Annotated in this window: 54 protein-coding genes and 1 riboswitch (1 of these 55 running past the window's edge); of the genes, 29 read left to right on the forward strand and 25 right to left on the reverse strand. The window is 59.8% G+C overall.

Features of this window, described 5'->3' with window-relative positions:
* Positions 1-262: 262 nt before the first annotated feature.
* Together murI and btuB are read right to left on the reverse strand one after the other, a co-directional pair.
* Positions 263-1,126: a glutamate racemase gene (gene murI / locus BVU99_RS07560; protein ID WP_049205307.1), complete on the reverse strand. Its 864-nt coding sequence runs from the start codon at positions 1,124-1,126 to the stop codon at positions 263-265.
* Positions 1,071-2,948, reverse strand: a complete 1,878-nt coding sequence (gene btuB, locus BVU99_RS07565; protein WP_025304648.1) for a TonB-dependent vitamin B12 receptor BtuB — start codon at positions 2,946-2,948, stop codon at positions 1,071-1,073. Before btuB ends, murI begins: the two co-directional genes overlap by 56 nt.
* A 68-nt stretch (positions 2,949-3,016) precedes the next feature.
* Positions 3,017-3,230, reverse strand: a riboswitch (cobalamin riboswitch).
* Positions 3,231-3,352: 122 nt separating this feature from the next.
* On the opposite strand from btuB, the gene trmA reads away from it, so the two are divergent.
* Positions 3,353-4,456, forward strand: a complete 1,104-nt coding sequence (gene trmA, locus BVU99_RS07570; protein ID WP_099817559.1) for a tRNA (uridine(54)-C5)-methyltransferase TrmA — start codon at positions 3,353-3,355, stop codon at positions 4,454-4,456.
* Between the two features lie 34 nt (positions 4,457-4,490).
* On the opposite strand, the gene BVU99_RS07575 is transcribed toward trmA, so the two are convergent.
* Positions 4,491-4,862, reverse strand: coding sequence for a YijD family membrane protein (locus BVU99_RS07575; RefSeq protein ID WP_025304650.1), 372 nt, complete (start codon positions 4,860-4,862; stop codon positions 4,491-4,493).
* A gap of 15 nt (positions 4,863-4,877) precedes the next feature.
* Positions 4,878-5,510, reverse strand: a complete 633-nt coding sequence (gene fabR / locus BVU99_RS07580; RefSeq protein ID WP_004931044.1) for an HTH-type transcriptional repressor FabR — start codon at positions 5,508-5,510, stop codon at positions 4,878-4,880.
* Between the two features lie 218 nt (positions 5,511-5,728).
* Between fabR and sthA the strand changes: the two genes are divergently transcribed.
* Positions 5,729-7,126: a Si-specific NAD(P)(+) transhydrogenase gene (gene sthA, locus BVU99_RS07585; RefSeq protein WP_004931047.1), complete on the forward strand. Its 1,398-nt coding sequence runs from the start codon at positions 5,729-5,731 to the stop codon at positions 7,124-7,126.
* On the opposite strand, the gene oxyR is transcribed toward sthA, so the two are convergent.
* On the reverse strand, positions 7,109-8,026 hold the full coding sequence (gene oxyR / locus BVU99_RS07590) for a DNA-binding transcriptional regulator OxyR (RefSeq protein WP_025304651.1): 918 nt from the start codon (positions 8,024-8,026) through the stop codon (positions 7,109-7,111). The two genes, sthA and oxyR, sit on opposite strands and share 18 nt — an antisense overlap.
* 151 nt (positions 8,027-8,177) lie before the next feature.
* Here oxyR and BVU99_RS07595 point away from each other — a divergent pair, with 151 nt between their 5' ends.
* The 4 genes from BVU99_RS07595 (at position 8,178) to BVU99_RS07610 (ending at position 11,167) form a co-directional block, all read left to right on the forward strand.
* Complete coding sequence (locus BVU99_RS07595) at positions 8,178-8,909, forward strand: glutathione peroxidase (protein WP_015379403.1); 732 nt, start codon at positions 8,178-8,180, stop codon at positions 8,907-8,909.
* Positions 8,910-8,981: 72 nt separating this feature from the next.
* Positions 8,982-10,430 carry a dihydrolipoyl dehydrogenase gene (locus tag BVU99_RS07600; RefSeq protein ID WP_099817560.1) on the forward strand — a complete coding sequence of 483 codons (1,449 nt, stop codon included), beginning with the start codon at positions 8,982-8,984 and terminating at the stop codon, positions 10,428-10,430.
* 163 nt (positions 10,431-10,593) lie between these two features.
* Positions 10,594-10,854 (forward strand): toxin HicA, encoded by a 261-nt coding sequence (locus BVU99_RS07605; protein WP_049209117.1) that lies wholly within the window; start codon positions 10,594-10,596, stop codon positions 10,852-10,854.
* Complete coding sequence (locus tag BVU99_RS07610) at positions 10,841-11,167, forward strand: toxin-antitoxin system HicB family antitoxin (RefSeq protein WP_019452249.1); 327 nt, start codon at positions 10,841-10,843, stop codon at positions 11,165-11,167. Before BVU99_RS07605 ends, BVU99_RS07610 begins: the two co-directional genes overlap by 14 nt.
* A gap of 36 nt (positions 11,168-11,203) precedes the next feature.
* Here BVU99_RS07610 and argH read toward each other — a convergent pair whose 3' ends face one another.
* The 4 genes from argH to argC form a co-directional block, all read right to left on the reverse strand.
* A complete protein-coding gene (gene argH / locus BVU99_RS07615) occupies positions 11,204-12,577 on the reverse strand; it encodes an argininosuccinate lyase (protein ID WP_049209116.1) in 1,374 nt (457 codons plus the stop codon).
* A 69-nt stretch (positions 12,578-12,646) separates the two neighbouring features.
* Entirely contained in the window at positions 12,647-13,867 is a 1,221-nt protein-coding gene (locus BVU99_RS07620; protein ID WP_004931061.1) for an argininosuccinate synthase, read from the reverse strand.
* 25 nt (positions 13,868-13,892) lie between these two features.
* Entirely contained in the window at positions 13,893-14,666 is a 774-nt protein-coding gene (gene argB / locus BVU99_RS07625; RefSeq protein WP_099817561.1) for an acetylglutamate kinase, read from the reverse strand.
* Between the two features lie 20 nt (positions 14,667-14,686).
* Positions 14,687-15,691 (reverse strand): N-acetyl-gamma-glutamyl-phosphate reductase, encoded by a 1,005-nt coding sequence (gene argC / locus BVU99_RS07630; RefSeq protein ID WP_025304655.1) that lies wholly within the window; start codon positions 15,689-15,691, stop codon positions 14,687-14,689.
* A 216-nt stretch (positions 15,692-15,907) separates the two neighbouring features.
* On the opposite strand from argC, the gene argE reads away from it, so the two are divergent.
* Positions 15,908-17,053, forward strand: a complete 1,146-nt coding sequence (gene argE, locus BVU99_RS07635; RefSeq protein ID WP_038630012.1) for an acetylornithine deacetylase — start codon at positions 15,908-15,910, stop codon at positions 17,051-17,053.
* 257 nt (positions 17,054-17,310) lie between these two features.
* Complete coding sequence (gene ppc, locus BVU99_RS07640; protein ID WP_025304657.1) at positions 17,311-19,947, forward strand: phosphoenolpyruvate carboxylase; 2,637 nt, start codon at positions 17,311-17,313, stop codon at positions 19,945-19,947.
* 107 nt (positions 19,948-20,054) lie between these two features.
* On the opposite strand, the gene metF is transcribed toward ppc, so the two are convergent.
* From metF to metB, 3 genes are all read right to left on the reverse strand, one after another.
* On the reverse strand, positions 20,055-20,951 hold the full coding sequence (gene metF / locus BVU99_RS07645) for a methylenetetrahydrofolate reductase (protein ID WP_004931071.1): 897 nt from the start codon (positions 20,949-20,951) through the stop codon (positions 20,055-20,057).
* A gap of 229 nt (positions 20,952-21,180) precedes the next feature.
* On the reverse strand, positions 21,181-23,616 hold the full coding sequence (locus tag BVU99_RS07650) for a bifunctional aspartate kinase/homoserine dehydrogenase II (RefSeq protein ID WP_043140969.1): 2,436 nt from the start codon (positions 23,614-23,616) through the stop codon (positions 21,181-21,183).
* Between the two features lie 2 nt (positions 23,617-23,618).
* Entirely contained in the window at positions 23,619-24,779 is a 1,161-nt protein-coding gene (gene metB / locus BVU99_RS07655) for a cystathionine gamma-synthase (RefSeq protein WP_025304659.1), read from the reverse strand.
* A 304-nt stretch (positions 24,780-25,083) separates the two neighbouring features.
* Between metB and metJ the strand changes: the two genes are divergently transcribed.
* A complete protein-coding gene (metJ, locus tag BVU99_RS07660; protein ID WP_006317756.1) occupies positions 25,084-25,401 on the forward strand; it encodes a met regulon transcriptional regulator MetJ in 318 nt (105 codons plus the stop codon).
* Between the two features lie 77 nt (positions 25,402-25,478).
* Here the strand turns inward: metJ and rpmE are convergent, their stop codons facing one another.
* The gene (gene rpmE, locus BVU99_RS07665) at positions 25,479-25,694 is read right to left on the reverse strand and encodes a 50S ribosomal protein L31 (RefSeq protein ID WP_004931078.1); all 216 of its coding nucleotides are present in this window, start codon (positions 25,692-25,694) and stop codon (positions 25,479-25,481) included.
* Between the two features lie 200 nt (positions 25,695-25,894).
* On the opposite strand from rpmE, the gene priA reads away from it, so the two are divergent.
* From priA to rraA, 7 genes are all read left to right on the forward strand, one after another.
* Positions 25,895-28,090, forward strand: a complete 2,196-nt coding sequence (gene priA, locus BVU99_RS07670; RefSeq protein WP_049205326.1) for a primosomal protein N' — start codon at positions 25,895-25,897, stop codon at positions 28,088-28,090.
* Positions 28,091-28,381: 291 nt separating this feature from the next.
* Entirely contained in the window at positions 28,382-29,410 is a 1,029-nt protein-coding gene (gene cytR, locus BVU99_RS07675) for a DNA-binding transcriptional regulator CytR (protein WP_025304661.1), read from the forward strand.
* Positions 29,411-29,475: 65 nt separating this feature from the next.
* The gene (gene ftsN, locus BVU99_RS07680) at positions 29,476-30,408 is read left to right on the forward strand and encodes a cell division protein FtsN (RefSeq protein ID WP_099817562.1); all 933 of its coding nucleotides are present in this window, start codon (positions 29,476-29,478) and stop codon (positions 30,406-30,408) included.
* 102 nt (positions 30,409-30,510) lie between these two features.
* A complete protein-coding gene (gene hslV / locus BVU99_RS07685) occupies positions 30,511-31,041 on the forward strand; it encodes an ATP-dependent protease subunit HslV (protein ID WP_004931085.1) in 531 nt (176 codons plus the stop codon).
* Positions 31,042-31,053: 12 nt separating this feature from the next.
* Positions 31,054-32,388 carry an HslU--HslV peptidase ATPase subunit gene (gene hslU / locus BVU99_RS07690; protein ID WP_025304663.1) on the forward strand — a complete coding sequence of 445 codons (1,335 nt, stop codon included), beginning with the start codon at positions 31,054-31,056 and terminating at the stop codon, positions 32,386-32,388.
* 96 nt (positions 32,389-32,484) lie between these two features.
* The gene (locus BVU99_RS07695) at positions 32,485-33,402 is read left to right on the forward strand and encodes a 1,4-dihydroxy-2-naphthoate polyprenyltransferase (protein ID WP_015379416.1); all 918 of its coding nucleotides are present in this window, start codon (positions 32,485-32,487) and stop codon (positions 33,400-33,402) included.
* Between the two features lie 75 nt (positions 33,403-33,477).
* Positions 33,478-33,963 (forward strand): ribonuclease E activity regulator RraA, encoded by a 486-nt coding sequence (rraA, locus tag BVU99_RS07700; RefSeq protein ID WP_004931090.1) that lies wholly within the window; start codon positions 33,478-33,480, stop codon positions 33,961-33,963.
* 60 nt (positions 33,964-34,023) lie between these two features.
* Here rraA and zapB read toward each other — a convergent pair whose 3' ends face one another.
* Positions 34,024-34,263, reverse strand: a complete 240-nt coding sequence (zapB, locus tag BVU99_RS07705; RefSeq protein WP_004931092.1) for a septal ring assembly protein ZapB — start codon at positions 34,261-34,263, stop codon at positions 34,024-34,026.
* 524 nt (positions 34,264-34,787) lie between these two features.
* On the opposite strand from zapB, the gene BVU99_RS07710 reads away from it, so the two are divergent.
* The 3 genes from BVU99_RS07710 (at position 34,788) to glpX (ending at position 38,326) form a co-directional block, all read left to right on the forward strand.
* Positions 34,788-35,633: an MIP/aquaporin family protein gene (locus BVU99_RS07710; RefSeq protein ID WP_004931095.1), complete on the forward strand. Its 846-nt coding sequence runs from the start codon at positions 34,788-34,790 to the stop codon at positions 35,631-35,633.
* 42 nt (positions 35,634-35,675) lie between these two features.
* Positions 35,676-37,184, forward strand: a complete 1,509-nt coding sequence (glpK, locus tag BVU99_RS07715; protein WP_025304664.1) for a glycerol kinase GlpK — start codon at positions 35,676-35,678, stop codon at positions 37,182-37,184.
* Positions 37,185-37,315: 131 nt separating this feature from the next.
* Positions 37,316-38,326, forward strand: coding sequence for a class II fructose-bisphosphatase (gene glpX, locus BVU99_RS07720; RefSeq protein ID WP_025304665.1), 1,011 nt, complete (start codon positions 37,316-37,318; stop codon positions 38,324-38,326).
* A 194-nt stretch (positions 38,327-38,520) separates the two neighbouring features.
* On the opposite strand, the gene emrD is transcribed toward glpX, so the two are convergent.
* Positions 38,521-39,705, reverse strand: a complete 1,185-nt coding sequence (emrD, locus tag BVU99_RS07725) for a multidrug efflux MFS transporter EmrD (RefSeq protein ID WP_025304666.1) — start codon at positions 39,703-39,705, stop codon at positions 38,521-38,523.
* 297 nt (positions 39,706-40,002) lie between these two features.
* On the opposite strand from emrD, the gene BVU99_RS07730 reads away from it, so the two are divergent.
* Both BVU99_RS07730 and fpr read left to right on the forward strand, forming a co-directional pair.
* Complete coding sequence (locus tag BVU99_RS07730; protein WP_043140982.1) at positions 40,003-40,614, forward strand: HTH domain-containing protein; 612 nt, start codon at positions 40,003-40,005, stop codon at positions 40,612-40,614.
* A gap of 3 nt (positions 40,615-40,617) precedes the next feature.
* Entirely contained in the window at positions 40,618-41,364 is a 747-nt protein-coding gene (gene fpr / locus BVU99_RS07735; protein ID WP_043140987.1) for a ferredoxin--NADP(+) reductase, read from the forward strand.
* An 11-nt stretch (positions 41,365-41,375) separates the two neighbouring features.
* On the opposite strand, the gene BVU99_RS07740 is transcribed toward fpr, so the two are convergent.
* Positions 41,376-41,795, reverse strand: a complete 420-nt coding sequence (locus tag BVU99_RS07740) for a DUF805 domain-containing protein (RefSeq protein WP_043140990.1) — start codon at positions 41,793-41,795, stop codon at positions 41,376-41,378.
* 199 nt (positions 41,796-41,994) lie between these two features.
* Between BVU99_RS07740 and BVU99_RS07745 the strand changes: the two genes are divergently transcribed.
* Both BVU99_RS07745 and tpiA read left to right on the forward strand, forming a co-directional pair.
* Entirely contained in the window at positions 41,995-42,579 is a 585-nt protein-coding gene (locus BVU99_RS07745; RefSeq protein ID WP_043140996.1) for a DUF1454 family protein, read from the forward strand.
* Between the two features lie 127 nt (positions 42,580-42,706).
* Positions 42,707-43,474: a triose-phosphate isomerase gene (gene tpiA, locus BVU99_RS07750; protein WP_004931113.1), complete on the forward strand. Its 768-nt coding sequence runs from the start codon at positions 42,707-42,709 to the stop codon at positions 43,472-43,474.
* 65 nt (positions 43,475-43,539) lie between these two features.
* Here the strand turns inward: tpiA and BVU99_RS07755 are convergent, their stop codons facing one another.
* From BVU99_RS07755 to cpxP, 4 genes are all read right to left on the reverse strand, one after another.
* Positions 43,540-44,529, reverse strand: coding sequence for a sulfate ABC transporter substrate-binding protein (locus tag BVU99_RS07755; RefSeq protein WP_043140999.1), 990 nt, complete (start codon positions 44,527-44,529; stop codon positions 43,540-43,542).
* A gap of 183 nt (positions 44,530-44,712) precedes the next feature.
* Positions 44,713-45,675: a 6-phosphofructokinase gene (gene pfkA / locus BVU99_RS07760; protein WP_004931116.1), complete on the reverse strand. Its 963-nt coding sequence runs from the start codon at positions 45,673-45,675 to the stop codon at positions 44,713-44,715.
* Between the two features lie 231 nt (positions 45,676-45,906).
* Positions 45,907-46,809, reverse strand: a complete 903-nt coding sequence (gene fieF / locus BVU99_RS07765; RefSeq protein ID WP_043141001.1) for a CDF family cation-efflux transporter FieF — start codon at positions 46,807-46,809, stop codon at positions 45,907-45,909.
* Between the two features lie 132 nt (positions 46,810-46,941).
* Positions 46,942-47,421 (reverse strand): cell-envelope stress modulator CpxP, encoded by a 480-nt coding sequence (gene cpxP, locus BVU99_RS07770; RefSeq protein ID WP_004931122.1) that lies wholly within the window; start codon positions 47,419-47,421, stop codon positions 46,942-46,944.
* Between the two features lie 148 nt (positions 47,422-47,569).
* Between cpxP and cpxR the strand changes: the two genes are divergently transcribed.
* From cpxR to BVU99_RS07795, 5 genes are all read left to right on the forward strand, one after another.
* Entirely contained in the window at positions 47,570-48,268 is a 699-nt protein-coding gene (gene cpxR / locus BVU99_RS07775) for an envelope stress response regulator transcription factor CpxR (RefSeq protein WP_004931124.1), read from the forward strand.
* Positions 48,265-49,659 (forward strand): envelope stress sensor histidine kinase CpxA, encoded by a 1,395-nt coding sequence (cpxA, locus tag BVU99_RS07780; protein ID WP_015379421.1) that lies wholly within the window; start codon positions 48,265-48,267, stop codon positions 49,657-49,659. Before cpxR ends, cpxA begins: the two co-directional genes overlap by 4 nt.
* A gap of 43 nt (positions 49,660-49,702) precedes the next feature.
* On the forward strand, positions 49,703-50,176 hold the full coding sequence (trmL, locus tag BVU99_RS07785) for a tRNA (uridine(34)/cytosine(34)/5-carboxymethylaminomethyluridine(34)-2'-O)-methyltransferase TrmL (protein WP_025304673.1): 474 nt from the start codon (positions 49,703-49,705) through the stop codon (positions 50,174-50,176).
* A gap of 50 nt (positions 50,177-50,226) precedes the next feature.
* On the forward strand, positions 50,227-51,000 hold the full coding sequence (locus tag BVU99_RS07790) for a CHAD domain-containing protein (RefSeq protein WP_049294998.1): 774 nt from the start codon (positions 50,227-50,229) through the stop codon (positions 50,998-51,000).
* A 104-nt stretch (positions 51,001-51,104) separates the two neighbouring features.
* Positions 51,105-51,776: a DUF3313 domain-containing protein gene (locus BVU99_RS07795; protein ID WP_025304675.1), complete on the forward strand. Its 672-nt coding sequence runs from the start codon at positions 51,105-51,107 to the stop codon at positions 51,774-51,776.
* Positions 51,777-51,837: 61 nt separating this feature from the next.
* Here BVU99_RS07795 and cysE read toward each other — a convergent pair whose 3' ends face one another.
* The 5 genes from cysE to BVU99_RS07820 form a co-directional block, all read right to left on the reverse strand.
* Positions 51,838-52,659 carry a serine O-acetyltransferase gene (gene cysE, locus BVU99_RS07800; protein WP_025304676.1) on the reverse strand — a complete coding sequence of 274 codons (822 nt, stop codon included), beginning with the start codon at positions 52,657-52,659 and terminating at the stop codon, positions 51,838-51,840.
* Positions 52,660-52,765: 106 nt separating this feature from the next.
* Entirely contained in the window at positions 52,766-53,785 is a 1,020-nt protein-coding gene (gene gpsA, locus BVU99_RS07805) for an NAD(P)H-dependent glycerol-3-phosphate dehydrogenase (RefSeq protein ID WP_025304677.1), read from the reverse strand.
* Positions 53,785-54,255 carry a protein-export chaperone SecB gene (gene secB, locus BVU99_RS07810; RefSeq protein ID WP_025304678.1) on the reverse strand — a complete coding sequence of 157 codons (471 nt, stop codon included), beginning with the start codon at positions 54,253-54,255 and terminating at the stop codon, positions 53,785-53,787. Before secB ends, gpsA begins: the two co-directional genes overlap by 1 nt.
* Positions 54,256-54,312: 57 nt before the next feature.
* Positions 54,313-54,561, reverse strand: coding sequence for a glutaredoxin 3 (grxC, locus tag BVU99_RS07815; RefSeq protein ID WP_019452217.1), 249 nt, complete (start codon positions 54,559-54,561; stop codon positions 54,313-54,315).
* Between the two features lie 28 nt (positions 54,562-54,589).
* On the reverse strand, positions 54,590-55,024 hold the full coding sequence (locus BVU99_RS07820) for a rhodanese-like domain-containing protein (RefSeq protein WP_016929700.1): 435 nt from the start codon (positions 55,022-55,024) through the stop codon (positions 54,590-54,592).
* A gap of 297 nt (positions 55,025-55,321) precedes the next feature.
* On the opposite strand from BVU99_RS07820, the gene gpmM reads away from it, so the two are divergent.
* Positions 55,322-56,465, forward strand: partial view of a 2,3-bisphosphoglycerate-independent phosphoglycerate mutase gene (gpmM, locus tag BVU99_RS07825; protein ID WP_089181448.1) — the 5' portion only. 401 nt of this gene lie beyond the right edge of the window; only the first 1,144 of its 1,545 coding nucleotides appear in the window; it begins with the start codon at positions 55,322-55,324; its stop codon lies beyond the right edge, outside the window.

Genomic DNA, 56,465 nt, shown 5'->3' on the forward strand with positions numbered 1-56,465 from the left:
GGATATCGTCTTGTGGAGTGCCCACACAGATTGTCTGATAAATTGTTAAAGAGCAGTGCCGAGAAACTCATCGGCGCGGGCTGCGTATATTACGCTTTTCGCCCTGAGAGTCAAGCGTTTATTTCGCTTTCTTCTCGCTGACCCGGCGGCTTGTCAGTCGTTGTTCCCGGTCAGTGGAGGCGCATTATAGGGAGTTCTCGGCGGGCCGCAACCCCTATTTTCAATATTTTTTCCGACCGTTGAATGTTTAACCAAAACACCATTAAAGCGGCAGTTTTTTCAACGATTTAAAGCCATAACCCTGCAAAACGGGCAATAAAGCGTCAGTATCTTCATTTAACGCCATGCAATACGCCAGATTCTCTTCCTGGCTCGAGACCAGATTTTCCTGCGTTGAGATGAGCCAGGCGGTGCGGCGGGCAATCGCCGCGCCGGAATCCACCAGCCGGGTGCCTTCCGGCAACACCTGCATCAACTCTTCAGCTAATAGAGGGAAATGGGTGCAGCCCAGCACGACAGTATCCGGCGGCTCGCGCATGCTCAGCCACGGATGCAGGATCTTCTTCAGCACCGGCAGCGGCACGGCTTCGCCGTGCAGCTTGGCTTCCGCCAGCTCCACCAGCTCTGAAGAGCCCAGCAGTTCAATCTTACAGTCGGTAGCAAAACGGGAAATCAGTTCATGGGTGTAGCTGCGCTGTACGGTACCGCGGGTCGCCAACAGGCCGACAATGCCGTTAACGGTAAGACGGGCGGCAGGCTTGATGGCGGGCACCACGCCCACGACAGGGAAACTGAAACGCTCGCGCAGGGCCGGTAAGGAGACAGTACTGGCGGTGTTACAGGCAATGACGACAATCGCCAGAGGATGACGCTGCTGCACCGCGCCGACAATTTCCAGCACGCGCTCAACGATAAACTCTTCGGACTTCTCGCCGTAGGGGAACGCCACGTTGTCGAAAGCGTATATATAGTGGAGATCCGGCAGCAACTGCCGAACCTCCTGATACACCGACAACCCGCCGACGCCGGAATCAAAAACCAGCACCGTCGGGCGAGGTGTGGCGGTGCTGTTAGAAGGTATAGCTTCCAGTGAGGTAGTATTCTCTTCCTGGAGTAGCGTAGCCATAGGCCGTCTCATAATCTTTATCAAACAGGTTGGCAATTCTACCACGAACTGTCAGATGAGATGTGACCGGATACGAAACTGCGAGATCCCACAGGCTCACGCCGCCGAGTTTAACCGTCGGGCTAGGATAAACGCCATAATCCTTGTCGTAGCGCTCACCCAGGTATTGATAGGTCACTGCCCAATCAAAGTCGTACAGTTGCCAATCCAGCTCGTATTTCACCTGCTGTTTAGCGCGGCGCAGCAGCACTTCGTTGGTTTTAGCATTGCGCGGGTCGACATAATCGTAACCAATCTGATGCGTCAGCGGGCCGGTTTCAAAAGAAGCCGTGGCCTCTACACCTTTAATGGTCGCCTTACCGATATTATAATAGCGGTAACTCACCGGATCGCTGTCGATAAGATTATCAATGTCATTGCGATAACCGGAAATACGCCAGGTCACAGGCCCGGTCAAGCCTTCAAAACCGCCTTCCCATTGCTTGCTTTCTTCCGGTTTCAAATTATTGTTGCCGTAAGTGGTACTAAACAACTGGTTCATGTTTGGCGCTTTGAACGCGGTACCGTAAGAGGCAATGAAACGATACCCCTCGATGAATTCCCAGGCTGCACTGGTTTGCCAGGTGCCGTGCCAACCGAACTCCGAGTTGTCGTCGCCACGCGCAGCAGCCTCCAGCGTCACCGGTCCCACCAACTGTTGCCCAGTCAGATAGATGCCAGTATTGCGCTGGCTTCTCTCGCTGCTGACGGACGCGGTACCCGGTTTGATTTGTTGATCCTGCCAATCTGCGCCCGCACTAATGGTGCCTTGGGCAACCTTGAACGTGTTGCCCCACTGCAGATTGTACTGTTCCGAATCATCCAAACTGGAGGAGATCGCATACTGGCCTTTGCGCGGATCGTAATTGTAGTCTTTGCTGTGGCTGTAACTCCCCACTAGCTGCGTGGCGTAAATCCCTTCCTGATAGCGCAACCCCGTGTCCCATGTTTGGCTGTACAGCTTACGGGTATCGGGCAGACCGGTAATATTGAAGTCTTTATCGTAAGAATAGAATCCATCGTAGCCTGTACGATTATCGTAACCATAACCACGCACAAAACCGCTGATTTGCTCGTTAAATTGGTGCTGCAATGCGCCGTAGAGCAATTTGCTCATAAAGCCGTCGCGATCGGGCTGAGGAATACTGGTATTACCTTCAGCCACCACGTCATACCCTTTGGTATAGGTGTAATTCCCCGCCACCGTCGCCACGGTGCTGTCACCCAGTTGTTGTTGGGTCGACGCGTCATAGGATTGATAGCCGTTGGAGCCGACGCCGGCTGAGAGCGTCGTGCCGTTCTTTTCGCGGGTGGTAATAATGTTGACCACGCCGCCGATGGCATCGGAGCCGTACACCGCCGAGCGCGGGCCGCGAATGTATTCGACTTTCTGCACCAGCGAAATCGGGATTTGGCTGAGATCGGAAGAACCGCTGACGCCCGCCTGATTAAGGCGAATGCCGTCAATTAGCACCAGCACATGGCTGGAGTTGGTGCCGCGAATAAACAGCGAGCTCTTTTGTCCCAATCCACCGTTTTGGCCAACGTCCACGCCCGGCAAACGGCGCATCACGTCGGTCAGGCTTTTGGCCTGCCAGCGATCGATATCGTTACGGGTGACGATGGAAGTCGGTGCCAGCACAGAAGAAACCGGCTGCGGGAAACGGTTGGCGGTCACCACCAGGTTATCGCCATTCTTGGCTGTGGTGTTGTCTTGCGCCCATCCAGAAAAAGCCGTGACGGAGGAGACCACCGCCAGCAGCGTATTTTTTGTAATTGTCATGAGAAAAGCATCCAAACTTAATTGGCGGATGCCGCAGGATCATGGCCGGTAGTTCGCGACGGCCACGGACATTGCGACGTAACACCGGCAGGTCTTCGGGCTTGGGATTTGCGGGCCGCGGGGCGCGACCAGCAACGGGCGATGACTTCCCATCCTGCAGTGGACAGTGTCTGCGTCGAAACGCTATCGCCGTGACTTCCCCTTACCGCTGCGCGTCAGCTCCGGATTCACACCGGATTCCCTTTTCACTCGCTGCTTGAGGCCGGACGGCAATGCTACGATCAATGAAAATAGATGTCTAGACTGCTACTAATGTTACAAATAATAAACGCGACAAAACTGGACTTCACGGGCTGATTCCCTACAATCCCCGCTGATCAAATTTGCCTGACGAGAAGACACACATGACGCCCGAGAATTTGCCTATTGAACGTTACGATGACCAACTGGCGGAGAAAGTCGCCCGCCTGAAGATGTTGATGTCACCGTTCGCGGCGCCCGAGCCGGAAGTGTTCCGCTCGCCAGTCGACCATTACCGCATGCGCGCCGAATTCCGCATCTGGCACGACGCGGATGACATGTATCACATCATGTTCGATCAACAGACCAAGCAGCGTATTCGCGTCGACCAGTTCCCGGCGGCCAGCGAGCTGATCAACCGCCTGATGACCGCCCTGATCGCCGCGCTGAAACCGGAGCCGATCCTGCGCCACAAGCTGTTCCAGATCGATTATCTGTCGACGCGAAGCGGCAAAATCATCGCTTCGCTGCTGTATCACCGCAAGCTGGATGACGTTTGGCAACAGCGAGCCGAGCAGCTGCGCGACGAGCTGCGCGCTCAGGGTTTCGACCTGCAGCTGATCGGCCGGGCGTCGAAGACCAAGATCATGCTCGACCAGGATTATGTTGACGAAGTGCTGCCGGTCGCCAGCCGCGACATGATCTATCGTCAGGTGGAAAACAGCTTCACGCAGCCCAACGCGGCCATGAACGTGCAGATGCTGGAGTGGGCGTTGGCGGTTACCGCCGGTTCCAAAGGCGATTTGCTGGAGCTGTACTGCGGCAACGGCAACTTCTCGCTGGCGCTGGCGCGCAATTTCGAGCGCGTGCTGGCGACCGAGATCGCCAAGCCGTCGGTGGCGGCGGCGCAGTACAACATCGCCGCCAACCATATCGACAACGTGCAAATCATCCGCATGGCGGCAGAAGACTTCACTCAGGCGATGAACGGAGTACGCGAATTCAACCGGTTGAAAGGCATCGATCTGAGCGGCTACAACTGCGAGACGATTTTCGTCGATCCGCCGCGCAGCGGGCTGGACGAGGAAACGGTGAAGATGGTGCAGGCTTACCCGCGCATTCTGTATATTTCATGCAATCCGGAAACGCTGTGTGCCAACCTGGAAACGCTGCAGGCCACCCACCGGGTCAGCCGCCTGGCGCTGTTCGATCAGTTCCCGTATACCCATCACATGGAATGCGGTGTGTTGCTGGAAAAGCATCGCTGATACGACAGGGGCGCCATGATGGCGCCCCGTTTCATTACGATTCTTGAGTCGGCGCATCCGGCGCCTTGCGCGCCTTCAGTTTCATCCCGATCCACAGCACCAGCGCCACGCAGATCACCGACGGCAGGAAGTTGGAGCCGATCTGCGGATATTCGGCGCGCACGATGGCGCTGTACAGCAGCAGCCCCAGCAGGAAACAGGCCGCCGCCAGCTTCGGCATGCCATCCGGCATGGCGCGGTTCAGGTAACGCTGATGCAGGCAGTACACCGCCAGCACCAACGCGATCAGCGGGAAGATCGAAAACGGCACCACCGAGCTGAACAGCGCAGCAAAGGAACCGTTGATCGAAAGGCCGGCAATTAACGCCAGCAGTAAGGTGCCATTTTCACGGCCTGGTTTTTCCATCATTTTTTACCTTTTTTATACGTGGGACACAGAAGCTTTTTCTTGTTCGCGACGATACCAGTAATACGCCCCTTTGGAGATCATCCGTAGCTGCAGCACCAGCCGTTCTTCCAGCTGCTGCCGCTGCTCGACGTCGATATCCAGCGCTTCCGCGCCGGCGCTGAACACGATGGTGACCATCGCTTCCGCCTGCGCTTCGGTAAAACTGCGCGGCATGTGGTTTTCCAATTCGAGGTAGTCCGCCAGTTCAGCGATGAAATGCTGGATCTCGCGCGCCACTGCCGCACGGAATGCCGCCGACGTGCCGGAGCGCTCACGCAGCAGCAGGCGGAAGGCGTTCGGGTTGTTGCCGATAAATTCCATAAAGGTGGACACCGAGGTGCGGATTACGCTGCCGCCCTTGGCGATGCGTTGGCGCGCCTGGCGCATCAACTGACGCAGCATCAGGCCGCTTTCGTCCACCATGGTCAGCCCCAACTCGTCCACATCGCGGAAATGGCGATAAAACGACGTGGGCGCAATGCCCGCCTCGCGTGAAACTTCCCGCAGGCTCAGGCTGGCGAAGCTGCGTTCGGCGCTCAGCTGGCTGAAAGCGGCTTCGATCAGGGAACGACGAGTCCGTTCTTTTTGTTGTGCTCTGACGCCCATATGCATATCCGGATAGGTTCCATTTTCTCAGTCTAACGCCCTAGACTCGGCAATATAGCAAATTTTATTGCAACAGCATTTATACTAACGCGCTCTATCACACTTCCGCCCTGAGCCGATTGTGCTTTGACTCAAAAAGCCTAATGGTGATTGGGTGAGCAGCGCTATGATGTTAAGATACCGTTGTAATCTTGTATAAAAAAACAGGTCTCTCCTACATGCAACAGCACTATCAATTTGATGCCATTGTGATTGGCTCGGGCCCTGGTGGTGAAGGTGCCGCCATGGGGCTGGTGAAACAAGGCGCCCGCGTGGCCGTTATCGAACGGTACAATAACGTAGGCGGCGGATGTACCCACTGGGGCACCATCCCTTCCAAAGCCCTCCGCCACGCCGTCAGCCGCATTATCGAATTCAACCAGAACCCGCTTTACAACAACTCGCGCACGCTCAGCGCGACCTTCCCTGACATTTTACGCCACGCCGATAACGTCATCAGCCAGCAGACCCGAATGCGCCAAGGGTTCTATGAGCGGAACCAGTGCAAACTGTTCGCCGGCGACGCGCGCTTCATCGACGCCAACACCGTCAGCGTCAGCTACATGGACGGCACCCAGGACACCATCCGCGCCGATCACATCGTGATCGCCTGCGGCTCGCGTCCTTACCATCCGGCCAGCGTCGATTTCAACCATCCGCGCATCTACGACAGCGATTCCATTCTCGAGCTGAGCCATGAGCCACGCCACGTGATCATTTACGGCGCCGGGGTGATCGGCTGCGAGTATGCGTCCATCTTCCGCGGCCTGAACGTCAAGGTCGATCTGATCAACACCCGCGATCGTCTGCTGGCGTTCCTCGATCAGGAGATGTCGGATTCGCTCTCTTACCACTTCTGGAACAACGGCGTGGTGATCCGCCACAACGAAGAATTCGAGAAGATCGAAGGCACCGAAGACGGCGTGATCGTGCACCTGAAGTCCGGCAAGAAGGTGAAAGCGGACTGCCTGCTGTACGCCAACGGCCGTACCGGTAACACCGATTCGTTAGGGTTGGAGAACGTCGGCCTGGAGTCGGACAGCCGCGGGCTGCTGAAAGTGAACAGCATGTATCAAACCGCGCTGTCGCACATTTATGCGGTCGGTGACGTCATCGGCTATCCGAGTCTGGCTTCCGCCGCCTACGATCAGGGCCGCATCGCCGCGCAGGCGATCGCCTCCGGTGAAGCCAGCGGTCACTTAATCGAAGATATCCCGACCGGCATCTACACCATTCCGGAAATCAGCTCCGTCGGCAAAACCGAGCAGGAACTGACGGCGATGAAGGTGCCGTATGAAGTGGGCCGCGCCCAGTTCAAACATCTGGCGCGCGCGCAGATAGCCGGGATGAACGTCGGCAGCCTGAAGATCCTGTTCCATCGTGACACCCTGCAGATCCTCGGGATCCACTGCTTCGGCGAACGTGCGGCGGAGATCATCCACATCGGTCAGGCGATCATGGAACAGAAAGGTGAAGGCAATACTATCGAGTATTTCGTTAATACGACCTTCAACTATCCGACCATGGCCGAAGCCTACCGGGTGGCAGCGCTTAACGGCTTAAACCGCCTGTTTTAACGCGTTGTCGATGTAGCCCTGCATGTGCTCGCGGATCGCTTCGGCCAACTGCTCATAACGGCTGCGCAGTGGGGAACCGGGGCGATACACCAACGCGATGGTGCGCTTCGGCTCCGGCTTGTAGCAATCCAGATAGCAGACGCCATCGCGCTCGCGCTGCGGCGGCACCGCCAGGGACGGCAGCAGGGTAATGCCGCTGCCGGCCGCGACCATATTGCGCAGCGTTTCCAGACTGGTGGCGCGGAAGTGGGTATCCTCGTCCGCGCCCGCCTGGAAGCAGAAGCCCATCGCCTGATCGCGCAGGCAGTGGCCATCTTCCAGCATCAGCAGCTTTTCTCCCGCCAAATCCGGCATCGCCACGCGCTCGCGCTGCGCCCACGGGTGATCGGAATACACCGCCAGCTTCATCGGTTCATCGAACAGAGGCACTTCGATAAACGCCTCGGTTTCCTTCACCAGCGCCAGAATGGCGCAGTCCAGCTTGCCGCTGTCGAGTTGCGCCAGCAGTTGGTGGGTTTGCGCTTCGTGCAGGTACATTTCCAGTTTCGGGAAGGTTTTGTGCAGCGTCGGGATGATCTGCGGCAGCAGATAAGGCCCCACGGTCGGGATCAGACCGATGTGCAGCGGCCCGGACATGGCCTCGCCCTGCTGGCTGGCCATCTCCTTCAACACTTTCACTTCGCGCAGCACGGTACGCGCCTGCTCCACCAGCAACAGGCCCGCCTGGGTGAACAGTACCTTGCGGCTGGTGCGTTCGAGCAGCATGACGCCCAACTCGTCTTCCAGCTTGCGGATCTGCCCGCTCAGCGTGGGTTGGCTTACATGGCATGAATCGGCCGCGCGGCGGAAGTGCCGGTGCTCGGCCAAGGCGACCAGATACTCTAAATCACGAATATTCATTGTTTCCCTCCATTCCATGATAGCTCATGGCGATAGATAAGATAGCAATGAGCGATTAGATCTATCAAGCCCCAGCGACAATAATGTGTCCCAACGAAGCGATATCGCGCTAAATGCTAAAAATTACTTTTCCTAATTAAGGGGTTAATCAATGTTTACCAGTCAAGAAGGCAAGAAAGTTCCTCAGGTTACTTTCCACACCCGTCAGGGCGACCAATGGATTGATGTGACCACTGATGACCTGTTCAAAAACAAAACCGTCATTGTTTTCTCGCTGCCGGGCGCGTTCACGCCGACCTGTTCTTCGAGCCACCTGCCGCGCTACAACGAACTGTCCAGCGTATTCAAGCAGCACGGCGTCGACAGCATTCTTTGCGTCTCCGTGAACGACACCTTCGTGATGAACGCCTGGAAAGCCGACCAACATGCGGAAAACATCACCTTCGTGCCGGACGGCAACGGTGAATTCACCAAAGGCATGAACATGCTGGTCGAGAAAGCGGACCTGGGCTTTGGCCCTCGTTCATGGCGCTACTCGATGCTGGTGCGCAACGGCGTGGTCGAGAAAATGTTCGTCGAGCCGAACAAGCCGGGCGACCCGTTTGAAGTGTCCGACGCCGACACCATGCTGAAATACCTGGCGCCGGAATTCAAAGTGCAGGAATCGGTCTCCCTGTTCACCAAACCGGGTTGCCCATTCTGCGCCAAAGCCAAACAGATGCTGCAAGAGCGCGGCATTCAGTATGAAGAGATCGTCCTGGGCAAAGACGCCACCACCGTTAGCCTGCGCGCCGTCAGCGGCCGCGCCACGGTGCCGCAGGTGTTCATCGGCGGCCGTCACATTGGCGGCAGCGACGATCTGGAAACTTTCCTGTCAGCTTAATAAGTAATAACAAAGCCAACGTGAACTTTGGCGGGCTACGGCCCGCCCTTTTTTTACCTTTCAGGAGCGGATATGAAACTGTTGAACGTTGATGTTGCGGTCATCGGCGGCGGCACCGCAGGGCTCGGCGCCTATCGCGCGGCCAAACTGTCTACCCCCAGCGTGGTGATGATTGAAGGCGGGCCTTACGGCACCACCTGTGCGCGCGTTGGCTGCATGCCATCCAAATTATTGATCGCCGCCGCCGAAGCGGTGCATCAAATCGAACGCGCGCCGGGCTTTGGCGTGCACCCAGCCGGTAAAACCCGCATCGACGGACGCGAGGTGATGGCGCGCGTCAAACGCGAACGCGATCGTTTCGTCGGCTTCGTGCTGGAAGGCGTGGACGAGATCCCGGCCGCCGACAAAATTCAGGGCTATGCCCGCTTTATCGACGACAACACGCTGCAGGTCGATGACCATACGCGCATCGTGGCGCAGCGCATCGTGATCGCCACCGGCTCTCGCCCCAGCTGGCCGGCGCCGTGGAACGAACTGGGCGATCGCCTGATCGTCAACGACGATCTGTTCAACTGGGATGACTTGCCGCAGTCCGTGGCGGTATTCGGCCCCGGCGTCATCGGGCTGGAGCTGGGGCAAGCGCTGCACCGCCTCGGCGTCGACACCAAGGTCTTCGGCATCGGCGGCGCCGTCGGGCCGCTGACCGACAGCGCCGTGCGCGATTACGCCGCCAAAACGCTGGGAGAAGAGTTCTACCTCGACGCCGACGTGAAAGTGGAGATGATGCAGCGCGAAGGCGACCGCGTATTTATCCGCTATCAGGATCTGCAGGGCCAGTCGCAGGAGATCCTGGTGGACTACGTGCTGGCCGCCACCGGCCGCCGCCCCAACGTCGATCGGCTGGGTCTCGAAAACACCGACCTGCAGCTCGACGCTCGAGGCGTGCCGCTGGCCGACCGCCTGACGATGCAAACCAGCGTGCCGCATATCTTTATCGCCGGCGACGCCAGCAACCAGCTGCCGCTGTTGCACGAGGCCAGCGATCAGGCGCGCATCGCCGGCGCCAACGCCGGCAGCTTCCCGGAGATCAATCCAGGTCTGCGCCGCAGCGCGATTTCGGTGGTGTTCTCCGATCCGCAGATCGCCATGGTCGGCTCAACTTTCCGCGAGCTGAGCGAGAAGTTCAGCGCCTGCGGCTGCTTTGAAGTGGGCAAAGTCTCGTTTGAGAATCAGGGCCGCTCGCGGGTGATGCTGCGCAATAAGGGCATTTTGCACGTCTACGGCGAGCAAGGCACCGGCCGTTTCCTCGGCGCGGAAATGATCGGCCCCGACGCCGAACACATTGCGCACCTGTTAGCCTGGGCGCACCAACAGCAGATGACCGTCGATCAGATGCTGGACATGCCGTTCTATCATCCGGTGATCGAAGAAGGCTTGCGCACCGCGCTGCGCGATCTGCAGGCGAAGCTCAAACTCGGCACGGCCGAAATCGAGCGCTGCCAGCGCTGTCCGGGTGAGTAACCTCTTATTCTCCGTTTATATCCACCGGGCCTTCAGGCCCGGTTTTTTTTGCGCAGCACTTTCCACAATTTCCTCCCTCCGCTTGCCTCACGGCCCGCCCGCGCTCATTTTTTATGCTTTGGCATTGAAGTGATACCAATAACGATACTAAAATGGAGGCGGCATGAACGAGATCAGGGATGACATCGCTGATTTGCAACAGCGGCAGAACAGCATCAAATTCGCCGAGTTAGCGAAAGTCTGCGTGCGATGGTTTGGGCCGCCGCGCATAAACGGTAGCAGCCATCACGTTTATCACATGCCCTGGCCAGGCGATCCGCGCATCAATATCCAACGCGGCAACAACGGCGCGGCCAAGGCATATCAGGTTAAGCAGGTCATCGCCGCACTGGCCAGAATGGAGGAAGAACATGGAAAAGCATGAACACTATACCTATCGCATCACCTGGTCAGCGGAAGATCGTGAATATGTCGGGCTGTGCGCCGAATTCCCCTCGCTGTCCTGGCTAGCCGCCACGCGTACCGGCGCACTGGAGGGTATCGAAAAAGTCGTGAGCGAAACGATCGCCGACATGCTGGCGCAAGGTGAAACGCCGCCGCAGGCGCTGGCGGAAAAGAACTTCAGCGGAAAACTGGTGTTACGCATGACGCCGGAACAGCATCGCCGGCTGGCGATCGGCGCGATGGAGGAAGGCGTGAGCCTGAACCGTTATCTGTGCGCACGCCTGGCGGGGTAGAGGTGCAAGGGCGGCACCAGGCCGCCCTTATCGTCCTCAAGCTAAACGCTGTTTCGCTGCGGCGATTGCCGCGGCCACCTGCTGCGGCGCGACGCCGCCTTTGGCCGCACGTTTGTCCAGGCAGGATTGCAACGCCAGGATCGGATAGACGTCGTCGCCAATCATCGCGCTGAACTGCTGCAAATCCGCCAGCGGCAGCGCTTCCAGCGGTTTGCCCTGGCGAATCGCCTCTACCACCGCCTCACCGACGATATGGTGCGCTTCGCGGAACGGCACGCCCTTGGCGACCAGGTAATCCGCCAGCTCGGTGGCGTTGGCATAGCCCTGCTCCGCCGCTTCCTGACAGCGCGGGCGCTTCACCTGAATGCCGTCCAGCACCAGCGCCGCCATCTGCAGGCAGTCCATCCAGGTGTCGAGCGCGTCGAACAGCCCTTCTTTGTCTTCCTGCATGTCTTTGTTGTACGCCAGCGGCAGGCCTTTCAGCGTCATCATCATGCCGGTCAGCGCGCCCTGTACGCGGCCGCACTTGCCGCGGATCAGCTCCAGCGCGTCCGGGTTTTTCTTCTGCGGCATCAGCGAAGAGCCGGAGGTCACGCGGTCAGACAGCTCGACAAACGCCGCTTCGCCGCTGTTGAAGAAGATCAGATCTTCGGCGAAGCGTGACAGGTGCACCATGCTGATGGCGGCGTTGGACAGCAACTCCAGCACGTGATCGCGATCGGATACGCTGTCCAGGCTGTTGCGGGTCGCCGAGGCGAAGCCCAGCCAGCCGGCCAGTTGCTCGCGATCGATAGGATACGCAGTGCCGGCCAGCGCGCCGCTGCCCAGCGGGCTGACGTCCAGCCGTTTCAGGGTATCCTGCAGTCGGCTCTCATCGCGCGCCAGCATCTCGACATAGGCCAGGCACCAGTGCGCGAAAGTCACCGGCTGCGCGCGTTGCAGGTGGGTATACCCCGGCATCACCGCATCCTGATTGGCTTCGGCGGTCTCCACCAGCGCCTGCTGCAGCTGGACGATCGCCTGATGCAGATCGCCGATCTGCTGTTTGCACCACAGCTTCAGATCGGTCGCGACCTGATCGTTGCGGCTGCGGCCAGTGTGCAGCTTCTTGCCCAAATCGCCGACCTTCTCGATCAGCTTCTGCTCCACCCAGCTGTGGATGTCTTCGGCATCGCTTTGGACGATCGCCAAAGGATCGGCCTGGACTTCCGTCAGTAGTGCATTCAGCGCCTGCTCCAGCAGCTGTTGCTCCGTTGCCGTCAACACGTTAACGGTCACCAGCGCCTTCGACCAGGCCACCGAGCCCACGATATCCTGCTCCGCCAGGCGATAATCGAACCGCAGCGAATCATTGAGTTGCTTGAACCGCTGATCCGCCGCCTGAGTGAACCGTCCGCCCCAAAGTGCCATACCTTTACTCCTGAATTTTTATGCGAAAGGGCGCAGCATGCTGCGCCCTTGCAGAGTCACGCCAATCGGTTATTTATTCTTTTTCTCGTTCAACGCGCGGATGCGTGAAGACAGAGAGAACAGGCGGATAAAGCCGCCCGCGTGGCTGTGATCGTAAACTTCGTCTTCGCCGAAGGTGGCGAACTCTTCGGAGTACAGGCTGTTGGCGGATTTCTTCTGAGTCGCCGTCACCTGACCTTTGTACAGCTGCAGCACGACTTCGCCGTTCACCTCTTCAGCCAATGCTTCGGCAGAGGCCTGCAGCGAGCGGCGCAGCGGCGCGAACCAACGGCCGTCGTACACCACATAGGACATCTCCAGGCCCAGCTGCTCGCGCCATTTGAAGCTGTCGCGATCCAGCACCAGCTGCTCGATGGCGCGCAGCGCCGCCACCATGATGGTGCCCCCTGGAGTCTCATAGCAGCCGCGGGATTTGATGCCCACCAGACGGTTTTCCACGATGTCGATACGGCCGACGCCGTGCTTGGCGCCCAGCGCGTTCAGGGTTTCCAGGCACTGGTACGGCGACAGCGCTTTACCGTTAACCGCCACGACGCGGCCTTTCTCAACGGTAACGGTCACCTGCTCAGGCTGATCCGGCGCTTCCTGCGGATCGACGGTCCATACCCAACAATCTTTGTTCGGCGCATTCCACGGGCTTTCCAGCACGCCGCCTTCGGTGGAGATGTGCCAGGCGTTCTCATCGCGGCTGTAGATTTTTTCCAGCGACGCGGTGGTCGGGATGTTGCGCTCTTTCAGGTAATCCAGCAGCGCTTCACGGGAACGCAGGTTCCACTCGCGCCACGGCGCCACCACTTTCAGCTGCGGCGCCAGCGCGGTGTAGGTGGTCTCGAAACGCACCTGGTCGTTGCCTTTGCCGGTCGCGCCGTGGCACAGCGCATCGGCGCCCACTTTCAACGCCAGCTCGACCTGCGCCTTGGCGATGATCGGCCGCGCCATCGAGGTACCCAGTAGGTAGCTGCCCTCGTACAGGGCGCCGGTCTGCAGCACCGGATAAACGTAATCGCGGATAAATTCTTCACGCAGATCGACCACGTGACATTCAGAGGCACCGGACTGCAGGGCTTTTTGCTCCACGCCTTCCAGATCGCTGCGCTCCTGGCCGATGTCCGCCACGAACGCCACCACTTCACAGCCGCCGTAGTTCTCTTTCAGCCATGGAATGATGGCCGAGGTATCCAGGCCGCCGGAGTACGCCAGAACGATTTTTTTGATGCCTTGGTTTTGCATGATCTATTCCTTTCTAATTCTAAAATTAAGCGAGGATCCGGGTGCCAATCGACACGCCGTTAAACAAAGCAGGAAGCTGATCGGCATGGCGCCAGCTGGCGATATCCACCGGGCGGCCGAGGGTGCGGGCGGCGTCGAGCGCCGCATTCACCTTCACCACCATACCATCGGTGATGATGCCTTGCGCGATCAGTTGTTCCGCTTTTTGCGCCGTCATTTCCGCAATGCGTTGCCCCTTGCCGTCGAGGATGCCGCTGACGTCCGACAGCAGGATCAGGTCCGCCCCCAGCGTCGCCGCCAGCGCCGTCGCCGCCTGATCGGCGTTCACGTTCATTAACTGCCCTTCGGCGGTGATGCCGATGGAGCTGATAACCGGCAGGTAGCCGGCGCCCAGCAGGGTATTGAGCAGCGCGGGCGAACCGGACTGCGCGTTGCCGACGTGGCCCAATGCCGGATCGAGCGGGGTCACGACCGCGCTGCCGCCGTCCGCCAGGCTCAGGCCGACGGCGTTGATTTGATGTTTAATCGCCCACGCCAGCAGCGTTTTGTTGGCGGTGCCGGCCAGCGCGCCGGTGATGATGTCGATCTGATCGGCCGGCGTGACCCGCAGCCCGTTCTTTTTCACCACCGGCAAAGCGAGCTGCTTCATCAGTTCGTCCACCACGCAGCCGCCGCCGTGCACGATCACCAGCGGACGCTGATGCTGCTGGCGGTAGCTGTCCAGCGCGGTAAACAGACGCTCCAGCGCTTCTTCACTGTCTAATAACACGCCACCTAACTTGATAATTAACGGGTTCATTGCTGTTTACTCACGCTGGTTTAAAGGAGTGACTGGGTTTCCGGGAAGCCGAAACGGATATTCAGGCATTGCACCGCCTGCGCCGCCGCGCCTTTCAGCAGGTTGTCTTCCACCGCGACGGCGATCAGATGCTCGCCCTGCACCGCAAAACCGATATCGCAGAACGGCAACCCCACCACCGCTTTCAGCGCCGGCACGCCCTGGTCGTACAACCGCACCAGCGGCTTGTCGTCATAGGCGGCATGATAGGCGGCCGCGACGTCCTGCGCGGTCACGCCGGCCTTCAGGCGGCAGGTGATGGTTTCAAGGATGCCGCGCGGGAAGTTGCCCAGGTGCGGCGTAAAGATAACCGGCACGCCCAGGTGCGCGGCGATCTCCGGCTGGTGCCGGTGAGTGAAAATACCGTACGGCTGCAGGCTCACTTCGCAGAAGCTGGTGGTCATGCTGGCCTTGCGACCGGCGCCGCTAACGCCGCTGGTGGCGTTGATCACCGGCCACTGGTCGAGGTTCAGCAGCTGTTTTTCGATTAACGGTTTCAGCGCCAGCTGCGCCGCCGTCGGGTAACAGCCCGGCACGGCAATCAGCTGCGCCTGTTTGATCTTGTCGCTCTGCCACTCCGCCAGGCCGTACACCGCCTGCTCCAGCAGGGCGCCATGCTGATGCTCGAAACCGTAGTACTGGCTATAAAAACCGGCGTCCTGCACGCGAAAGGCGCCGGACAGATCGAACACCACGCAGCCCGCCGCCAGGAAGGCCGGTGCGATATCGTGGCTGACTTCATGGGCGGTGGCGAGGAACACCACGTCGATGCCCTGCGCCGCCTTGGCAACGTCGGTCAACGGTTGCAGCGGCAGATCGACGATGCCTTTCAACTGGGGATGGAGATCGGAAAGCAACTTTCCTGCATCTGCACTTTGCGCTGAAACCGCTAAAGCGGTTATGTTCATGTGTGGGTGGCGATTCAGGTAAGCCGTGAGCTCCGCTCCGGCGTAACCGCTGGCACCAACGATCAGCGTATTCAACATGTGGCCTTTCACCTTCTAAACTGACGTGCGGTCGCTTGCGACCCAGGTAACAGGGCTAGCCAGCGTTGTTGCGCCGTTCACCCACGGAGCCAGGCGTTGATGCTTTTATAAACATCCGGGTATCGGGTTCCCTTACGCGTCGGCTTACTGTATTTTTATTCAAAATAAATGCATGAATATTGATACTATCCTAACCAAAGGCTGTCAACAGTGAAGATGAAATTACCTCCATTTATTGAGCTGTACCGGGCGTTGATCGCCACTCCGTCAATCAGCGCCACCGATGCCGGCCTCGATCAGAGCAATGAGGCGTTAATCAACTTGCTGGCCGGATGGTTTGCCGACCTGGGCTTTCGCGTCGACGTACAGCCGGTGCCGGAGTCGCGCCACAAATTCAACCTGCTGGCCAGCATCGGCGAAGGCAGCGGCGGCCTGCTGCTGGCCGGCCACACCGATACGGTGCCTTACGACGAAGGCCGCTGGACGCGCGATCCCTTCACCCTGACCGAGCACGACAACAAGCTCTACGGGCTGGGCACCGCCGACATGAAAGGCTTCTTCGCCTTTATTCTGGATGCGGTGCGCGATATCGACGCGAGCAAATTGACCAAGCCGCTGTACATTTTAGCCACCGCAGATGAAGAAACGACGATGGCCGGCGCGCGTTACTTCGCCGCCTCTACCGCCATTCGTCCAGATTTCGCCATCATCGGTGAGCCGACCTCGCTGCAGCCGGTGCGCGCGCACAAGGGCCACATGGCCAACGCCATTCGCATCGTCGGCCAGTCCGGTCACTCCAGCGATCCGGCGCGCGGCGTCAACGCCATCGATCTGATGCACGAGTCCATCGGCCGCCTGATGGAGCTGCGCAAAACCCTGCAGGAGCGCTACAACAACCCGGCGTTCGCCGTGCCTTATCCCACCATGAACTTCGGCCATATCAGCGGCGGCGACGCGGCCAACCGCATCTGCGCCTGCTGCGAGCTGCACCTGGATATCCGCCCGCTGCCCGGCATGACGCTCGACAACATCAACGAACTGATGCATCAGGCATTGGAGCCGGTGAGCCAACGCTGGCCGGGCCGCCTGACCATCGAAGAGCTGCACGCGTCGGTACCGGGCTACGAATGCCCGACCGACCACCGCATGGTGGCAGTGATCGAGGAACTGCTGGGCACCCGCACGCAGGTGGTCAACTACTGCACCGAAGCGCCGTTCGTTCAGCAGGTCTGCCCGACGTTGGTGCTCGGCCCCGGTTCCATCGATCAGGCCCACCAGCCGGACGAATACATCGACACCGCGTTTATCGAACCGACGCGCAAACTGTTGGGCCAGCTGATCAATCACTTTTGCCAGCAATAAACCCGACATTTAGCAGGGGAAATGCTTTATGCTTCCCCTAACTCAAAATAAGTAGAAGGCAGCGAAATAAGCCACGCTGATAACCCACGCGGCGTAATTAAATTTCAGAAAATGCGCCGATTTTGATGTTTTTTTGCTAAAAATAGTGTCAATTGACGATTGGACAGGAACGCGATGTGATCAGGCAGGCGGTCTGCGCCTGACGCGTGAAATTTATTTACAAGATAAAAATCATACAGAACTGGGTCAGGGGTTATATGAACGAACAATATTCGGCAATGCGCAGTAATGTCAGTATGCTCGGCAAATTGCTCGGCGATACCATCAAAGAAGCGCTGGGCGAGCATATTCTCGATCGCGTTGAGACCATCCGTAAGCTTTCCAAATCCTCACGCGCCGGCAACGAAGCGCATCGCCAGGAGCTGCTCTCCACCCTGCAGAACCTGTCCAACGACGAGCTGCTGCCGGTGGCGCGCGCCTTCAGCCAGTTCCTCAACCTGACCAACGTCGCCGAGCAGTACCACAGCATTTCGCCCAACGGCGAAGCCGCCAGCAATCCGGAAGCGCTGGCTCAACTGTTCAGCCGCCTCAAAGACAAAAAGCTCAGCGACAAAGAGCTGCAGCACGCGGTGTCGCAACTCTCCATCGAGCTGGTGCTGACGGCGCACCCGACGGAGATCACCCGCCGCACCCTGATCCACAAGCTGGTGGAGGTCAACACCTGCCTCAGCCAGCTCGATCACAACGATCTGGCCGACTACGAGCGCAACAAGATCATGCGCCGCCTGCGTCAGCTGGTAGCCCAGTCGTGGCACACCGATGAAATTCGCAAACACCGCCCTTCTCCGATCGACGAAGCCAAATGGGGTTTTGCCGTCGTTGAAAACAGCCTGTGGGAAGGCGTGCCGGCGTTCCTGCGCGAATTCAACGAACAGTTGGAAAACTCCATCGATTACAGCCTGCCGGTAGAAGCGGTGCCGGTGCGCTTCACTTCCTGGATGGGCGGCGATCGCGACGGCAACCCGAACGTCACCGCCGAAATTACCCGCCATGTGCTGCTGCTCAGCCGCTGGAAAGCCTGCGACCTGTTTACCCGCGATATTCAGGTACTGGTCTCCGAGCTGTCGATGACCGAGTGCACCCCGGAGCTGCGCGCCCGCGCCGGCGGCGATGAGGTGCAGGAGCCTTACCGCGAAATCATGAAGCAGTTGCGCAGCCAGCTGATGAGCTCCCAGGCCTATCTGGAAGGTCGCCTGAAGGGCGAGCGCGTGCTGAAACCGCACGACCTGCTGGTGAACAACGAGCAGTTGTGGGAGCCGCTGTATGCCTGCTACCAGTCGCTGCAGGCCTGCGGCATGGGCATCATCGCCAATGGTCAACTGCTGGATACCCTGCGCCGCGTGCGCTGCTTCGGCGTGCCGCTGGTGCGTATCGACGTGCGCCAGGAAAGCACCCGCCATACCGAAGCCATCGCCGAGCTGACCCGCTATCTGGGGCTGGGCGATTATGAAAGCTGGTCGGAAGCCGATAAGCAGGCGTTCCTGATCCGCGAACTGAACTCCAAACGCCCGCTGGTGCCGCTGAAATGGCAACCGAGCGCCGATACGCAGGAAGTGCTAGAAACCTGCCGGGTGATCGCCGAAGCGCCGCAGGGTTCGATCGCCGCCTACGTGATTTCGATGGCGCGCACGCCTTCCGACGTGTTGGCGGTGCACCTGCTGCTGAAGGAGGCCGGCTGCCCGTTCGCGCTGCCGGTCGCCCCGCTGTTCGAAACCCTCGACGACCTGAACAACGCCGACGACGTGATGACCCAGTTGCTGAACATCGACTGGTATCGCGGCTTCATCCAGGGCAAACAGATGGTGATGATCGGTTACTCCGACTCGGCGAAAGACGCCGGCGTGATGGCCGCTTCCTGGGCGCAGTACCGCGCGCAGGACGCGCTGATCAAAACCTGTGAAAAGGCCGGCGTAGCGCTGACGCTGTTCCACGGCCGCGGCGGCTCCATCGGCCGCGGCGGCGCACCGGCGCATGCGGCTCTGCTGTCTCAGCCGCCGGGCAGCTTGAAGGGCGGCCTGCGCGTCACCGAACAGGGCGAGATGATCCGCTTCAAGTTCGGCCTGCCGGAAGTCACCATCAGCAGCCTGGCGCTGTATGCCGGCGCGATCCTCGAGGCCAACCTGCTGCCGCCGCCGGAACCGAAGAAAGAATGGCGGGCGCTGATGGACGATCTGTCCGAGACCTCCTGCCGGATGTATCGCGGCTACGTGCGTGAAAACCCGGACTTTGTGCCTTACTTCCGCGCGGCCACGCCGGAGCTGGAGCTGGGCAAACTGCCGCTGGGTTCACGCCCGGCCAAGCGCAAGCCGAACGGCGGCGTAGAGAGCCTGCGCGCCATTCCGTGGATCTTCGCCTGGACGCAGAACCGCCTGATGCTGCCGGCCTGGCTCGGCGCCGGCGCCGGATTGCAGGAAGCGGTGAAAGCCGGCAAACAGGCGGAGCTGGAAGCGATGTGTCGCGACTGGCCGTTCTTCTCCACCCGTATCGCCATGCTGGAAATGGTGTTCGCCAAAGCCGACCTGTGGCTGGCGGAATACTACGATCAGCGCCTGGTGGATAAAGCACTGTGGCCGCTGGGTCAACAGCTGCGCGATCAGCTGGAAAGCGACATCAAGGTGGTGCTGACCATCGCCAACGATGCGCACCTGATGGAAGACCTGCCGTGGATCGCTGAATCCATCGCGCTGCGCAACGTTTACACCGACCCGCTGAACGTCTTGCAGGCTGAACTGCTGCACCGTTCTCGTCAGCAGGAGCAACCGGACGCCCGCGTCGAGCAGGCGCTGATGGTCACCATCGCCGGCGTCGCCGCCGGGATGCGCAACACCGGCTAGTGAGCCTCATCGCGGCCCCGTTTATCGGGGCCGTTTTTTTATGCCTTTCCCCCACAAAAAAAGGGCGCCGCGGTAAAGCGACGCCCTTTTTCAATGGAACAAGCCTGTCAGGCGGCGGCCACCGGGCGCACGCCCAGCGTGTGGCAGATGGCGTAGCTCATCTCGGCGCGGTTCAGGGTATAGAAGTGGAAATCTTTTACCCCTTCGCGGCTCAGGATCTTCACCATGTCCATGGCGATGTTGGCGCCGACCATTTTGCGGGTCTCCGCATCGTCGTCCAGCCCTTCGAACATGCTGGTCATCCAGCTTGGCACCCGCACGTTGGTCATGGTGGCAAAGCGCTGTAGCTGCTTGAAGTTGGACACCGGCAGAATGCCCGGCACGATTTCCACATCGATACCGGCGGCAACGCAGCGGTCGCGAAAGCGCAGATAGCTCTCAACGTCGAAGAAGAACTGGGTAATTGCGCGACTGGCGCCGGCATCGATCTTGCGTTTCAGGTTAATCAAATCGGCCTGGGCGCTTTTCGCCTCCGGGTGCACTTCCGGGTAGGCGGCGACGGAAATGTCGAAGTCACCCACGTCTTTCAGCAACGCCACCAGATCGGTCGCGTACATGTCCGGCTTGCCGCCGCCCGGCGGCAGATCGCCGCGCAGCGCCACGATATGGCGGATGCCGCTGTTCCAGTAATCGGTCGCAATGTCGCGCAGCTGCGCCGGGCTGGCGTCGATGCAGGTCAGGTGCGGCGCCGCCTCCAGGCCGGTGCGCTCCTTGATCCCCTTGATGATGCTGTGGGTGCGATCGCGCTCGCCGGAATTGGCGCCGTAGGTGACGGAAACGAATTTAGGTTTGAGGATGCTCAGACGATCGATCGACTGCCACAGGGTCTCTTCCATCTCGCTGGTGCGTGGCGGGAAGAACTCGAATGATACGTTAATCTGGCCGTTCAACTCCGCCAGACTCTGATTCAGCGCTTCCCGCTGGTTTGCGTGGAAAAAACTCATACCCTGCTCACCTCTTTATCGATCACTGTTTTTATTTCATCTTGATGAGCGTCTATACGTTTAGACGTCTAGATAGAAAATGCCGCATGTTGGCTAAAGAGTCAACAGGAAAATGAGGGGAATAAGATGATTAATCCTCACCCGCTCAACGAGAGAATTTCATGACGGCGGCAGGGATAAGTATGGCAGGAAAAGCAAAGGGGCGCGGTGAGCCCGCGCCCGCAGAAGATTAAAGCAGCTGTGCCAACCGGTTAAGGTCTGACTGGATCGCGCCGGCGGTCACGTCGCGGCCGGCGCCCGGCCCGCGGATCACCAGCGGATTATCGCGATACCAGCGGCTTTCGATGGCAAACACGTTGTCGCACGGCAGCAGCGAGGCCAGAGGATGCTCAGGGCGCACCGCTTCCACGCCGACCCGCGCCTTGCCGTTGGCGTCGAAACGCGCCACGTGACGCAGCACCAGGCCCATTTCGCTGGCGGCCTCAAAGCGCTGCTGCATCTGCTGATTCAGCGCCTCACCGTTCTCGAAGAACTGATCGACGGAGCCCAGCTCGCAGCCCGCCGGCACCAGCGACTCGACCCGCACCTGGTTCGGCTCGATGTCGTAGCCCGCCTCGCGCGCCAGGATCACCAGCTTGCGCATCACGTCCTGGCCGGAGAGATCGACCCGCGGATCCGGTTCGGTCAGCCCCTGCTGCCAGGCCTGATCCACCAGCTCGGTGAACGGCACCGTGCCGTCATACTGCAGGAACAGCCAGGAAAGCGTGCCGGAGAAGATGCCGCTGATCGCCAGAATGCTGTCGCCGCTGTCGCGCAGATCGCGCACCGTGTGGTTGACCGGCAGGCCGGCACCGACGGTAGCGTTATACAGCCAGTGGCGGCCGGTTTTGGCGAAGGCGTCGCGTATTTGGCGATAGCTGTCGCTGCACGAGGCCCCCGCCAACTTGTTGGCGCTGATCACGTGAAAACCGTAGCTGGCGAAATCCAGATACTGCCCGGCCAGCTCTTCGCTGGCGGTCACGTCGAGCACCACCAGATCGTCGAACGGGTGCGCGCGCATCCACAGGAACAGCGATTCTTCATCCAGCTCCTGCGCTTCGTCCTCAAAGAATGCCAGCGCGCGGCTGGCGTCCAGCCCGTCATAGTTCAGCAGGCTGCGGCGGCTGTCCACCACCCCCGCCAGGATAAATTCGAAGCCGCTGCGCGCGGAGATATTGGTCTGTTCACGGGCGAACAGCTCCAGCCAGCGCGACCCGATGTTGCCCTTGCCGAACAGCACCAGACCGATGCGCTTCTCAGCGCGGAACAGGCTTTGGTGCAGCCCCTGAATCAGCAGCGCGGTCGGCCCCTGGCGCAATACCGCCACCAGGCTGATGCCATCTTCCGCCTGCCAGATAAACTCGACCGGCTGATCTTTCAGCTGCTGATAGAAACGGTGGCTGTGCAGCGGGTTCTTGCACACCCCGGCGCCGACCATCGCCACCAGCGCCAACCCTTCGCGCAGGTGCAGCTCGCCTGGCAGCGCCGAGGCCTGCAGGATCGCCAGTGCGCTGTTGACCACCTCGGAGGTGTAGCACAGCTGCACCCGATTGCGGTCAGGATGGATGCCCACCGCCAGCGGTTTGATCTGCGCGCGTTTGAGCACCAGATCCAACTCTTTCTGCGCCAGTTTGAAGTCATGCTGAGCGGCGACGTGCAGCTCAATCAGGCACACGTCATCGTGGCTGGTGACAATCTTGGCGCCGGTGCCGGACGCCAATACGCGCTCGATGCGCGTCGAGCCCTGCTCCGGCTGGTAGCTGCAGCGCAGCTGAAGATCGATATCGCTGCCGGAGACCGGCTGCAGGGTACGGGTGTGCAACACCGGCGCAGCCAGACGCGCCAGCTCGCTGGCTTCGTCCAGACGCAGCAGCGGCAGCAGGCAGGCGTCTTTCACCTTGCGCGGATCGGCGCTGTAAACCCCGGCCACGTCGCTCCAGATGGTGACGCGCGCAGCGCCGGCCAACGCGCCGACCTGAGTGGCAGAGTAATCACTGCCATTGCGCCCCAGCAGCACGGTTTCCCCGGCGTCGTTGCGCGAAATGAAGCCGGTCACCACCAGGCGCTTGCCCGGATGTTGAGCCAACAATTGCTGCAGCAGCGGATAAGAACGGCCTTCATCCACCTGCGGCTGCGCGGCGCGTTCGGCGCGCAGGAAATCACGCGCATCCAGCCAGGCCGCCTGCATATCCAGGTGGTTGAGCACCGCCGCCATCAGGCGCGCCGACCAGATCTCGCCGTGCCCGACCACTTCGGCATAGCACACCTCGTCAGCTTTACCGTCCAGCAGCACCGCCAGACGTTCCAGATCCTGAATGAACTCGGCGATCAGCGGCTCGGCGCTTTCCGGCGGCAACAGGCCGCTGATAAGATCGCTGTGATAACGACGCAACGTCTGCTGCACCTGGTGCGCAGACAGGCGATCGCTCTGGCTGAGCTTCAGCCAGTTGATCAACTGGTTGGTGGTACTGCCGGCGGCCGATACCACCATCATGTCGCCCGGCTGGCTGTATTCCGCCATAATCCCGGCCACACGCAGATAACACTTCACATCCGCCAGACTGCTGCCGCCAAACTTGTGCAGTTGACGCCCGCTCACCGGCCCTGCTACAGCAATTGCATTCATGCTTACCTCGTTGCCGCCGCCTGGAAAGCGCGTTCCAGATCGGCAATCAAATCTTCACTGTCTTCAATACCCACGGAAATGCGCAGCAGGCTCTCGGAGATGCCGGCCGCTGCCCGCGCCTCCGCCGCCATGCCGGCGTGGGTCATGGTCGCTGCATGCGAGATCAGGCTTTCTACGCCGCCCAGCGATTCTGCCAGAGTAAACAGCTCAAGGGCAGAGAGAAAACGGCGCAGCACCGCTTCATCGCCGTCCAGTTCAAAACTCAGCATCGCGCCGAAACCACGCTGCTGCCGGCGGGCGATCTCATGCCCCGGATTTTCCGGCAGGGAGGGATGATACAGCTTTTTCACCAGCGGTTGCTGCTGTAAATAACCGACAATCGCTTCGGCGTTTTGCTGCGCCGCCTTGATGCGCGGCGACAGCGTGCGCATGCCGCGCAGCAGCAGATAGCTGTCGAACGCACCGCCGGTTACACCGATATTGTTCGCCCACCAAGCCAATTCGACCGCCAGCTCGGGATCTTTGGCAATCACCGCGCCGGCCACCACGTCCGAATGCCCATTCAGGTATTTGGTGCAAGAATGGACCACCAGATCGGCACCGAGTTCGATCGGCTGTTGCAGGGCCGGGCTGAGGAAGGTGTTGTCCACCACCGTCAACGCGCCCGCCGCGTGCGCGGCGGCGCAGATCGCCGCGATATCCACCACCCGCAGCAGCGGATTGCTGGGGCTTTCAATCAGCACCAGCTTCGGCTTTTGCGCCAGCGCCTGCTGCAGGGCGGCTTCATTACCCTGATCGACGAACAGCACGCGATAGGCGCCGCGCTTGCTCAGGCTGTCGAACAACCGATAGCTGCCGCCGTAGCAGTCGTGCGGCGCCACCAGCAGATCGCCGGGCTTCAGCAGCACAGTGGTCACCAGATGGATCGCCGACATCCCGCTGCCGGTCATCACCGCGCCGGCACCGCCTTCCAGCTCCGCCAACGCACGTTGCACCACGTCGCGCGTGGGGTTGCCGCGGCGCGAGTAGTCATGGGCTCGGGGTTGGTTGAAGTCGGTAAAGTTATAGGTGCTGGACAGATGAATCGGCGGGACGACGCAGCCGTACTGTTCGTCATCGTTCAGGCCGCTGCGTACGGCAATCGTGGCTGGTTTACGCGTCATGGTCTCGCTCGGCTCTCGGTTCGGTGAATGAGGCCTAAAGAGTAATCGCAGGATTGATAGACGTCAATACATCTGGACATCTAAACTTCTTTGCGTATAGATTGAGCAATGACACAATACCCGCTAAAATTATGCCGATATGACATGACGATAAGATGTTAAGCGGCAATGCCTGACCGAAGCGGGGCATTCAGTGACCCTGGTCGCGTAAAATTGACATTTATTTAGTGAGAACAGTGAAGATCGGGCATAATTGGCCGGTTTTTAGAATTTTGTAATTTTTCTGACAAAGTTAAGGTGTCCCATGGCTGAGTGGAACGGCGAGTATGTCAGCCCTTACGCTGAACACGGTAAAAAAAGCGAGCAAGTCAAAAAGATCACGGTATCCATTCCGCTGAAGGTCCTGAAAATCCTCACCGACGAACGGACCCGTCGCCAGGTGAACAACCTGCGCCACGCCACCAACAGCGAACTGCTGTGCGAAGCGTTTCTGCATGCCTTTACCGGCCAGCCGCTGCCGAACGATGAAGACCTGCGCAAAGAGCGCAGCGATGAAATCCCGGAAGCCGCAAAAGTGTTGATGCGCGAACTGGGTGTCGATCCCGATACCTGGGAATATTGAGAACCGCCCGGCGAACGCCGGCGGCAGAAACGAAAAAAGGCGCCCAAGGCGCCTTTTTCATCGGACGATAAGAAATCTTATTTCTTAGCGCCTGGTACGCTGAAACGCTTGTTGAAGCGGTCAACGCGGCCACCGGTAGCAACGTCACGCTGCTTGCCAGTGTAGAACGGGTGGCATGCGCCACAAACGTCCAGGTTCAGATCGTGGCCCACGGTGGAGCGGATCTTCATCACGTTACCGCAAGAGCAGTTAGCAGTAACTTCTTCGTATTTTGGGTGGATACCTTGTTTCATGGGAAACCTCAGTTAAGGCCGTGTCGCTATCCAGCCCTGTTTCGCCAGACACCACACGTGGTTGATAATAGAATTTTGGTATCGAATTATACCAAAGGCGGCAAATTATACAGCATTAGCCGAGGCGCGCAATCGGAACCGTACATTTGCCGATGCGCCGTGTAAACTGATGCCCACTTTTTTTCAATTTGGATGAGATCATGCCCGTCGTACACGTTGCCTTACCGGTCCCCCTCGCCCGCACCTTCGACTATCTGCTGCCGCCCGGCATGCAGCCGGTGGCCGGCGCGCGCGTGGGCGTGCCCTGGGGCAGGCAGCATGCGATCGGCATCGTCACCGGCTGCAGCGACACCAGCGAACTGCCGCTGGATAAGCTCAAACCGATCGACAGCGTGATAGACGCCGAGTCGCTGTTCTCCCCCAGCCTGTGGCGCATCCTGCGCTGGGCCAGCGATTACTATCACTACCCCATCGGCGAAGTGCTGTTTCACGCGCTGCCGATCCTGCTGCGGCAAGGCAAACCGGCCGAGGCCGCACCGCTGTGGCAATGGTTCGCCACCGAAGAGGGGCGTGCCACCCCGCCCGAAAGCCTGAAACGCGCGCCGAAACAGCAGCAGGCGCTGGCGGCGCTGCTGCAACGCCCGGTCTATCGCCACCAGGTCAGCCAGCTGGAGCTGACGGAAAGCGCCCTGCAGGCACTGCGCGCCAAAGGGCTGATCGATCTGCGCGCTCAGGTCGCGGATACGCACGACTGGCGCCCCAACTTCGCGGTGCTCGGCGAGCGGCTGCGGCTGAACACCGAACAGGCTACCGCCGTCGGGGCGATCAGAAGCGAGGATGAGCAGTTCGCCGCCTGGCTGCTGGCCGGGGTGACCGGCTCCGGCAAGACCGAGGTGTACCTCAGCGTGCTGGAAAACGTACTGGCCAAAGGCCGACAGGCGCTGGTGCTGGTGCCGGAAATCGGCCTGACGCCGCAAACCATCGCCCGCTTTCGCGAGCGCTTCAACGCGCCGGTGGACGTGCTGCACTCCGGGTTGAACGACAGCGAGCGGCTGGCGGTTTGGCTGCGCGCGCGCAGCGGCGAAGCCGCCATCGTCATCGGCACCCGTTCGGCGCTGTTCACGCCATTCCGGCAGCTGGGCGTGATCATCATCGACGAAGAGCACGACAGCTCTTATAAACAGCAGGAAGGCTGGCGCTACCACGCCCGCGATCTGGCGGTGTTCCGCGCCCGGGAAGAAGACATCCCGATGGTGATGGGCTCCGCCACGCCGGCACTGGAAACGCTGCACAACGTGCAACTGGGCAAATATCGCCAGTTGAAGCTCACCCAGCGCGCGGGCAACGCCAAACCGGCGGCGCAGCACCTGATCGATCTGAAAGGGCTGCCGCTGAAGGTCGGCCTGTCGCAACCGCTTTTGAAAAGCATGCAGCACCATTTAAAAGCCGGCAACCAGGTGATGCTGTTCCTCAACCGCCGCGGTTACGCCCCGGCGCTGCTGTGCCACGAGTGCGGTTGGATCGCCGAGTGCCAGCGCTGCGATCACTACTACACCTTCCACCAGCATCAGCGTCAGCTGCGCTGCCACCACTGCGACAGCCAGCGACCGGTGCCGCACCAGTGCCCACAGTGCGGCTCCACCCATCTGGTGTCGGTCGGCGTCGGCACCGAACAGCTGGAGCATGAGCTGGCGCCGCTGTTCCCCGACACGCCGATCACCCGCATCGATCGTGACACCACCAGCCGCAAAGGATCGCTGGAGCAACACCTGGCGGATATTCATCGCGGCGAAGCGCGCATTCTGATCGGCACACAGATGCTCGCCAAAGGCCACCATTTTCCCGACGTCACGCTGGTGGCGTTGCTGGACGTGGACGGCGCGCTGTTCTCCGCCGACTTCCGCTCCGCCGAGCGTTTCGCTCAGCTGTATACCCAGGTCTCCGGGCGTGCCGGCCGCGCGGGCAAACAGGGTGAAGTGCTGCTGCAAACCCACCATCCGGAGCACCCGCTGCTGCAGGTGCTGCTGCAACAGGGTTACGACGCCTTCGCCAAACAGACGCTGGCGGAGCGCAACAGCGTGTTTCTGCCGCCTTACACCAGCCACATCATCGTGCGCGCCGAAGATCACGACAACCAGCAGGCCCCGTTGTTCTTGCAGCAGCTGCGCAATCTGTTGGAAGCCAGCCCGCTGAAGGACGACTCGCTGTGGGTGATGGGCCCGGTGCCGGCGCTGCAGTCGAAACGCGGCGGCCGTTTCCGCTGGCAGCTGTTGCTGCAACATCCGACGCGGCGCGTCCTGCAACAGCTGATGAAAAGCTCGCTGCCGCTGATCGGCACTCTGCCGCAAACGCGCAAGGTGAAATGGACGCTGGATGTCGATCCGATCGACAGCTGATCCCGGAAAAGTCCGATTTAGCTGCGGCAGTGCAAACGTTTACCCTTGAAATTGCGAGCGAACGCTAAAAAACCTTCTCAGGTCACATTTTTTATGCAAATTAGGTAACAAAGGCGGGGCGTATTCTGTTTAGAATGTCTGCGAGGGCAAATTTTGTCGCCACATCGCAGCGCGACGGAGTGCCCGAACGCGAGTGGCGCTCAATGACAACAATCCCGCCACCGCATGCCGGACATTGTGAGCAAACAGCAGTAGTGGCGTCGGCATGGGGCTGACGCAAGGAGAAAGGCGTTGGAACACAAGAAAGAGTTATCCATGGCGACCATGAAAGACGTCGCCGAAATGGCGGGCGTTTCAACGGCTACCGTATCGCGTGCGCTGATGAACCCGGAAAAGGTGTCGACGCCAACGCGCCAGAAAGTAGAACAGGCCGTGCTGGCCGTGGGTTATTCTCCTCATGCTCTGTCACGCAATATCAAACGCAACGAATCTCGCACTATCCTGGTGATCGTGCCCGACATCTGCGATCCGTTTTTCGCCGATGTGATCCAGGGGATCGAACAGACCGCCGCCCAACAAGGCTATCTGGTGCTGATCGGCGACTGCGCGCAGCAAAACCAGCAAGAACGCACCTTCGTCAATCTGATCATCACCAAACAGATCGACGGCATGCTGCTGCTGGGCTCTAACCTGCCGTTCGACGCCAGCAAGGAAGAGCAGCGCAACCTGCCGCCGATGGTGATGGCCAACGAGTTCGCGCCCGAGCTGGAACTGCCGACGGTGCATATCGACAACCTGACCGCCGCCTTTGAAGCCGTGCATTATTTGCATCAACTGGGCCACCGGCAGATCGCCTGCGTCGCCGGGCCGGAACAGATGCCGCTGAGCCATTATCGGCTACAGGGTTACGTTCAAGCGCTACGTCGTAATGGCATTACCGTCGAAAGCAGCTATATTACCCGGGGTGATTTTACCTACGAAGCCGGCGCGCAAGCGCTGACCCAGTTGATGGCTCAGCCGAAACCGCCGACGGCGGTGTTCTGCCACAGCGATGTCATGGCAATCGGCGTGCTGTCCCAGGCGAAGAAAATGGGGCTGCGGGTACCGCAGGATCTGTCGATCGTCGGCTTTGACGACCTCAAGCTGGCGCAATATTGCGATCCGCCGCTGACCACGGTGGCGCAACCGCGTTTCCAGATAGGCCAACAGGCGATGTTATTGCTGTTGGAGCAGTTGAACGGCCAGACGGTGGCCAGCGGCTCCCGGCTGTTGGACAGTGAATTGATTATCAGAGGCAGCACCGCTGCCCCGAAACGCTAGTCAAATATTTTAGGGTTCAGTAACATGACGGACTTATCCTCTCATCAGGACACAGCGGAATAATAGTGGCACAAAAAGACTATGTAAGCCGTGGGCGCGCAGCAGGAGCTAAGCGTAAAACCCCCAGCCGTAAAAAACGCAGTTCTCCGAAGGTTTCCAAAACCGTGCTGGCGTTAGCCGCCGCGTTACTGGTTATCTTTGTCGGTGGCCTCTATTTCATTACCCACAACAAGCCGGAAGACGCGCCGTTGTTGCCTGCGCACACCACGCGCCCCGGCAACGGCCTGCCGCCGAAGCCGGAAGAGCGCTGGCGCTACATCAAAGAGCTGGAAAACCGGCAGATCGGCGTGCAAACACCGACCGAACCGACGGCCGGCGGCGAGCTCAATTCCAAAACTCAGCTGACCGCCGAACAGCGGCAGTTGCTGGAGCAGATGCAGGCAGACATGCAGCAGCGTCCGACGCAGCTGAACGAAGTGCCGTATAACGATCCGGGCCAGGTCAACGCGCGCAGTAACCGCCAGCAGCAGATGCAACAACCGCAAATGCAACAGCAGCCGGTACAGCAACAGCAGCAGGTTACCCAGGCGCCGCGCAACCCGTTCAACAACGGAGCCACCACCGCGCCGGTGCAGCAGCACCAGCAACCGAAGCCGGTCACCCCACCGCCGGTGCAGGCGAAACAGCCTGAGCCGAAGCCGCAACCGAAGCCGGAGCCGAAACCGGAAGTGAAACAGGAAACGGCCAAGCAGGAAACCAAGCCGGAATCGAAACAGAAGTGGATGGTGCAATGCGGTTCGTTCCGCGCCACCGATCAGGCTGAATCCGTGCGTGCACGCCTGGCGTTCGAAGGCATCGAGAGCCGCATCACCGCCGGCGGCGGCTGGAATCGCGTGGTGCTCGGCCCCTACAGCAGCCGCGCAGCAGCGGATAAAACCCTTTCACGCCTGAAGGGCGTCGGCATGTCGAGTTGCATTCCCCTCTCCGTTGGGGGTTGAAAAGCGTCAATCCCCCCCCATCTATACTCTCAATATGCCTCGTAGCGTCTGCGAAAGCAGGCGCTGCGGGGACTTCTTTCCGTCTTTAACGAGGGTCTGCTCGTGACAACAATTGTAAGCGTACGCCGCAACGGCCAGGTCGTCATCGGTGGTGATGGCCAGGCAACCCTGGGTAATACGGTGATGAAGGGTAACGTCAAGAAAGTGCGTCGCCTGTATAACGACAAAGTGATCGCCGGTTTCGCCGGTGGCACCGCTGACGCCTTCACGCTGTTTGAACTGTTTGAACGCAAACTGGAAATGCATCAGGGCCACCTGGTGAAAGCCGCCGTCGAGCTGGCGAAAGATTGGCGCACCGACCGCATGTTGCGCAAGCTCGAAGCGCTGCTGGCAGTCGCTGATGAAACCGCTTCGCTGATCATCACCGGCAACGGCGATGTGGTGCAGCCGGAAAACGATCTGATCGCCATCGGTTCCGGCGGCCCGTACGCTCAGGCCGCCGCCCGCGCCATGTTGGAAAATACCGAGCTGAGCGCCCGCGATATCGTTGAGAAATCCCTCAACATCGCCGGTGACATCTGTATTTACACCAACCATTTCCACACCATTGAAGAATTGCCTTCCAAAGCGTAAGGATCGAATACCATGTCTGAAATGACCCCGCGCGAGATCGTCAGCGAACTGGACAGCTATATCATTGGCCAAAACAAGGCCAAACGCGCTGTCGCCATTGCCCTGCGCAACCGCTGGCGCCGGATGCAGCTCAACGAGATGCTGCGCCACGAAGTGACCCCGAAAAACATTCTGATGATCGGCCCGACCGGCGTCGGTAAAACCGAAATCGCCCGTCGTCTGGCGAAGCTGGCCAACGCGCCGTTCATCAAGGTTGAAGCCACCAAGTTCACCGAAGTGGGCTATGTGGGCAAAGAAGTGGACTCCATCATCCGCGATCTGACCGATGCCGCCATCAAAATGGTGCGTATGCAGTCGATCGAGAAAAACCGCACCCGTGCCGAAGAGTTGGCCGAAGAGCGCATTCTCGACGTGCTGATCCCGCCGGCCAAGAACAACTGGGGCCAGCCGGAAGAGCATCAGGAGCCGTCCGCCGCCCGCCAGGCATTCCGCAAGAAGCTGCGCGAAGGCCAGCTGGATGACAAAGAGATCGAAATCGATCTGGCCGCGGCGCCGATGGGCGTGGAAATCATGGCGCCTCCGGGCATGGAAGAGATGACCAACCAGCTGCAGTCGATGTTCCAGAACCTCGGCGGCCAGAAGCAAAAACCGCGCAAGGTGAAGATCAAAGAAGCCTTCAAGCTGCTGGTGGAAGAAGAAGCCGCCAAGCTGGTGAACCCGGAAGAGCTGAAAGAGCAGGCGATCGAAGCGGTTGAACAGCACGGCATCGTGTTTATCGATGAGATCGACAAAATCTGTAAGCGCGGCGGCCAGAGCTCCGGCCCGGACGTCTCGCGCGAAGGCGTGCAACGCGATCTGCTGCCGCTGGTGGAAGGCTGCACCGTATCCACCAAGCACGGTATGGTGAAGACCGACCACATCCTGTTCATCGCTTCCGGTGCGTTCCAGACCGCCAATCCGTCGGATCTGATCCCAGAACTGCAGGGCCGTCTGCCGATCCGCGTTGAGCTGCAGGCGCTGACTACCGAAGACTTCGAGCGCATCCTGACCGAGCCGAGCGCATCGCTGACCGAACAGTACAAAGCGCTGATGGGCACCGAAGGCGTCAATATCGAGTTCACCGCCGACGGCATCCGCCGCATCGCCGAAGCCGCGTGGCAGGTCAACGAAAGCACCGAGAACATCGGCGCGCGTCGTCTGCACACCGTGCTGGAGCGTCTGATGGAAGATATTTCCTACGATGCGAGTGAAATTAATGGCCAATCCATTACAATTGATGCGGATTACGTGCGCAGTCATCTGGATGAACTGGTGGCGGATGAAGATTTGAGTCGTTTTATCCTATAATCGCTCAATCATTGTCTTGTCAGTCATCTGTGTGGGAGGCATTGCCTCCCACAATTATTTCTAACGGACACCGCAACTTACTGACAGAAGCGAAACATGAGCTCATCAACCTCCACCACCCCGATTTCCGCCTGGCTGGAAAGTCTACGCCCCCGCACCCTGCCGTTGGCCTTTGCCTCCATCGTGGTCGGCTCGGCGATCGCCGCCTGGCACGGCAGCCTGAAACCTGAAGTGGCGCTGCTGGCGCTGTTGACCGCCGGTCTGCTGCAGATCCTCTCCAACCTGGCGAACGACTACGGCGATGCGGTCAAAGGCAGCGACAAAGAAGATCGCATCGGGCCATTGCGCGGCATGCAAAAAGGCATGATCACCCAGGCGCAGATGAAGCGGGCGCTGGTGGTGACGGTGGTGCTGATCGCCCTCGCCGGCTGTTCGCTGATCGCCGTCGCCTGCGAGCAACCCAGCGACGTGGTGGGCTTCCTGGTGCTGGGCGGGCTGTCTATCGTGGCGGCGATCACTTACACCGTCGGCAACAAACCCTACGGGTATTTGGGGCTGGGCGACATCTCGGTGCTGGTGTTCTTCGGCTGGCTGAGCGTGGCCGGCACCTACTATTTGCAAACGCACACCTTCGACAGCGTCGTGATGCTGCCGGCCACCGCCTGCGGCCTGCTGGCGACGGCGGTGCTCAACATCAACAATCTGCGCGATATCGAGAGCGATCGCGAAAACGGCAAGAATACGCTGGCGGTGCGTCTCGGCCCGCACAAGGCGCGCATTTACCATGCCCTGCTGCTCGGCGGCGCGGTGCTGTGTTTCGCGCTGTTTACGCTGTTCAACCTCCACAGTCCGTGGGGTTGGCTGTTCGTGCTGGCGATCCCGCTGCTGGTGCGCCACGGCCTGCGCGTGCTGCGCGATCCGACGCCGGTCGGCATGCGGCCGATGCTGGAGCACATGGTCAAGGCGGCGTTGCTGGCCAACCTGCTGTTCGCCATCGGCGTGGCGCTCAGTTAAAAACTGATGATTTTGCCAACAGGGCGAATAAAGGGATATACTGAACATTCCTGCGGCAAACAGACGTAAAATCCTATGAAATACGATACTTCCGAACTTTGCGACATCTATCATGAAGAGGTGAACGTTGTTGAACCTCTGTTCTCCAATTTTGGCGGGCGTACTTCATTTGGCGGGCAGATCACCACGGTGAAATGCTTTGAGGATAACGGCCTGTTATTCGATCTGCTTGAAGAAAACGGCCGCGGCCGCGTGCTGTTGGTCGACGGCGGCGGTTCGGTTCGCCGGGCGCTGATCAACGCCGAACTGGCGCGCCTGGCCGCCCAGAACGAATGGGAAGGCATCGTGGTGTACGGCGCGGTGCGCCAGGTGGACGATCTGGAAGAACTCGACATCGGCATTCAGGCGATGGCGGCGATCCCGGCGGGTGCCGTAAGCGAAGGCGTGGGCGAAAGCGATATCCGCGTCAACTTCGGTGGCGTCACCTTCTTCTCCGGCGATCACCTGTATGCCGACAACACCGGCATCATCCTCTCCGAAGACCCGCTCGACATCGAGTGATTTTCGGACATGAAAAAGGGCGCCTGAGGCGCCCTTTTCGTTGCTGCATGGCGTGAGGAATCAGACCTCTTCCATTTTGCCCAGCAGCGCGCGCAGGCGATCTTGCCATACGTGCTGTTCTTCTTTCAGCTGTTGGTTTTCGCGCACCAGCGCTTCGTGGTTGCCGGAGGCAGCCTGAACTTCCTGCGACAGAGAGTTGTTTTTGTCTTTCAGCTCTTCAATTTCCATCTGCAACAAGGTGATGGTATCAATCGCCTGCTGTACTTTTGCTTCCAGTTTCTCAAATACTTCAAATGACATGCTTCAGTCCCCTCATGATAGCAAGGCGTACATCTATAAGTAGCGGCCGCAACGTCGGCTGCAGCTACTGCGAATATTGCATCGCGCTCAGTGACGCGCGCCGTTACGGAAGGCGCGCCAGTCTCGATTCGTTAAAAACGATTGTAAGTAGCCAGTCTCCGCCTGTCTAGCAACATACCGGATCATCGCGCAGTCTGTTGCAATTTTCCTGCCCTCACCATCAGTAAAAACTGAAAATCCCCACCATCATCGCCGCGAGTTGTTAACAACCCTCACCAAACCACTGGTCAGATCACACTTTTATGGCTCAGAAAGAACACTAAACGACGCGAAATCGCTCAATTTTATGACGCGCCACACACATTTTGATTTCGCTATTTCTCGTTTATGTTCGTTAACGATAAATTTACATCACGTCCTCATTCAATAATTGGACGAGATGAAAAAAACTGTGCCCATAGGCCGGATCTCTACCCAACTGAGCCTATAAACCAACAACCGCCGTTTTGCAGGACACCAACATTATGAGCCAAACCACCAGTCCGACATTAAAAGGCCAGTGCATCGCCGAGTTCCTCGGCACGGCGCTGCTGATCTTCTTTGGCGTAGGCTGCGTTGCCGCACTGAAACTGGCGGGCGCCAGCTTCGGCCAGTGGGAAATCAGCATCATTTGGGGCCTCGGCGTCGCCATGGCCATCTATCTGACCGCCGCCATTTCCGGCGCGCATCTCAACCCGGCGGTCACCCTCGCCCTGTGGCTGTTCGCCTGCTTCGACGGGCGCAAAGTGGTGCCTTACATCATTGCGCAGATCGCCGGCGCCTTCTGCGCCGCCGCCCTGGTTTACGGGCTGTACTACAACCTGTTCTTCGACTTCGAAGCGGCGCACCACATGGTGCGCGGCAGCAACGAAAGCCTCGAACTGGCCGGCATCTTCTCGACTTACCCTAACGCGCACATCTCCGTCGGCCAGGCCTTCCTGGTAGAAATGGTGATCGCGGCAATCCTGATGTGCCTGATCCTGGCGCTGACCGACGACGGCAACGGCATTCCGCGCGGCCCGCTGGCACCGCTGCTGATCGGTATTCTGATTGCCGTGATCGGCGCCTCCATGGGACCATTGACCGGCTTTGCGTTGAACCCGGCGCGTGACTTCGGCCCGAAACTGTTCGCCTACCTGGCCGGCTGGGGCAAAGTCGCCTTCACCGGCGCACGCGACATCCCATACTTCCTGGTGCCGATCTTCGCTCCTATCGTCGGCTGTGGCCTGGGCGCTTTCGGTTACCGCGCGCTGATTGGCCGCCACCTGCCGTGCGACGTCTGCGTGACGGAAGAAGAGCCCGACGCCAAGACCCAGCAGCGCAAAGCGTGATGGGTGCAGTTTTACACGGTTAACAACAGCAGGATAATTACCATGACTGTAGAAAAAAAATACATTGTCGCACTCGACCAAGGGACCACCAGCTCACGCGCCGTCGTGCTCGATCACGACGCCAACATCGTTGCGGTATCGCAGCGCGAATTCCCGCAGATCTATCCAAAGGCCGGCTGGGTTGAGCACGACCCGATGGAAATCTGGGCGTCGCAAAGCTCGACGTTGGTAGAAGTGCTGGCGAAAGCCGACATCAATTCCGATCAGATCGCCGGCATCGGCATCACCAACCAGCGCGAAACCACCATCGTCTGGGAAAAAGAGACCGGCAAGCCGGTCTACAACGCCATCGTCTGGCAGTGCCGCCGTACCGCCGACATCTGTGAGAAGCTCAAACGCGACGGCCTGGAAGAGTACATCCGTCACAACACCGGCCTGGTGGTTGACCCGTACTTCTCCGGCACCAAGGTGAAGTGGATCCTGGACAACGTCGAAGGCGCCCGCGAGCGCGCCAAACGCGGCGAACTGCTGTTCGGCACCGTCGATACCTGGCTGGTGTGGAAGATGACCCAGGGGCGCGTACACGTCACCGATTACACCAACGCCTCACGTACCATGATGTTCAACATCCACGAGCTGGACTGGGACGAGCGCATGCTGGAAGTGCTGGATATCCCGCGCGCCATGCTGCCGAAAGTCCGTCCTTCCTCCGAGGTGTACGGCCAGACCAACATCGGCGGTAAGGGCGGCACGCGTATTCCTATCGCCGGTATCGCCGGCGACCAGCAAGCGGCATTGTACGGCCAGCTGTGCGTTCAACCGGGCATGGCGAAGAACACCTACGGCACCGGCTGCTTCCTGCTGATGAACACCGGCAAAGAAGCGGTGCGCTCGAAAAACGGTCTGCTGACCACCATCGCCTGCGGCCCGCGCGGCGAAGTGAACTATGCGCTGGAAGGCGCGGTGTTCATCGGCGGTGCGTCTATCCAGTGGCTGCGCGACGAGCTGAAACTGATCAGCGACGCCGCCGACTCCGAATATTTCGCCACCAAAGTGAAAGACAGCAACGGCGTCTACGTGGTGCCGGCCTTCACCGGCCTGGGCGCGCCCTACTGGGATCCGTATGCCCGCGGCGCCATCTTTGGCCTGACCCGCGGCGCCAACAGCAACCACATCATCCGCGCCACGCTGGAATCCATCGCCTTCCAGACTCGCGACGTGCTGGACGCCATGCAGGCCGACGCCAACACCCGCCTGCAATCGCTGCGCGTGGACGGCGGTGCGGTCGCCAACAACTTCCTGATGCAGTTCCAGTCCGATATCCTCGGCACCCGCGTAGAGCGCCCTGAAGTGCGTGAATCGACGGCGTTGGGCGCCGCGTTCCTAGCGGGCCTGGCCATCGGCTACTGGAACGATCTGGATGAGGTGAAGAGCAAAGCGGTGATTGAGCGCGAATTCCGCCCAAGCATCGAAACCACCGAACGCAACTACCGCTACAGCGGCTGGAAAAAAGCGGTGGCACGCGCGCAGGCGTGGGAAGATCACGACTAAACCCAGCCTTGCCGTTACCCCCCCAAATTGCGCTGCCTGCGGGCAGCGCTTTTTTTTGCCCCGCCCCGCCGGCGCCGCGCTGTGATAGACTTTGCCGATATTTTCTTCCCTTTCTCACAGACAGGTTTGCCATGAAACGTGAATTAGCCATCGAATTTTCCCGCGTTACCGAAGCCGCTGCGCTGGCGGGCTACAAATGGCTGGGACGCGGCGACAAGAACGCCGCCGACGGTGCGGCGGTCCACGCCATGCGCATCATGCTCAACAAAGTGGACATCGATGGGCGCATCGTGATCGGCGAAGGCGAGATCGACGAAGCGCCGATGCTGTATATCGGCGAACAGGTCGGCAGCGGCCAGGGCGACGCGGTCGACATCGCTGTTGATCCGATCGAAGGCACCCGCATGACCGCCATGGGCCAATCCAACGCACTGGCGGTCTTGGCGGTGGGCGATCGCGGCACCTTCCTGCACGCGCCGGACATGTACATGGAGAAGCTGGTGGTCGGCCCGGCGGCGCGCGGCGCCATCGATCTCAATCTGCCGCTGGCGGAGAACCTGCGGAACGTCGCCGCGCGGCTGAGCAAACCGCTGTCACAGCTGACGGTCATCGTGTTGGCCAAACCGCGCCACGACGGCGTCATCGCGCAGATGCAGCAGTTGGGCGTGCGGGTATTCGCCATTCCTGACGGCGACGTGGCGGCCTCCATTCTCACCTGCATGCCGGAAAGCGAGGTCGATGTGATGTACGGCATCGGCGGCGCGCCGGAAGGGGTGATCTCAGCCGCAGTGATCCGCGCGCTGGACGGCGACATGCAGGCGCGTTTGCTGCCGCGCCATAAGGTGAAAGGCGACAGCGCCGAAAACCGCCGCATCGGCGAACAGGAGCTGGCGCGCTGCCGGGAAATGGGTATCGAAGCCGGTCAGGCGCTGCGTCTGGATCAGATGGCGCGCAACGACAACGTGATCTTCTCCGCCACCGGCATCACCAAGGGCGATCTGCTGGAGGGCATCAGCCGCCAGGGCAACATGGCCACGACCGAAACCCTGCTGATCCGCGGCAAGTCGCGCACCATCCGCCGCATCCGTTCAACCCACTATCTGGATCGCAAAGACCCGGCGCTGCACGAGTTTCTGCTGTAACGAAACAGGGCGCCGAATGGCGCCCTGATGATTGATGGCAAACCTCATGCCCTTGCCGGGTTGGCAGAGAGCAGCGAATAGAAAACAAGGAAAATCAATTTATTGATTTTCGGCTAATAGCCACAAAGGGGAGAAAAACCACGCTTTTTCTCCCTTTTGTCAACGGTATGAGGGCGCCGAATGGCGCCCTGTCGTTATGCGGTGTGTCCCTGATGCTGCATCCGGTTGGACAGCGGCCACCAGCACAGCAGGATCAACAGCGCCATCGCGAACATCAGCAATCCGAGGCTGAACTGCCCGGTTTGCGGCAGCATGGCGGAAAGCCAGGTCGCCAGACCGGACCCCATGTTCTGCATACCGCCCACCAACGCGCCCGCCGCGCCGGCCAGGTAAGGGAACGGCTCCATCGCCCCGGTGGTCGCCAGCGGGAACAGCATGCCGGCGCCGAAGAAGAACAATGCAGCCGGCACGATCAGCGTCCAGATATTCATCACGCCGAACCAGCCCGGGATCCACATCATCGCTCCCGCCAATAGACAGCTCAGCACCGAATGCCACATCAGGGTGTGGAAGGTTTTGCCGTCGCGCCCGGCGTACCAGGCACCGAAAAACGCCGCCGGGATCGGCAGAATGAACAGGATGCTGACGGTCAGGCCGCTCAGCCCCAACACGCCACCCATCAACACGCCGCAGCTGGCTTCAAATACCGCAATCCCCGCCAGCGCGCCGATCAGCATCACCAGATAGCAACTGAAGGTGCTGTCGCTCAGCAGCTGGCGGAAACTGGCCAGCATGCGGCGTTTTTCAGTTTGCACCGGGCGGGTTTCCGGCAACCATCGGAACATCGCGAAGGCGACGCAGGCGCACAGCGCCAGCAGGAAGGCGTAACAGGCGCGCCAGCCGAACACCATTGCCAGCGCGCCGCCGATCACCGGCGCCAGCAGCGGACTGACCAAAATCCCCATGTTCAGCAGGCTGTTGGCATAGCGCAGCGCGGTGCCGGCATACAGATCGCGCGGCATGGTGCGCGCCATCACGCCCGCCACGCCGGTGCCCATCCCCTGGATGGCGCTGGCGGCGACCAGCATCGTCAGGTTGGTGGACAGCAACGCGCCCAGCGCGCCAACCAGGAAGATCATCATACCCGTCAGGATCACCGGACGACGCCCAATACGATCCGATATTGGCCCGTAAATCAGCTGGGAGAAACCGTAGGTTAGCAGATACGCCGCCATCACCCGTTGCACGGCGCCGGTACGAACCGACAGATCGTGGGCGATATCAGCAATCACGGGAACATAAATGGTTTGCGCCATCTGGCCGACGGCAACCAACAGGATAAGCATCACCAGCAGGTGAAAATTCTCTAGTTTTCTCATTATCTTCGTTAACGTTTCAACTCGTCACAGCGTCCCGGTATGGCCGTTGCAGCAGCCAGAACGGCGAGCAGCCCTCTATGGCGGCATAAACTAATCAAATCTGATTTTTTTAGCGAGTTTCAGGCAGATATTGATCCAGGTCACACTGGCAGCAAACCCGACCAGGCTCGTAAATTAAACTGTACGTCTAACGCTTTGGAGTTAAAAATAGCGCCCTTGCAGTAGCCGGGCTTTAGCATTTAATCGATAATTATTTTCATCAACTTGAAATAAAATAACACCATAGGGATTTGGTTCATGAAAACACCTGAGCTGATTTTATTGCAGTTAAAGGCTCTCGGCCCGCACTCGGCCAAAATGCTGGCGGAGCGTCTGGACATCACGCCGATGGGCATCCGACAACATCTGCAATCCCTGGAAAAACGTGAGTTGGTTTGTTACGAAGAAGCGCGCAGCAAGGTCGGCCGCCCGACGCGCTACTGGTCGCTGACCGAACGGGGGCACGCCTATGTGGCCGCCGATCAGGAGCGGCTGCGGGCATCCGCGCTGCAGCTGTTTGGCGGCGCCGGCGTGGAACCGTTGCTCAGCGCGCGCGAAGAGCAGCTTTATCTGCGTTACACCGAAGAGCTGTCCGCCGAACGCAGCCATCAGGACCGGTTAACCCGCCTAGTGCGTCTGCGGCAACACGACGGTTACATGGCAGAATTGCTCGACCATCCGCACGGTGCGCTACTGGTGGAAAACCACTGTCCGATCGGCGTGGCCGGTTCCAACTGCAGCAGCCTGTGCAATTCCGAACTGCAGCTGTTTCATCGCCTGTTCGGCAACAACTACCGGGTAGAGCGCACCGCGCACGCCATTTCCGGCTCACGACATTGTGCTTATTTGATTCGACCACGGGAGCTTTAGAGTATGGCTGAATGGGTAAACGGCAAAGTTACGCAGGTAAAACAATGGACCGACGGGCTGTTCAGCCTGGTGGTCAATGCCCCCATCGATCCTTTCACCGCCGGGCAATTCGCCAAACTGGCGCTGGAGATCGACGGCGAACGGGTGCAACGCGCCTACTCCTACGTCAATGCCCCCGACGACGCCAACCTGGAGTTCTATCTGGTGACGGTGCCGGAAGGCAAACTGAGCCCGCGCCTCAATCAGCTACGGCCGGGGTCGGATGTAATGGTGACCAAAGAAGCGGCCGGCTTCTTCGTGCTGGACGAAGTGCCCGATTGCGACACGCTGTGGATGCTGGCGACCGGCACCGCCATCGGCCCCTATTTATCGATTCTGCAGCAGGGCATCGGACTGGAGCGCTTTAACAACCTGGTGCTGGTGCACGCCGCGCGTTTCGCGCGCGACCTGAGCTACCTGCCGCTGATGCAGCAACTGCAGCAACGCTACAACGGCAAGCTGCGCATCCAGACCGTCGTCAGCCGCGAAGAAACGCCCGGCTCACTGACCGGCCGCGTGCCGGCGCTGATCGAGGACGGCCGGCTGGAAGCGGCGACCGGCTTGACCATCGACGCCGAAACCAGCCACGTGATGCTGTGCGGCAACCCGCAAATGGTGCGGGACACCCAGCAAACGCTGAAAGACCACCGCCAAATGCGCAAACACCTGCGCCGCAAACCGGGCCACATCACCAGCGAGCACTACTGGTAACCCGGCGAGGGTCAGCGGAACTTCACCGGTTCGGCTTCCGGGCCGAACCGATTGCTCCCCGGCGTGCCGACGAAGGCACCCAGATCGATCATCATCATCACGATAATCAGCGTCGGAATGAAACGTCCGACGCCCCATTGCCAGATCGGCGCCAGCATCTGCCAGTTCCCTGCCGCCAGCATCCACGCCAGGATCAGCAGCAGCGCCCACCAGCCGGCCTTGTTGCGATCGTGCAGGCGTTTGACCAGCACCGCCGCCGTCGGCCACAGCAGCGCCACGATAAAGAAGGCGATGGATTGGATGGCGATCAGCTGATAATTGGCCAGCGTAAACGCCGCCGCCATCAGCACCAACCACAGCCCCATCCAGATCCAGAAGTCGCGCCGCCCGATGCGACCCTTAAAAGAAAAACACCACTGTTGTAACGTCATCGATTCCTGCGCTCTAAGCCTGCCCATATTCTGCGCCGCAGTGTAACATAGGCGCTGCCGGGCCGAGTTTTCCGCCTCGCATAACGCGGTGCGCCGCACAGCTTTCTCGTCAGCGAACCGATAATGGCGTGGGATCTTTGACAAGGCCCGCGAGTTATCGCTTTAATCGGAGCCATCTTTGTCCTTGATGCCATACGCCATGCTGAGAAAAACCCTCGTCATCGCCTGCCTGTTGCAGGCCGCCGCCAGCGCCTGGGCCGATCCGCCGCCCGCCGATGCAGCACCCGCCGCACCTTACCTGCTGGCCGGGGCGCCGACGTTCGATCTGACGGTGGTCAAATTCCGCGAAAAATACAATCGCGACAACCCGAAGCTGCCGATTGGCGAATTCCGCGCCATTCCGGCCACCGAAGACGATTCGCCGCTGCTGACGCGCGCCGCCAGTAAACTCAACGAAAACCTGTATGCCTCCACCGCGCTGGAGAAAGGCACCGGTAAAATCAAAACGTTGCAGATCACTCATCTGCCGCTGCAGCAGGCCAATGAAGAAAAAGCCGCGCGCGCCATCGCCATCAACTACATGGCGGCGCTGATGCGCCAGTTCGAACCGGCGTTGACGGTGGAGCAGAGCCAGAACAAGGTGAACAGCCTGCTGGAAAAAGGCAAAGGATCGCGCTTTTACCAACAGCAGGTCGGCGCCATTCGTTATGTCGTCTCGGACAACGGCGATAAAGGCGTAACCTTCGCGGTTGAACCGATTAAGCTAGCGCTTTCCGAGCCGTAACGGCGCGGCATTTAATGACGAAAAGCAAAGCCTTCGCGCTTAATGATCTCTATACTGTTGGGCAGGTAAACTGCCGGTCCGGCAGTTGTCATTTCGACTCTCGCGTTCCCTAGTTGGAGGAAAAAACATGCGTCATCCATTAGTTATGGGTAACTGGAAGCTTAACGGCAGCACTCACATGGTCAACGAACTGATCGCCGGTCTGCGCAATGAGCTGAGCAGCGTTGACGGCTGTGGCGTCGCCATCGCCCCGCCGGTGATGTATCTGGATCAGGCCAAGCACGCGCTGGCCGGCAGCCGCATCGCGCTGGGCGCGCAGAACGTGGACGTTAACCTGTCCGGCGCCTTCACCGGTGAAGTTTCCGCCAACATGCTGAAAGACGTCGGTGCCCAGTACATCATCATCGGCCACTCCGAGCGTCGTACCTACCACAAAGAAAGCGACGAAGTGATCGCCGAGAAATTCGCCGTGCTGAAAGAAGCCGGCCTGATCCCGGTACTGTGCATCGGTGAAACCGAAGCGGAAAACGCCGCGGGCAAAACTGAAGAAGTGTGCGCGCGCCAGATCGACGCCGTGCTGAAAACGCTGGGCGCACCGGCGATGAAAGGCACCGTGATCGCCTATGAACCGGTCTGGGCCATCGGTACCGGCAAATCCGCGACCCCTGCACAGGCACAGGCCGTGCACAAATTTATCCGCGATCACATCGCCAAACACGATGCCGCGGTTGCCGCTGAAATCATCATCCAGTACGGCGGTTCGGTGAACGACAAGAACGCCGCAGAGCTGTTCTCCCAGCCGGACATCGACGGCGCGCTGGTTGGCGGCGCCTCGCTGAAAGCCGACGCTTTCGCCGTGATCGTCAAAGCCGCTGCCGCAGCAAAAAAAGCCTGATTGCCCTAGGCTTGCCATAAAAAAACCCCGGCTTGCCGGGGTTTTTTATTGCCTCTCAAACGGCATCAGCGTTTGCTTATTTCGTCGAACACGCCGCCGGTAGCGAAGTGCACCTTCTGCGCTTCGGTCCAGCCGCCGAAAGTGTCATCCACGGTGAACAACTTCAGCTGCGGGAACTGCCCGGCGAACTTGGCCGCCACCGCCGCATCGCGCGGGCGATAATAGTTCTGCGCCGCAATAGTCTGCCCTTCCGGTGAATACAGATACTTCAGGTAGGCGGTCGCCACGTCGCGGGTACCACGTTTATCGACGACCTTATCCACCACCGACACCGTCGGTTCGGCCAGGATCGATTCGCTCGGCGTAATAATCTCGAACTTGTCTTTGCCCAGCTCTTTCTCCGCCAGCAACGCTTCGTTTTCCCAAGCGATCAGCACGTCGCCGATGCCGCGCTCAACGAAGGTGTTGGTCGAGCCGCGCGCGCCGGAATCCAGCACTTCGACGTTCTTGTACAGGTTTTTGACGAAGTCCTGCGCCTTGGCCTTATCGTTGTTGTTGTGGTGCAACGCGTAGCCCCAGGCGGCCAGGTAATTCCAGCGGGCGCCACCGGAGGTTTTCGGATTCGGGGTGATCACCGACACGCCCGGCTTAATCAAGTCAGGCCAGTCATGAATTTGCTTCGGGTTGCCTTTGCGCACCAGGAAGACGATGGTCGACGTGTAAGGCGCCGAGTTGTCCGGCAAGCGTTTTATCCAGTCTTTCTCAATGCGCCCGCGTTCGGCGATAGCGTCAACGTCATAGGCCAGCGCCAGCGTCACCACGTCGGCCTCGATGCCGTTGATCACCGAGGTCGCCTGTTTGCCGGAACCGCCGTGCGACTGTCGCACCGTCACCTTGTCGCCGGTTTCCGCCTGATAGTGCTTGCTGAATGCCGTGTTGTAAGCCTGATAGAACTCACGCGTCGGATCGTAGGACACGTTCAGCAACTGAATATCCTTCGCCATGGCGCCGGACGCCAACAGCACCAATGTCAGACCTACACCCCATTTACGCATCGACAAGCTCTCCCAGAAAATTAACGCAACCTCAATCGGTTGATTTAGCATCAGAGCCTGCCAGAAACTTTCCCGGCAATTAAAGAATAAAAAATTTTGGGATAGATGATTCTGGAATATGTCGCCGACAAGCATAAAAAAGCCCCCGCATGCGGAGGCTTTCGGCGCGCGGAGAGCGGCGAATCAGTACAGCTTTTTCGCCGTTTCCAGCCAGTCGCCCTTGAACGGACGCTTCATGTTTTCGATCGCGTCGATGATGTCGTGATGCACCATTTTTTCGTTCTGGATACCGACGCAGCGGCCGCCGTAACCCTGCAGCAGCAGTTCGATGGCGTAGGCGCCCATGCGCGAGGCCAGGATGCGGTCGTAGGCGACCGGTGAACCACCGCGTTGAATGTGGCCCAGCACGGTGGCGCGGGTTTCACGCTTGGTTTCCTGCTCGATGTGGCGCGCCAGCTCATCGATGTCGCAGATGTGCTCGGTGATCGCCACGATGGCGTGTTTTTTACCCTTGGCGATACCGGCCTTGATTTCGCACACCAGATCTTCGCGATTGAATTCGATTTCAGGCAGCACGATGAATTCGCAACCGCCGGCAATCGCCGCCGCCAGCGTCAGATCGCCGCAGTAACGGCCCATCACTTCCACGATGGAGATACGCTGGTGCGACGAGGAGGTATCGCGCAGGCGGTCGATCGCTTCCACCACGGTTTCCAGCGCGGTGAAGTAACCGATAGTGTAGTCGGTACCGGCGACATCGTTATCGATGGTGCCTGGCAGGCCGATGCACGGGAAGCCTTCTTCCGTCAGGCGTTTGGCGCCCATGTAGGAACCGTCGCCGCCGATCACCACCAGCGCGTCGATGCCGCGATTCTTCAGGTTTTCAATCGCCTTGGCGCGCACGTTTTCATCCCTGAACTCCGGGAAGCGGGCCGAGCCGAGGAAGGTGCCGCCGCGGTTGATCATGTCGGACACGCTATAGCGGTCCAGCTGCTCCATGCGATCTTCGTACAAGCCAAGGTAGCCATCGTAAATACCAAAAACTTCCAGACCTTCTGAAAGCGCAGAACGCACAACGCCGCGGATTGCAGCGTTCATACCCGGCGAATCACCGCCGCTCGTCAGTACACCGATTTTCTTGATCATGACTACCTCTGAACTGTGTAGATGCAATTTCTTAAGAATTCTGTCTCCGCCGATCGTCTTGAAACCTCTCCGGCTGCAGAAAACCAGCTTTACGGCTTATTGCTGGATATTATATCAAAAACACCCAGCTGAATTGATTCAAGTCACGCAATATAACGGTAAAAACACCGCATGGCACGCTGAGCTAACTCAGATATTCATGATAATACTTCGCGCTATGCCTCTATCTGATTATAGCTCCCAATGCCCCTGCCTACCCGGCGGCACCACGGAGCACGGATCCAGGTGAATGATGACGTCCGCCCCCGCAAAACGGTGTCGCAACGCCTGTTCCACCTGATCGGCCAACCGATGCGCCTCACGCAGCGGCAGCGTGTCTTCCATCTCCAGATGCAGCTGGATGAAACGCGTCGGCCCCGACTGACGCGTGCGCAGATCGTGCGCGCCTTTCACCCCGGGCCAGGAGGAAACCACCTCGATAATCGCCTGGCGTTCGTCATCCGGCAACGCCCGATCCAGTAGCGACTGCACCGCTTCGTAGCCCATGCGCAGCGCGCTATAGAGGATGTATACGCCGATGCCCAGCGCGAACAGCGCATCTGCCCGGTGGAAGCCGTACCAGCTTAGCCCAAGAGCGATAAGAATAGCACCATTCATCATGACATCTGACTGATAATGCAGCATATCTGCGCGCACCGCCTGGCTACGGGTTTTCCTGACCACCCAACGTTGATAGGTGACCAGAATCAGGGTGCTGATTAACGCGATCACCGTCACGACGATCCCAACGCCGGGATCGCGCAGCGTTTGCGGCGCATACAGGTGCTGGAAGCCGGTGAGGAACAGAAACAGGGCGGAGCCGGAAATAAACATGCTTTGCGCCAGCGCCGCCAGCGACTCCGCTTTGCCGTGGCCGAAGGTGTGCTCGGCATCGGCCGGCTGCAGCGAATAACGCACCACCAGAAGGTTGGTCAGCGAGGCGGCGATATCGACCAACGAATCCACCAGCGCCGCCAACAGGCTGACCGAACCGGTGTGGTACCAGGCGACGATTTTGATCAACAGCAGCGACGACGCCAACGCAGTTGCGGCCAACGCAGCGGACTTTACCAGGCGAGCATAACGCTGTTCCATTAAGGGATCCCGGTCAAAAGGTGTGGCGCTCAATATAGCGAAATGTCGGATAAAAAAAACCCCGCCATCATGGCGGGGAAGACAGGGATGGTGTCTATGGCAAGGAAAAACAGGGGACTACTCAGTCGTACTTCACTTCTGGGCAGAAGCTTGCTGCAAACCAGAAATTTGTTGCTCCATCTGCTGCATACGCTGCTGATGTTTCTGGTCTAAAACACTTTTTTGCTCTGGCGTCAGCAGGTTATACATTTGGTTGCGCACCCGGGCCATTTCGACCTGGCGCTTGACCTGCTGTTGGGCCATCTTCTCCGCCTGGGCGTACACGGCGGCTTCGTCAAATTTCTCTGCGGTCACCAGTTTATGCATGGCTTCCATTTCAGCTACATTGACACCAGGCAGATCGTGCCGGGCCTGACGCATCAAATCGCGCATTTGCTGGCGCTGCTGTTCGCTGAGGCTGACACCGTCGAACATATGGTGCTGGCCGGGTATTCGGGTCATCGCGTCGTTGCCGGGAGGTTGGGCTGTGTCCGGTATAGTGTCGGCAGCGAAGGCAGCGGTCGAACCAATTGCCAGCAGTGATGCCATAACTAATGCGGTCACCTTACGCATTTCAACTCCTCAAGCTTTCTCACTTTGCGAATCAACGAGGAGCAGTGTACCGCTACACCTGAAAACCTGCGTCAGTGCATGTAAAACTACGTAAAGTCATGGAATGGCAACAGTTGATGACGTATTTTGCGTCTGGAGGTAAATCATAATGAACAAGATTCTGTTAGTTGACGACGACCGCGAGTTGACCTCGCTGTTAAAAGAACTGCTTGAAATGGAAGGTTTTAATATCGTCGTCGCGCACGATGGCGAGCAGGCGTTGTCGCTGCTGGACAGCTCCGTCGATCTGCTGCTGCTCGACATCATGATGCCGAAGAAAAACGGCATCGATACGCTGAAAGAACTGCGCCAACATCACCAGACACCGGTCATCATGCTGACCGCGCGCGGCAGCGAACTGGACCGCGTGCTGGGCCTGGAGCTGGGCGCCGATGATTACCTGCCGAAACCCTTCAACGATCGCGAGCTAGTCGCGCGTATTCGCGCCATTCTGCGCCGTTCCAACTGGAGCGAACAGCAGCAGCAGGTCGACAGCGGCGCCCCGACGCTGGATGTCGATGGCCTGCAGCTGAATCCCGGCCGCCAGGAGGCCAGCTTCGACGGCCAGGTGCTGGATCTGACCGGCACCGAGTTCACCCTGCTTTACCTGCTGGCGCAGCACCTCGGGCAGGTGGTATCGCGCGAACTGCTGAGCCAGGAAGTGCTGGGCAAACGCCTGACTCCGTTCGATCGCGCTATCGACATGCACATCTCCAACCTGCGGCGTAAGCTGCCGGATCGCAAAGACGGGCATCCGTGGTTCAAAACCCTGCGCGGGCGTGGTTATTTGATGGTATCTGCAACATGATCAACAGTTTGACGGCACGCATCTTCGCCATTTTCTGGTTTACGTTAGCCCTGGTGCTAATGCTGGTGCTGATGGTGCCCAAGCTCGACTCCCGCCAAATGACCTCGCTGCTCGACAGCGAGCAGCGGCAGGGGTTGATGCTGGAACAGCACGTCGAGGCCGAGTTGCAAAACGATCCGGCCAACGATCTGATGTGGTGGCGCCGCCTGTTCCGCGCCATCGACAAATGGGCGCCGCCGGGCCAACGCCTGTTGCTGGTCACCAGCGAAGGCCGGGTGATCGGCGCGCAGCGCAACGAAATGCAGATCGTCCGCAACTTCATCGGCCAATCCGATAATTCGGATCATCCCAAGAAGAAAAAGTACGGCCGCGTCGAGCTGGTCGGGCCGTTCGCGGTGCGCGACGGCGAAGACAACTACCAGCTGTACCTGATCCGTCCCGCCAACAGCCCGCAATCCGATTTCATCAACCTGATGTTCGACCGGCCGCTGCTGCTGCTGATCGTCACCATGCTGATCAGCGCCCCGCTGCTGCTGTGGCTGGCCTGGAGCCTGGCGAAACCAGCACGCAAGCTGAAGAACGCCGCCGATGACGTGGCGCGCGGCAACCTGAAGCAGCATCCGGAACTGGAGGCCGGCCCGCAGGAGTTCCTGGCCACCGGCGCCAGCTTCAACCAGATGGTCAGCGCGCTGGAACGCATGATGAACGCTCAGCAACGGCTGATCTCGGACATCTCGCACGAGCTGCGCACGCCGCTGACGCGCCTGCAGCTGGCCACCGCGCTGATGCGCCGCCGCCACGGCGAAGGGCACGAACTGGCGCGCATCGAAACCGAAGCGCAGCGGCTGGATTCGATGATCAACGATCTGCTGGCGCTGTCGCGCGGGCAGCAAAAGGGCGAGCTGGCGCGCGAGCAGTTGAAGGCCAACGAACTGTGGGCCGACGTGCTGGACAACGCCCGTTTCGAAGCGGAACAGATGGGCAAGCAGTTGGAGATCGCTGCGCCGCCAGGTCCGTGGACGCTGTTCGGCAACGCGAGCGCGCTGGACAGCGCGTTGGAAAACATCGTGCGCAACGCCCTGCGGTATTCACACACCCGCATTGCCGTGGCGTTCAGCGCCGACAATCAGGGCGTGACCATCCAGGTTGACGACGACGGCCCCGGCGTCAGCGCCGAAGACCGCGAGCAGATCTTCCGTCCGTTCTACCGCACCGATGAAGCGCGCGACCGTGAGTCCGGCGGCACCGGCCTCGGCCTGGCGATCGTCGAGGCGGCGGTCAACCAGCATCGCGGCTGGGTGAAGGCCGAAGACAGCCCGCTTGGCGGCCTGCGGCTGGTGCTGTGGCTGCCGCTGCATCATCAACGCCTATCGTCTAAGACAGAACAGTAAGAGTTTGCTATCCTGCGCCCCTCGTTCACGAGGGGCCTGCAACATGCTGAACATCGTTTTATTTGAACCCGAAATTCCACCCAATACCGGCAATATCATCCGCCTGTGCGCCAATACCGGCTTTAATCTGCATCTGATCGAACCGCTGGGTTTTCCGTGGGACGACAAACGCCTGCGCCGCGCCGGGCTGGATTACCATGAGTTCACCCGCGTCCACCGTCATGCCGACTACGCCGCTTTTCTCGCCGCCGAAAACCCGCAGCGGCTGTTTGCCCTCACCACCAAGGGCACGCCGGCGCACAGCGCCGTCAGCTACCAGGCCGGCGACTACCTGCTGTTCGGTCCGGAAACGCGTGGATTGCCTGCCGACATCCTCGATGCGCTGCCCGCGCAGCAAAAAATCCGCATCCCAATGCAGGCGCAAAGCCGCAGCATGAACCTGTCGAATGCCGTATCGGTGGTGGTGTATGAAGCCTGGCGGCAGTTGGACTATGCCGGCGCGCTGATCAAAGCGTAATCCGCGACGACGCGCCATACTGGAAGGGTTAACCTCTCCAGATACGGCACATGGCTTTCATCGCAGATATTGTTACCCAGCTTCGCCGGCTCGAATCGGCGCTGAACGAGGCGCTGTTGCGGCTGCAACAGGCGCAAGACACCGAGGCGCTACACGACTTGCGCGTCTGCCTGCGCCGCATTCGCAGCCTGCTGCGTCCGTTGCGCGGCTGCCCCGGCGCAACGCGGCTCGATCGGGCCGCCGCCGAGTTGGGCAAGCTCACGACGCCGCTGCGCGATCTCGAGGTGCTGATCGTCGAATTGGCGCACCATCGCCTCGATTGGCAGGCCAACGTGCGCCAAAGCGATTTTCAGGCCCGCTGCCGCCAACTGCTCGCCAACCCGCTGCTCATCAGCTTCCCTTCGCTATTGCACGCCTGGCCGCACCGCTTTCGCCGCATCGCGCAGCGCCCCGCCAAACACCGTGTGAACCGACGCCTGCAGCGCCAGCAGCGGCAATTGCGCAGGGCGTTGGCTGATACCGGCTACGATCGCCACCGTCTGCGGCTGCTGGTCAAACGCCTGCGCTACGCGGCCGAAGCCTACCCGCAACGCCTCCCCCTCTCTCCCGCCGCAATGGCGGGCCTGAAAGCGGTGCAAAACGCCCTCGGCGATTGGCACGACCGGGAGGTCTGGTGCCTGCAGGCAGAACATCAGGAGGATCTCTGGCCCTTGTTGCCCCGATGGCAAGCAGAGCAACACCAGGCGCTGGCCAGAGCGGACGTCTTGCTCGTTGCCTTATCACCCGCACTGGTGGTGAAAACCGGCGGCGCATCACGATCCTGAAAAAAGGCCGCAGCAGGGCACGCCCGGCCCCGAAAATGCCCGATGAGGCGCAGATAATGCGCTATGTTTTGTAAGGGTAATCACCACTCATCATAGGAAACCACATGAAAAAACAACGCTTGAGCGTTGCCATGGCCGTTCTGGCAGCGGGCCTGTTGCTGGCGGGCTGTTCGTCCAAAGTCACCCAAACGTCGCAATATTCGGGCTTCTTGTCCGATTACAGCAAACTGCAGGAAACCACCTCGCCAAGCGGTCATAAAACGCTGCGCTGGGTAGATCCGAGCTACAAGGAATCCAACTATCGCGGTATCTATTTCCAACCGGTGGTCTATTTCCCGGCGGAGAAACCCACGGCGCGCGTCAGCCAGGACACGCTGAACAAGATTAAGGCCTACGCGACCCAGCGAATCAAAACCGCGCTGCAGAACCGCTTTACCATTCTGCCAAGCCCGACGGGCTCGCGCGTTCTGGTGGCCAAACTCGCCATCACCGCCGTTTCGGCCGAAAACGAAGACATGAAGTTCTATGAAGTGGTGCCGGTCGCTGCAGTGGTTGCCAGCACCATGGCGGCTACCGGGCACCGGACGCAAAATACCGCGCTGTATATTGAAGGCGAGTTGATCGACCAGGATACCGGTAAAACGGTGATGGAAGTGGTACGCAAGGCCTACGGTAAAACCGTCAACAACGACAGCACGCCGGTCACGGCGGATGACGTCAAGGCGGCGATCGACGACATCGTTACCGATATCACCCAGTTCCCGAAACAGGGCTGACCGCCGCCTGAAAAACACAGGGGGAGCCAAAGCTCCCCCTGAATGGATACGCAAACGGCGTTCAAATGCCGTCGCCGTACTCGAAACCGTGGTTGGTACCGTTGAAGTATTGGTCCATATCCATCGACGGCGTATCGCTCTCCGGCCGCCCGACGATGCGCGCCGGCACCCCGGCGGCGGTGGTATGCGGCGGCACCGCCTGCAAAACCACCGAACCCGCGCCGATCTTCGCGCCCTTGCCCACTTCGATATTGCCGAGAATTTTAGCGCCGGCGCCAATCATCACCCCTTCACGGATTTTCGGGTGACGGTCGCCGCTGGTTTTACCGGTACCGCCGAGAGTGACCGACTGCAGGATAGAAACGTTGTTCTCCACCACCGCCGTTTCACCGATCACGATGCCGGTAGCGTGGTCAAGCATGATGCCGCAGCCGATGGTCGCCGCCGGGTGGATGTCCACGCCGAAGGCGACGGAAATTTGATTTTGCAGGTAGATAGCCAGCGCTTGCCGCCCTTGCTGCCACAGCCAATGGCCGATGCGGTAAGCCTGCAGCGCATGGAACCCTTTGAGGTAAAGCAGCGGCGTGGAGTATTTATCGACCGCCGGGTCGCGCAGCCGCACCGCGAGGATATCGCGCGCCGCCGAAACGATCATCTGATTGTCGGACTTGTAGGCCTCTTCCACCACCTCGCGCACCGCGATGGCGGGCATGATCGGCGTCGCCAGCTTGTTGGCCAGCATATAGCTGAGCGCGCTGCCCAGATTCTCGTGCTTGAGCAACGTCGCATGGAAAAAGCTGGCCAGCATCGGTTCACAATCAGCCAGTGCTCGCGCTTCTGATTTAATGCTGTTCCAGACCTGTTCCAACTCTTCTGACGACATCACATACCCCTTTGCCTTGCCAAACGGGCCGCTTCACACGGTAGCGCGGAGCGGCCCAGGTCATTTGCGGGGTCAGCATTCCGCTGCCCCGACATATCGTTTTATGTCACGCGCTGGGTTTTTCGTCCTTTCGGGCTCGCCCCAGCAGGCTCAGCGCCGCTTCGCGGGCGTCTTTATGGCAGTAAAGCACCTGATAAATCTGTTCGGTGATCGGCATTTCCACGCCGTGCCGCTGCGCCAGCGCCAACACCTCTTTGGTATTGCGATAGCCCTCGACCACCTGACCGATGCTGTCCTGCGCTTCCTGCACGCCTTTACCTTGCCCCAGCATAATGCCGAAGCGGCGGTTGCGCGATTGGTTGTCCGTGCAGGTTAGCACCAGATCCCCCAGCCCCGCCATGCCCATGAACGTCGAAGGATCGGCGCCCAGCGCAGAACCCAGACGGCTCATTTCCGCCAGCCCGCGCGTAATCAACGCGGTGCGGGCGTTGGCGCCGAAACCGATGCCGTCGGACATGCCAGCGCCGATGGCGATCACATTCTTCACCGCGCCGCCAAGCTGCACGCCGATAAAGTCGGGATTGCTGTAGACGCGGAAGCTCTTGCCGCAGTGCAACAGCTGTTGCAGATCGTCGGCGAACTGCGCATCGGTCGCCGCCAGCGCGATCGCCGTCGGCAGACCGGCGGCCAGCTCTTTGGCGAACGTCGGCCCGGAGAGCACCGCCAGCGGGATCGTCTCGCCCAGCGCCTCACGCGCCACGTCCTGCAGCAATCGCCCGGTTTCCGCTTCCAACCCCTTGGTGGCCCACACGATGCGGGCGTCCGGGCGCAGATGCGGCTTCAACTGGCGCAACACGTCGCCGAACACATGGCTCGGCACCACCACCAGCACGTCGCGGCTGGCAGCCAGCGCACGCGCCAAATCGGCTTCAAGCAGCAGGGTATCGGGGAAAGGAACGTCGGGCAGAAACGCCTGATTGCAGCGATCTTGCTGCAACGTTTGAATTTGCGCGGGGTTATGCCCCCACAGCACCACGGCATGGCCGTTACGCGCCAGCGTAATGGCCAATGCGGTGCCGTACGAGCCGGCACCGATAACAGTCATTGAAGCATTGACGGTGTTCATCAGGCATCCTGATGTGGTGCGGCACCTTCGCCTTCCGCCTGCTGCTGCAGATAGTTCATGAACAGCGCGTCAAAGTTGACCGGTGCCAGGTTCAGCTGCGGGAATGTACCGCGGGAAACCAGGCTGGTGATGCACTCGCGCGCATACGGGAACAGGATGTTCGGGCAGTATGCACCCAGGCAATGCGCCAGCTGCGTGCCTTCGATACCTGCTACCGAGAAGATGCCCGCCTGTTGCACTTCGCACAGGAACGCGGTCTCTTCGCCCAGGCTCGCCGTCACGGTTACGCGCAGTACCACTTCATACACTTCGTCAGCCAGCTGGCTGGACGCGGTATCCAGATCAAGTTTAACTTCCGGCTGCCATTCCTGCTGGAAAACCTGCGGCGCGTTCGGCGCTTCGAAGGAGATATCCTTGGTATAGATACGTTGGATCTGGAAAGCCATTTCGGTGCTGTTTTGTTCTGACATGTGAGTAATACCCTTGGTTAAACGTCCTTATTGACACTCGGTGAGCCGGCAAGCTGCTTAAAGCAGCGGATCCAGGCCGCCGCGAGCATCGAGTTCATATAAATCATCACAGCCGCCGATATGCCGGCCATCGATGAAAATCTGCGGCACGGTGGTGCGCCCACTGCGCTCGATCATCACTTCGCGCTTGGCGCTATCGCCGTCGATGGCGATCTCGTTAAACGCCGCGCCCTTGCTGTTCAACAGCGCCTTGGCGCGATGGCAGAACGGACAGGTCGCTTTGGTGTAGATATCAATGTTAGCCATGGATTGCCACCTCAAATAGGTTAAACGGTTACTTACCGCGCACCAGCGGCAGGTTTTCTCCGCTCCAGCCGGCGATGCCGTCTTTCAGCATCGTCACCTTTTCAAAACCGGCCTTGCTCAGGTTCTCCGCCGGCTCGCGGGAGGCGGTGCCGTTGGCGCACACGACGATGATCGGCTGCGCTTTGTGTTTTTCCAGCTCGCCCAGGCTGCCGCTTTTGATTTCGCTGGCGGTCAGGTTGATGGCGCTGGCCAGGTGACCACGGCGGAAATCGTCGCGGCTGCGGGTGTCGACCACCACGGCTTCTTCTTTGTTGATCAGGCGGATAGCTTCACCGCGAGCGATCTCTTTGACCTTGGAGAAACGGCTTTTGAAGGTCATGACGATCACGGCGACCAGCAGAGCGATCCAAGCCAGGCTCAGAATCGGGTGTCTGCTTACGAATGGCATAATTTCTTGCAGCATGGGGTGTAACAACTCCCGTCAGTTAAGGGATAAATAAGTCAAGGTTCCAGAGTATACCTGCCGAGTGCGGCAAATACAGCCAATAAGCAAGCGCGATTGTAGAAACTGCGGGCTGCGCTGAGAAATTCCCGAGGTCAGAGCATAAAAGCCCGCGCGATTCGCCGCAACCTTGATCTCTTTGGGCTATTTCTCGCCGGCGGCGATGTAAAATCAGCCGGTTTTTCGAGGGCGAACAGCCATGCTTGCGGCGGGCGCATGGCTATTCGCAGCTTAAAAAGTTCATAAGAGGTCAATGCAATGTCGAGCAACAAAAAACCGATGGTACTGGTGATCCTGGACGGTTACGGCCACCGTGAGGAGCGGCAGGACAACGCGATCCTGAACGCCGGCACCCCGGTGATGGACCGTCTGTGGCGGGAGCAGCCGCATACGCTGATCGCCGCCTCCGGGCTAGATGTCGGCCTGCCCGACGGCCAAATGGGCAACTCCGAAGTCGGCCACGTCAACCTGGGCGCCGGGCGCATCGTCTACCAGGATCTGACCCGGCTGGACAAAGCGATCGCCGACGGCGACTTCTTCGCCAACCCGGTGCTGACCGCCGCGGTCGATAAAGCCGTAGCGGCCGGCAAGGCGGTGCATATCATGGGCCTGCTGTCGCCGGGCGGCGTGCACAGCCACGACGAGCACATTCTGGCCATGATCAAGCTGGCCGCCCAACGCGGCGCCAAAGCCGTTTATCTGCATGCCTTCCTCGACGGGCGCGACACGCCGCCGCGCAGCGCCGAAGCCCCGCTGCAACGCTGCCGCGACGCCTTCGCCACGCTGGGCGTTGGGCGCATCGCCTCGCTGATCGGCCGCTACTACGCGATGGACCGCGACAACCGCTGGGATCGCGTGCAGCTGGCCTATGACCTGCTGACCGCGGCCAAAGGCGACTACGTGGCCGACGATGCGATCGCCGGCCTGCAGGCCGCCTACCAGCGCGGTGAAAACGACGAGTTCGTCAAACCGACCGTCATTCGCGCCGCCGGTGAGGCCGATGCCGCGATGCAGGACGGCGATGCGTTGATCTTCATGAACTTCCGCGCCGACCGCGCGCGCCAGATCACCCGCGCTTTCGTGAACGCGGATTTCGACGGTTTCCCGCGCGCCAAGCGGGTGCAGTTCGGCGATTTCGTGATGCTGACCGAGTACGCCGCCGACATCGCGACCGCCTGCGCCTATCCGCCGGCGTCGCTGGCCAACACCTTCGGCGAATGGCTGATGAAGCACGACAAAACCCAGCTGCGCATCTCGGAAACCGAAAAATACGCCCACGTCACCTTCTTCTATAACGGCGGCGTGGAAGCGCCGTTCAAAGGGGAAGACCGCGTGCTGGTCAATTCGCCGAAGGTCGCCACCTACGATCTGCAGCCGGAGATGAGCGCCGCCGAGCTGACCG

Source organism: Serratia sp. OLAL2, from assembly GCF_002752475.1.
In the GTDB taxonomy this organism is placed as follows: Bacteria; Pseudomonadota; Gammaproteobacteria; order Enterobacterales; family Enterobacteriaceae; genus Serratia; species Serratia bockelmannii.

What these genes read in the sequence shown, in the direction of transcription:
- murI (WP_049205307.1), bottom strand. Translation starts at nt 1,126, where the DNA reads ATGGCTACGCTACTCCAGGAAGAGAATACTACCTCACTGGAAGCTATA.
- btuB (WP_025304648.1), bottom strand. Translation starts at nt 2,948, where the DNA reads ATGACAATTACAAAAAATACGCTGCTGGCGGTGGTCTCCTCCGTCACG.
- trmA (WP_099817559.1), top strand. Translation starts at nt 3,353, where the DNA reads ATGACGCCCGAGAATTTGCCTATTGAACGTTACGATGACCAACTGGCG.
- BVU99_RS07575 (WP_025304650.1), bottom strand. Translation starts at nt 4,862, where the DNA reads ATGGAAAAACCAGGCCGTGAAAATGGCACCTTACTGCTGGCGTTAATT.
- fabR (WP_004931044.1), bottom strand. Translation starts at nt 5,510, where the DNA reads ATGGGCGTCAGAGCACAACAAAAAGAACGGACTCGTCGTTCCCTGATC.
- sthA (WP_004931047.1), top strand. Translation starts at nt 5,729, where the DNA reads ATGCAACAGCACTATCAATTTGATGCCATTGTGATTGGCTCGGGCCCT.
- oxyR (WP_025304651.1), bottom strand. Translation starts at nt 8,026, where the DNA reads ATGAATATTCGTGATTTAGAGTATCTGGTCGCCTTGGCCGAGCACCGG.
- BVU99_RS07595 (WP_015379403.1), top strand. Translation starts at nt 8,178, where the DNA reads ATGTTTACCAGTCAAGAAGGCAAGAAAGTTCCTCAGGTTACTTTCCAC.
- BVU99_RS07600 (WP_099817560.1), top strand. Translation starts at nt 8,982, where the DNA reads ATGAAACTGTTGAACGTTGATGTTGCGGTCATCGGCGGCGGCACCGCA.
- BVU99_RS07605 (WP_049209117.1), top strand. Translation starts at nt 10,594, where the DNA reads ATGAACGAGATCAGGGATGACATCGCTGATTTGCAACAGCGGCAGAAC.
- BVU99_RS07610 (WP_019452249.1), top strand. Translation starts at nt 10,841, where the DNA reads ATGGAAAAGCATGAACACTATACCTATCGCATCACCTGGTCAGCGGAA.
- argH (WP_049209116.1), bottom strand. Translation starts at nt 12,577, where the DNA reads ATGGCACTTTGGGGCGGACGGTTCACTCAGGCGGCGGATCAGCGGTTC.
- BVU99_RS07620 (WP_004931061.1), bottom strand. Translation starts at nt 13,867, where the DNA reads ATGCAAAACCAAGGCATCAAAAAAATCGTTCTGGCGTACTCCGGCGGC.
- argB (WP_099817561.1), bottom strand. Translation starts at nt 14,666, where the DNA reads ATGAACCCGTTAATTATCAAGTTAGGTGGCGTGTTATTAGACAGTGAA.
- argC (WP_025304655.1), bottom strand. Translation starts at nt 15,691, where the DNA reads ATGTTGAATACGCTGATCGTTGGTGCCAGCGGTTACGCCGGAGCGGAG.
- argE (WP_038630012.1), top strand. Translation starts at nt 15,908, where the DNA reads ATGAAATTACCTCCATTTATTGAGCTGTACCGGGCGTTGATCGCCACT.
- ppc (WP_025304657.1), top strand. Translation starts at nt 17,311, where the DNA reads ATGAACGAACAATATTCGGCAATGCGCAGTAATGTCAGTATGCTCGGC.
- metF (WP_004931071.1), bottom strand. Translation starts at nt 20,951, where the DNA reads ATGAGTTTTTTCCACGCAAACCAGCGGGAAGCGCTGAATCAGAGTCTG.
- BVU99_RS07650 (WP_043140969.1), bottom strand. Translation starts at nt 23,616, where the DNA reads ATGAATGCAATTGCTGTAGCAGGGCCGGTGAGCGGGCGTCAACTGCAC.
- metB (WP_025304659.1), bottom strand. Translation starts at nt 24,779, where the DNA reads ATGACGCGTAAACCAGCCACGATTGCCGTACGCAGCGGCCTGAACGAT.
- metJ (WP_006317756.1), top strand. Translation starts at nt 25,084, where the DNA reads ATGGCTGAGTGGAACGGCGAGTATGTCAGCCCTTACGCTGAACACGGT.
- rpmE (WP_004931078.1), bottom strand. Translation starts at nt 25,694, where the DNA reads ATGAAACAAGGTATCCACCCAAAATACGAAGAAGTTACTGCTAACTGC.
- priA (WP_049205326.1), top strand. Translation starts at nt 25,895, where the DNA reads ATGCCCGTCGTACACGTTGCCTTACCGGTCCCCCTCGCCCGCACCTTC.
- hslU (WP_025304663.1), top strand. Translation starts at nt 31,054, where the DNA reads ATGTCTGAAATGACCCCGCGCGAGATCGTCAGCGAACTGGACAGCTAT.
- BVU99_RS07695 (WP_015379416.1), top strand. Translation starts at nt 32,485, where the DNA reads ATGAGCTCATCAACCTCCACCACCCCGATTTCCGCCTGGCTGGAAAGT.
- rraA (WP_004931090.1), top strand. Translation starts at nt 33,478, where the DNA reads ATGAAATACGATACTTCCGAACTTTGCGACATCTATCATGAAGAGGTG.
- zapB (WP_004931092.1), bottom strand. Translation starts at nt 34,263, where the DNA reads ATGTCATTTGAAGTATTTGAGAAACTGGAAGCAAAAGTACAGCAGGCG.
- BVU99_RS07710 (WP_004931095.1), top strand. Translation starts at nt 34,788, where the DNA reads ATGAGCCAAACCACCAGTCCGACATTAAAAGGCCAGTGCATCGCCGAG.
- glpK (WP_025304664.1), top strand. Translation starts at nt 35,676, where the DNA reads ATGACTGTAGAAAAAAAATACATTGTCGCACTCGACCAAGGGACCACC.
- glpX (WP_025304665.1), top strand. Translation starts at nt 37,316, where the DNA reads ATGAAACGTGAATTAGCCATCGAATTTTCCCGCGTTACCGAAGCCGCT.
- emrD (WP_025304666.1), bottom strand. Translation starts at nt 39,705, where the DNA reads ATGAGAAAACTAGAGAATTTTCACCTGCTGGTGATGCTTATCCTGTTG.
- BVU99_RS07730 (WP_043140982.1), top strand. Translation starts at nt 40,003, where the DNA reads ATGAAAACACCTGAGCTGATTTTATTGCAGTTAAAGGCTCTCGGCCCG.
- fpr (WP_043140987.1), top strand. Translation starts at nt 40,618, where the DNA reads ATGGCTGAATGGGTAAACGGCAAAGTTACGCAGGTAAAACAATGGACC.
- BVU99_RS07740 (WP_043140990.1), bottom strand. Translation starts at nt 41,795, where the DNA reads ATGACGTTACAACAGTGGTGTTTTTCTTTTAAGGGTCGCATCGGGCGG.
- BVU99_RS07745 (WP_043140996.1), top strand. Translation starts at nt 41,995, where the DNA reads ATGCTGAGAAAAACCCTCGTCATCGCCTGCCTGTTGCAGGCCGCCGCC.
- tpiA (WP_004931113.1), top strand. Translation starts at nt 42,707, where the DNA reads ATGCGTCATCCATTAGTTATGGGTAACTGGAAGCTTAACGGCAGCACT.
- BVU99_RS07755 (WP_043140999.1), bottom strand. Translation starts at nt 44,529, where the DNA reads ATGCGTAAATGGGGTGTAGGTCTGACATTGGTGCTGTTGGCGTCCGGC.
- pfkA (WP_004931116.1), bottom strand. Translation starts at nt 45,675, where the DNA reads ATGATCAAGAAAATCGGTGTACTGACGAGCGGCGGTGATTCGCCGGGT.
- fieF (WP_043141001.1), bottom strand. Translation starts at nt 46,809, where the DNA reads ATGGAACAGCGTTATGCTCGCCTGGTAAAGTCCGCTGCGTTGGCCGCA.
- cpxP (WP_004931122.1), bottom strand. Translation starts at nt 47,421, where the DNA reads ATGCGTAAGGTGACCGCATTAGTTATGGCATCACTGCTGGCAATTGGT.
- cpxR (WP_004931124.1), top strand. Translation starts at nt 47,570, where the DNA reads ATGAACAAGATTCTGTTAGTTGACGACGACCGCGAGTTGACCTCGCTG.
- cpxA (WP_015379421.1), top strand. Translation starts at nt 48,265, where the DNA reads ATGATCAACAGTTTGACGGCACGCATCTTCGCCATTTTCTGGTTTACG.
- trmL (WP_025304673.1), top strand. Translation starts at nt 49,703, where the DNA reads ATGCTGAACATCGTTTTATTTGAACCCGAAATTCCACCCAATACCGGC.
- BVU99_RS07790 (WP_049294998.1), top strand. Translation starts at nt 50,227, where the DNA reads ATGGCTTTCATCGCAGATATTGTTACCCAGCTTCGCCGGCTCGAATCG.
- BVU99_RS07795 (WP_025304675.1), top strand. Translation starts at nt 51,105, where the DNA reads ATGAAAAAACAACGCTTGAGCGTTGCCATGGCCGTTCTGGCAGCGGGC.
- cysE (WP_025304676.1), bottom strand. Translation starts at nt 52,659, where the DNA reads ATGTCGTCAGAAGAGTTGGAACAGGTCTGGAACAGCATTAAATCAGAA.
- gpsA (WP_025304677.1), bottom strand. Translation starts at nt 53,785, where the DNA reads ATGAACACCGTCAATGCTTCAATGACTGTTATCGGTGCCGGCTCGTAC.
- secB (WP_025304678.1), bottom strand. Translation starts at nt 54,255, where the DNA reads ATGTCAGAACAAAACAGCACCGAAATGGCTTTCCAGATCCAACGTATC.
- grxC (WP_019452217.1), bottom strand. Translation starts at nt 54,561, where the DNA reads ATGGCTAACATTGATATCTACACCAAAGCGACCTGTCCGTTCTGCCAT.
- BVU99_RS07820 (WP_016929700.1), bottom strand. Translation starts at nt 55,024, where the DNA reads ATGCTGCAAGAAATTATGCCATTCGTAAGCAGACACCCGATTCTGAGC.